This window comes from Bosea sp. 685 (assembly GCF_031884435.1).
Lineage (GTDB): Bacteria > Pseudomonadota > Alphaproteobacteria > Rhizobiales > Beijerinckiaceae > Allobosea.
Window position 1 is genome coordinate 2,629,376 of record NZ_CP134779.1, and the last position, 57,514, is coordinate 2,686,889.

The 57,514-nt window shown below is 65.8% G+C and carries 51 protein-coding genes (2 of these 51 cut by a window edge); 18 read left to right on the forward strand and 33 right to left on the reverse strand.

Annotated elements, in window-relative coordinates:
- The 6 genes from moaC to RMR04_RS13910 all read right to left on the reverse strand — a co-directional run.
- Positions 1-481 carry the 5' portion of a cyclic pyranopterin monophosphate synthase MoaC gene (moaC, locus tag RMR04_RS13885; protein WP_311915175.1) on the reverse strand. Its footprint begins 5 nt before the window's first position, so 481 of the gene's 486 nt are visible here — the first part of the coding sequence; its start codon is at positions 479-481; its stop codon lies beyond the left edge, outside the window.
- Entirely contained in the window at positions 478-1,290 is an 813-nt protein-coding gene (gene trpC / locus RMR04_RS13890) for an indole-3-glycerol phosphate synthase TrpC (protein WP_311915176.1), read from the reverse strand. Before trpC ends, moaC begins: the two co-directional genes overlap by 4 nt.
- Before the next feature lie 7 nt (positions 1,291-1,297).
- Positions 1,298-2,311 (reverse strand): anthranilate phosphoribosyltransferase, encoded by a 1,014-nt coding sequence (gene trpD, locus RMR04_RS13895; protein WP_311915177.1) that lies wholly within the window; start codon positions 2,309-2,311, stop codon positions 1,298-1,300.
- A gap of 15 nt (positions 2,312-2,326) precedes the next feature.
- Positions 2,327-2,944, reverse strand: a complete 618-nt coding sequence (locus tag RMR04_RS13900; RefSeq protein WP_311915178.1) for an anthranilate synthase component II — start codon at positions 2,942-2,944, stop codon at positions 2,327-2,329.
- A 99-nt stretch (positions 2,945-3,043) separates the two neighbouring features.
- Positions 3,044-4,567, reverse strand: a complete 1,524-nt coding sequence (gene trpE / locus RMR04_RS13905) for an anthranilate synthase component I (protein ID WP_311915179.1) — start codon at positions 4,565-4,567, stop codon at positions 3,044-3,046.
- Positions 4,568-4,569: 2 nt separating this feature from the next.
- A complete protein-coding gene (locus RMR04_RS13910; RefSeq protein WP_311915180.1) occupies positions 4,570-6,483 on the reverse strand; it encodes a SurA N-terminal domain-containing protein in 1,914 nt (637 codons plus the stop codon).
- A gap of 198 nt (positions 6,484-6,681) precedes the next feature.
- On the opposite strand from RMR04_RS13910, the gene tpiA reads away from it, so the two are divergent.
- From tpiA to RMR04_RS13950, 8 genes are all read left to right on the forward strand, one after another.
- Positions 6,682-7,443 carry a triose-phosphate isomerase gene (gene tpiA / locus RMR04_RS13915; RefSeq protein ID WP_311915181.1) on the forward strand — a complete coding sequence of 254 codons (762 nt, stop codon included), beginning with the start codon at positions 6,682-6,684 and terminating at the stop codon, positions 7,441-7,443.
- Between the two features lie 145 nt (positions 7,444-7,588).
- Positions 7,589-7,987, forward strand: coding sequence for a preprotein translocase subunit SecG (gene secG, locus RMR04_RS13920; RefSeq protein ID WP_311915182.1), 399 nt, complete (start codon positions 7,589-7,591; stop codon positions 7,985-7,987).
- A 280-nt stretch (positions 7,988-8,267) separates the two neighbouring features.
- Positions 8,268-9,896 carry a CTP synthase gene (locus RMR04_RS13925; protein WP_311915183.1) on the forward strand — a complete coding sequence of 543 codons (1,629 nt, stop codon included), beginning with the start codon at positions 8,268-8,270 and terminating at the stop codon, positions 9,894-9,896.
- A gap of 201 nt (positions 9,897-10,097) precedes the next feature.
- Positions 10,098-10,499, forward strand: coding sequence for a DUF350 domain-containing protein (locus RMR04_RS13930; protein WP_311915184.1), 402 nt, complete (start codon positions 10,098-10,100; stop codon positions 10,497-10,499).
- 12 nt (positions 10,500-10,511) lie between these two features.
- On the forward strand, positions 10,512-11,126 hold the full coding sequence (locus tag RMR04_RS13935; protein WP_311915185.1) for a DUF1190 domain-containing protein: 615 nt from the start codon (positions 10,512-10,514) through the stop codon (positions 11,124-11,126).
- Between the two features lies 1 nt (position 11,127).
- Positions 11,128-12,297 carry a glutathionylspermidine synthase family protein gene (locus RMR04_RS13940; RefSeq protein ID WP_311915186.1) on the forward strand — a complete coding sequence of 390 codons (1,170 nt, stop codon included), beginning with the start codon at positions 11,128-11,130 and terminating at the stop codon, positions 12,295-12,297.
- Between the two features lie 79 nt (positions 12,298-12,376).
- Entirely contained in the window at positions 12,377-13,252 is an 876-nt protein-coding gene (locus tag RMR04_RS13945; protein ID WP_311915188.1) for a VOC family protein, read from the forward strand.
- A 36-nt stretch (positions 13,253-13,288) separates the two neighbouring features.
- Positions 13,289-13,693: a DUF350 domain-containing protein gene (locus RMR04_RS13950; RefSeq protein WP_311915189.1), complete on the forward strand. Its 405-nt coding sequence runs from the start codon at positions 13,289-13,291 to the stop codon at positions 13,691-13,693.
- 35 nt (positions 13,694-13,728) lie between these two features.
- Here the strand turns inward: RMR04_RS13950 and mdoH are convergent, their stop codons facing one another.
- Both mdoH and RMR04_RS13960 read right to left on the reverse strand, forming a co-directional pair.
- Positions 13,729-15,915: a glucans biosynthesis glucosyltransferase MdoH gene (gene mdoH / locus RMR04_RS13955; RefSeq protein ID WP_311915191.1), complete on the reverse strand. Its 2,187-nt coding sequence runs from the start codon at positions 15,913-15,915 to the stop codon at positions 13,729-13,731.
- Positions 15,903-17,462 carry an OpgD/OpgG family glucan biosynthesis protein gene (locus RMR04_RS13960; protein WP_311915192.1) on the reverse strand — a complete coding sequence of 520 codons (1,560 nt, stop codon included), beginning with the start codon at positions 17,460-17,462 and terminating at the stop codon, positions 15,903-15,905. Before RMR04_RS13960 ends, mdoH begins: the two co-directional genes overlap by 13 nt.
- 324 nt (positions 17,463-17,786) lie before the next feature.
- Here RMR04_RS13960 and glmU point away from each other — a divergent pair, with 324 nt between their 5' ends.
- The 3 genes from glmU to RMR04_RS13975 all read left to right on the forward strand — a co-directional run bounded on the left by glmU (position 17,787) and on the right by RMR04_RS13975 (position 22,015).
- Positions 17,787-19,157: a bifunctional UDP-N-acetylglucosamine diphosphorylase/glucosamine-1-phosphate N-acetyltransferase GlmU gene (gene glmU / locus RMR04_RS13965; RefSeq protein ID WP_311915833.1), complete on the forward strand. Its 1,371-nt coding sequence runs from the start codon at positions 17,787-17,789 to the stop codon at positions 19,155-19,157.
- Between the two features lie 120 nt (positions 19,158-19,277).
- Positions 19,278-21,104, forward strand: a complete 1,827-nt coding sequence (gene glmS / locus RMR04_RS13970) for a glutamine--fructose-6-phosphate transaminase (isomerizing) (protein WP_311915193.1) — start codon at positions 19,278-19,280, stop codon at positions 21,102-21,104.
- 200 nt (positions 21,105-21,304) lie between these two features.
- On the forward strand, positions 21,305-22,015 hold the full coding sequence (locus tag RMR04_RS13975) for a DUF502 domain-containing protein (protein WP_311915195.1): 711 nt from the start codon (positions 21,305-21,307) through the stop codon (positions 22,013-22,015).
- 86 nt (positions 22,016-22,101) lie between these two features.
- On the opposite strand, the gene recG is transcribed toward RMR04_RS13975, so the two are convergent.
- Entirely contained in the window at positions 22,102-24,204 is a 2,103-nt protein-coding gene (gene recG, locus RMR04_RS13980; RefSeq protein ID WP_311915196.1) for an ATP-dependent DNA helicase RecG, read from the reverse strand.
- Between the two features lie 170 nt (positions 24,205-24,374).
- On the opposite strand from recG, the gene RMR04_RS13985 reads away from it, so the two are divergent.
- Together RMR04_RS13985 and mfd are read left to right on the forward strand one after the other, a co-directional pair.
- A complete protein-coding gene (locus RMR04_RS13985; RefSeq protein ID WP_311915197.1) occupies positions 24,375-24,671 on the forward strand; it encodes an FAD assembly factor SdhE in 297 nt (98 codons plus the stop codon).
- A 117-nt stretch (positions 24,672-24,788) separates the two neighbouring features.
- Positions 24,789-28,337 (forward strand): transcription-repair coupling factor, encoded by a 3,549-nt coding sequence (gene mfd, locus RMR04_RS13990; RefSeq protein WP_311915198.1) that lies wholly within the window; start codon positions 24,789-24,791, stop codon positions 28,335-28,337.
- Between the two features lie 15 nt (positions 28,338-28,352).
- On the opposite strand, the gene RMR04_RS13995 is transcribed toward mfd, so the two are convergent.
- Entirely contained in the window at positions 28,353-29,372 is a 1,020-nt protein-coding gene (locus tag RMR04_RS13995) for an AMP-binding protein (protein WP_311915199.1), read from the reverse strand.
- A 10-nt stretch (positions 29,373-29,382) separates the two neighbouring features.
- A complete protein-coding gene (locus RMR04_RS14000) occupies positions 29,383-31,155 on the reverse strand; it encodes an extracellular solute-binding protein (protein ID WP_410492263.1) in 1,773 nt (590 codons plus the stop codon).
- A gap of 321 nt (positions 31,156-31,476) precedes the next feature.
- Here RMR04_RS14000 and RMR04_RS14005 point away from each other — a divergent pair, with 321 nt between their 5' ends.
- The gene (locus tag RMR04_RS14005; RefSeq protein WP_311915201.1) at positions 31,477-32,286 is read left to right on the forward strand and encodes an invasion associated locus B family protein; all 810 of its coding nucleotides are present in this window, start codon (positions 31,477-31,479) and stop codon (positions 32,284-32,286) included.
- A gap of 116 nt (positions 32,287-32,402) precedes the next feature.
- On the opposite strand, the gene hspQ is transcribed toward RMR04_RS14005, so the two are convergent.
- Together hspQ and RMR04_RS14015 are read right to left on the reverse strand one after the other, a co-directional pair.
- Entirely contained in the window at positions 32,403-32,732 is a 330-nt protein-coding gene (hspQ, locus tag RMR04_RS14010) for a heat shock protein HspQ (RefSeq protein WP_069691631.1), read from the reverse strand.
- 127 nt (positions 32,733-32,859) lie between these two features.
- A complete protein-coding gene (locus tag RMR04_RS14015; RefSeq protein WP_311915202.1) occupies positions 32,860-33,909 on the reverse strand; it encodes an HpcH/HpaI aldolase/citrate lyase family protein in 1,050 nt (349 codons plus the stop codon).
- Between the two features lie 286 nt (positions 33,910-34,195).
- Here RMR04_RS14015 and RMR04_RS14020 point away from each other — a divergent pair, with 286 nt between their 5' ends.
- Together RMR04_RS14020 and RMR04_RS14025 are read left to right on the forward strand one after the other, a co-directional pair.
- The gene (locus RMR04_RS14020; protein WP_311915203.1) at positions 34,196-35,167 is read left to right on the forward strand and encodes an AEC family transporter; all 972 of its coding nucleotides are present in this window, start codon (positions 34,196-34,198) and stop codon (positions 35,165-35,167) included.
- A gap of 35 nt (positions 35,168-35,202) precedes the next feature.
- Complete coding sequence (locus RMR04_RS14025) at positions 35,203-36,327, forward strand: CaiB/BaiF CoA transferase family protein (protein WP_311915204.1); 1,125 nt, start codon at positions 35,203-35,205, stop codon at positions 36,325-36,327.
- A 6-nt stretch (positions 36,328-36,333) separates the two neighbouring features.
- On the opposite strand, the gene RMR04_RS14030 is transcribed toward RMR04_RS14025, so the two are convergent.
- A complete protein-coding gene (locus RMR04_RS14030; protein WP_311915205.1) occupies positions 36,334-37,509 on the reverse strand; it encodes a UbiH/UbiF family hydroxylase in 1,176 nt (391 codons plus the stop codon).
- 54 nt (positions 37,510-37,563) lie between these two features.
- A complete protein-coding gene (locus tag RMR04_RS14035; protein WP_311915206.1) occupies positions 37,564-37,707 on the reverse strand; it encodes a hypothetical protein in 144 nt (47 codons plus the stop codon).
- Between the two features lie 137 nt (positions 37,708-37,844).
- On the opposite strand from RMR04_RS14035, the gene RMR04_RS14040 reads away from it, so the two are divergent.
- Both RMR04_RS14040 and RMR04_RS14045 read left to right on the forward strand, forming a co-directional pair.
- Positions 37,845-38,819, forward strand: coding sequence for a quinone oxidoreductase family protein (locus tag RMR04_RS14040; RefSeq protein WP_311915207.1), 975 nt, complete (start codon positions 37,845-37,847; stop codon positions 38,817-38,819).
- 110 nt (positions 38,820-38,929) lie between these two features.
- On the forward strand, positions 38,930-39,307 hold the full coding sequence (locus RMR04_RS14045; protein ID WP_311915208.1) for a hypothetical protein: 378 nt from the start codon (positions 38,930-38,932) through the stop codon (positions 39,305-39,307).
- A 106-nt stretch (positions 39,308-39,413) separates the two neighbouring features.
- Here the strand turns inward: RMR04_RS14045 and rimO are convergent, their stop codons facing one another.
- From rimO to kdpA, 18 genes are all read right to left on the reverse strand, one after another.
- Positions 39,414-40,733, reverse strand: a complete 1,320-nt coding sequence (gene rimO / locus RMR04_RS14050; protein WP_311915209.1) for a 30S ribosomal protein S12 methylthiotransferase RimO — start codon at positions 40,731-40,733, stop codon at positions 39,414-39,416.
- A gap of 99 nt (positions 40,734-40,832) precedes the next feature.
- A complete protein-coding gene (locus RMR04_RS14055) occupies positions 40,833-41,702 on the reverse strand; it encodes a sulfurtransferase (RefSeq protein ID WP_311915210.1) in 870 nt (289 codons plus the stop codon).
- A complete protein-coding gene (locus tag RMR04_RS14060; protein WP_311915212.1) occupies positions 41,699-42,136 on the reverse strand; it encodes an OsmC family protein in 438 nt (145 codons plus the stop codon). Before RMR04_RS14060 ends, RMR04_RS14055 begins: the two co-directional genes overlap by 4 nt.
- 63 nt (positions 42,137-42,199) lie before the next feature.
- The gene (locus RMR04_RS14065; protein ID WP_092165684.1) at positions 42,200-43,246 is read right to left on the reverse strand and encodes a sulfate/molybdate ABC transporter ATP-binding protein; all 1,047 of its coding nucleotides are present in this window, start codon (positions 43,244-43,246) and stop codon (positions 42,200-42,202) included.
- A 14-nt stretch (positions 43,247-43,260) separates the two neighbouring features.
- Positions 43,261-44,154 (reverse strand): sulfate ABC transporter permease subunit CysW, encoded by an 894-nt coding sequence (gene cysW / locus RMR04_RS14070; protein WP_311915213.1) that lies wholly within the window; start codon positions 44,152-44,154, stop codon positions 43,261-43,263.
- Positions 44,147-44,995, reverse strand: a complete 849-nt coding sequence (cysT, locus tag RMR04_RS14075; protein ID WP_311915834.1) for a sulfate ABC transporter permease subunit CysT — start codon at positions 44,993-44,995, stop codon at positions 44,147-44,149. The genes cysW and cysT overlap by 8 nt, the downstream gene beginning before the upstream one ends.
- On the reverse strand, positions 44,996-46,033 hold the full coding sequence (locus RMR04_RS14080; protein WP_311915215.1) for a sulfate ABC transporter substrate-binding protein: 1,038 nt from the start codon (positions 46,031-46,033) through the stop codon (positions 44,996-44,998).
- Between the two features lie 264 nt (positions 46,034-46,297).
- Positions 46,298-47,755 carry a siroheme synthase CysG gene (gene cysG, locus RMR04_RS14085; protein ID WP_311915216.1) on the reverse strand — a complete coding sequence of 486 codons (1,458 nt, stop codon included), beginning with the start codon at positions 47,753-47,755 and terminating at the stop codon, positions 46,298-46,300.
- The gene (locus RMR04_RS14090; RefSeq protein WP_311915217.1) at positions 47,752-47,919 is read right to left on the reverse strand and encodes a hypothetical protein; all 168 of its coding nucleotides are present in this window, start codon (positions 47,917-47,919) and stop codon (positions 47,752-47,754) included. Before RMR04_RS14090 ends, cysG begins: the two co-directional genes overlap by 4 nt.
- A gap of 77 nt (positions 47,920-47,996) precedes the next feature.
- Positions 47,997-48,518, reverse strand: coding sequence for a DUF934 domain-containing protein (locus tag RMR04_RS14095; protein WP_311915218.1), 522 nt, complete (start codon positions 48,516-48,518; stop codon positions 47,997-47,999).
- On the reverse strand, positions 48,505-50,175 hold the full coding sequence (locus RMR04_RS14100; protein WP_311915219.1) for a nitrite/sulfite reductase: 1,671 nt from the start codon (positions 50,173-50,175) through the stop codon (positions 48,505-48,507). The genes RMR04_RS14095 and RMR04_RS14100 overlap by 14 nt, the downstream gene beginning before the upstream one ends.
- Positions 50,176-50,178: 3 nt before the next feature.
- Entirely contained in the window at positions 50,179-50,535 is a 357-nt protein-coding gene (locus RMR04_RS14105) for a DUF2849 domain-containing protein (RefSeq protein WP_311915220.1), read from the reverse strand.
- Positions 50,535-50,849, reverse strand: coding sequence for a 2Fe-2S iron-sulfur cluster-binding protein (locus tag RMR04_RS14110; RefSeq protein WP_311915221.1), 315 nt, complete (start codon positions 50,847-50,849; stop codon positions 50,535-50,537). The genes RMR04_RS14105 and RMR04_RS14110 overlap by 1 nt, the downstream gene beginning before the upstream one ends.
- Positions 50,850-51,040: 191 nt before the next feature.
- Complete coding sequence (locus RMR04_RS14115; RefSeq protein WP_311915222.1) at positions 51,041-51,736, reverse strand: response regulator; 696 nt, start codon at positions 51,734-51,736, stop codon at positions 51,041-51,043.
- Positions 51,733-54,453 carry a DUF4118 domain-containing protein gene (locus RMR04_RS14120; RefSeq protein WP_311915223.1) on the reverse strand — a complete coding sequence of 907 codons (2,721 nt, stop codon included), beginning with the start codon at positions 54,451-54,453 and terminating at the stop codon, positions 51,733-51,735. Before RMR04_RS14120 ends, RMR04_RS14115 begins: the two co-directional genes overlap by 4 nt.
- Positions 54,453-55,043: a potassium-transporting ATPase subunit KdpC gene (gene kdpC / locus RMR04_RS14125; protein ID WP_311915224.1), complete on the reverse strand. Its 591-nt coding sequence runs from the start codon at positions 55,041-55,043 to the stop codon at positions 54,453-54,455. The genes RMR04_RS14120 and kdpC overlap by 1 nt, the downstream gene beginning before the upstream one ends.
- Positions 55,044-55,066: 23 nt before the next feature.
- Positions 55,067-57,103: a potassium-transporting ATPase subunit KdpB gene (gene kdpB / locus RMR04_RS14130; protein WP_410492246.1), complete on the reverse strand. Its 2,037-nt coding sequence runs from the start codon at positions 57,101-57,103 to the stop codon at positions 55,067-55,069.
- Between the two features lie 21 nt (positions 57,104-57,124).
- On the reverse strand, positions 57,125-57,514 hold the end of the coding sequence (gene kdpA / locus RMR04_RS14135; protein ID WP_311915225.1) for a potassium-transporting ATPase subunit KdpA. It continues 1,326 nt past the right edge of the window; only the last 390 of its 1,716 coding nucleotides appear in the window; the start codon falls outside the window, past its right edge; its stop codon occupies positions 57,125-57,127.

Here is a 57,514-nt window from a genome sequence, read left to right on the forward strand (position 1 = left end):
CCGGCTGCTCCACCTCGTAGACGCCGGATGTCCCGCCGGATTTGTGCATGAGCCGGATGCCCTCGATATGCATCGCGCGATCGACCGCCTTGACCATGTCGTAGACCGTGAGACAGGCGACGCTGACGGCGGTGAGCGCCTCCATCTCGACGCCGGTCTGGCCCTTCATCTTCACCTCGGCGCGTACGCGAACGCCGGGCAATGCCTCGTCGATCGCGAGATCGACGGCGATCTTGCTGATCAGCAGCGGGTGGCAAAGCGGAATCAGTTCATGCGTGCGCTTGGCCGCCATGATGCCGGCAAGCCTTGCGGTGCCGAGCACATCGCCCTTCTTCGCGTCGCCGCGCCGCACGATGTCGAGCGTGGCTGCCTGCATCACCACATTGCCCTCGGCTATGGCGATACGCGTCGTCTCGGCCTTGTCACCGACATCCACCATATGCGCCTGGCCTTGCGCATCAAGGTGGCTGAGGCCGGTCACGCCGCGGCCTCGTTGCCGGGCCGGGCGAGCAGAGTGCGCGTCGCCTGCGTCACATCTGCCTGGCGCATCAGGCTTTCGCCGACCAGGAAGGTGTCGACCCCGGCGCGCTGCAGCCTTGCGATATCGGCAGGGCTGAAGACGCCGCTCTCGCCGACGATGATCCGGTCATCGGGAATGCGCGGTGCCAGGCGTTCGGTGACGGCGAGGTCGACATGGAAGCTGCGCAGGTCGCGGTTGTTGATGCCGAGCAGGCGGCTGTCGATTGCCAGCGCGCGTTCGAGCTCGGCTTCGTCATGGACCTCGACGAGGACGTCCATGCCAAGGCCCTGCGCCGTGGCGTTGAGCTCGCGTGCCGTGGCGTCGTCGACACCAGCCATGATGATCAGGATGCAATCGGCGCCCCAGGCGCGCGCTTCGAACACCTGATAGGCGTCGTAGAGGAAGTCCTTGCGCAGCACCGGTAGGCCGGAGGCCTCGCGCGCTTGCGTCAGGAATTCCGGCTTACCCTGGAACGACGGAGCGTCGGTGAGCACGGAGAGGCAGGCCGCGCCGCCTTGCGCATAGGCTCGCCCCAGAGACGGCGGATCGAAATCCTCCCGGATCAGCCCTTTGGACGGGCTCGCCTTTTTGATTTCGGCGATCAAGGCCGGCTCGCCCGCGGCGTGCTTGGCTGTAAGCGCTGCGGCAAAGCCGCGTACCGGCGAGGCGGCCAGCGCCAGCCGCTCGATCTCGGCATGCGGGATCGCGGCCTTGGCGGCGGCGATCTCCTGGCGCTTATAGGCCTCGATCTTCGCGAGAATATCGGTCATCGCCGCCTCACGCGTTCGAACTGACGATCAGCGCATCGAGCCGGGCCTTGGCGCGACCGCTGTCTAGCGCGGCGAAAGCCTGCGCCAGCCCGTCGCGCAGATCACCCGCCTTGCCGGCGACGACGAGGGCCGCCGCCGCATTGAAGGCCGCGATATCGCGAAAGGCGGTTTTCTGCCCGTCGAGCACTGCGCGCAGCGCGGCCGCGTTCTGCTCCGGCTCGCCGCCGCGCAGATCCGCGGGCTTCGCCAGCGCAAGCCCGACATCGCCGGGGCTGATCGTGAAGCTCTCGATCTTGCCGCCATCGAGCGAGACGACCCGTGTCGGTCCGGTCGTGGTGATCTCGTCCAGACCGTCAGAGCCGTGCACGGCCCAGATCCGCTGCGAGCCGAGCGAGGCCAGAACCTTCACCATCGGCTCCAGCCAGGTCTCGGAAAAGGCGCCGACGAGCTGCCTGGTCACACCGGCGGGGTTAGAAAGCGGCCCGAGCAGGTTGAAGATCGTGCGGGTGCCGAGTTCGGTGCGCACCGGCGCGACATGGCGCATCGAGGCGTGGTGCGTCGGCGCGAACATGAAGCCGACGCCGGCCTCCTTGATGCAGCGCTCGGTTGCCGCCGCGTCGAGCCCGACCTTGACGCCGAGCGCCATCAGCACATCGGCCGCGCCCGAGCGGGAGGAAGCGGCGCGGTTGCCATGCTTGGCGACGGGAACGCCGCAGGCGGCCGTGATGATCGCAGCCAGCGTCGAGACATTGTAGGAGCCCGACGAATCGCCACCGGTGCCGACGATGTCGATGGCATCAGCCGGAGCCTGGACCCTTATCATTTTGCCGCGCATGGCGCTGACGGCGCCGGCAATCTCCTCGGTGGTCTCGCCGCGCACGCGCAGCGCCATCAGGAAGGCGGCGGCCTGGGCGTTGGTGACCTCGCCCGAGAGTATCGTGTCGAAGGCGTCTCGGGCCTCGTCGCGCGAGAGCGTGGCTCCGGTCGCGACCTTGGCGATGAAGGGTTTGAAGTCGTCCATGTGAACTCTGCGAAATCAGGCGGTCTGGGGCAGGGCGGCGGGCTGGTGCTGCTGCGACCATCGCTCGGAAATTTCGAGGAAATTGCGCAGGATCGTCGCGCCATGCTCGGAGGCGATGCTCTCAGGGTGGAACTGCACGCCCTGCACCGGAAATTCGCGATGCGACAGCGCCATGATCAATCCGTCATCGCTTTCCGCCTCGATATCGAGTGATGCAGGGCAGGTTTGACGGGAGACGACGAGCGAATGGTAGCGCGTCGCCTGGATCGGCCCGTTGATGCCACGGAACATGCCGCGCGATTGATGCCGGATCGCCGAGATCTTGCCGTGCATCGGCAGGGGGGCTCGCACGACATCGCCGCCGAAGACCTGGCCGATCGCCTGCAAGCCCAGGCAGACTCCGAAGATCGGCTTGATTCCGGCGCCCTCGCGCACGAGGTCGAGGCAGATGCCGGCCTCGTTGGGCGTGCAGGGGCCGGGCGACAGCACGATCGCGTCGTGATCGTCGGACAACGCCTCGGCGACCGTGACCGCATCGTTGCGGCGCACCACGACGTCAGCCCCCAGCCCACCGATCAGGTGGACGAGGTTCCAAGTGAAGCTGTCGTAGTTGTCGATCAGCAGGATGCGCATGGTTTCGAGCCGTGTTTTCGGGCGAAGGTCATGCACGGTCTAGGGCAGGGCGGTCAAGCGCATCGGTCATGGGCGCAGGCCGCGAGCCCCATATCGGTCCTATTGCCCGCGCCCGACCCGCGAGGCGAAGCGGATCGCCTCTTCCGCTGCCTTGAACAGGGCTTTCGCCTTGTTCACGCATTCGGCCTGCTCGGATGCCGGGTTGGAATCGTAGACGATGCCGGCGCCGGCCTGGACATGCATGCGCTCGTCCTTGACCACCGCCGTGCGCAGCACGATGCAGGTGTCCATCTCGCCATTGGCGCCGAAATAGCCGATGCAGCCGCCATAGGCGCCGCGCGCATCGCGCTCCAATTCGTCGATGATCTCCATCGCCCGGACCTTCGGCGCGCCCGAGACCGTGCCGGCGGGAAAGCCGGCGGACAGAGCGGCCAGCGCGTCATGCTGCGGGTCGATCGTACCCTCGACATTCGAGACGATGTGCATGACCTGGCTATAGCGCTCGATGAAGAAGGAATCGGTCACCTTCACCGAGCCGATCCGCGCGACCCGGCCGACATCGTTGCGGCCGAGATCGAGCAGCATCAGATGCTCGGCACGTTCCTTCGGATCGGCCAGCAATTCCTCGGCGAGTGCGTCGTCCTCAGCCACCGTCGCGCCGCGACGCCGCGTACCGGCGATCGGCCGGATGGTGACGGTATCGTCGCGCAGGCGGACCAGGATTTCGGGGCTGGAGCAGACGATCTGAAACTCGGCGAAGTCGAGATAGCACAGGAACGGCGCCGGATTGACCCGCCTTAGTGCCCGGTAGAGCGCGAACGGAGGCAGTTGGAAGGGCGCCTCGAAGCGCTGCGACAGCACGACCTGGAAGATGTCACCGGCGCGGATATAGTCCTGCGCGGTGGCGACCATGGCGTGGAAATCCGCCTCGCTGGTGTTCGAGACGATCGCCGGCTCCGGCAAATTGGCGATGTCGATGGCGGCATCGGCTGGCAACGGCCCTTCGAGCGCCATCACCACGGCCTCCAGCCGCTCCTGCGCCTGCTCATAGGCCACGCGGGCCGCGATACCGGGCTGAGCCCGTACCGGGGTCACGACGTGGATCTCGTCGCGCACCGAATCGAACACGACCATTAGCGTCGGGCGGAGCAGGATGGCGTCGGGAACGCCGGTGCCGGTCTCCTTGGCCTCAGGCAGGCGCTCCATCAGGCGCACCATGTCGTAACCGAGATAGCCGAACACGCCGGCGGCCATGGGCGGCAGTTTCTCGCCTTCCGCCCCTTCGCTGTCGGGGATCGCGCTCTCCTCCAGCAATGAGCGCAGGCTCTCGAAAGCCGGGCGCGGATCGGTGAGGAAGCTGTCGCCGAGCGCCGGCCGGCACAAAGCGGCCTCGCCGTGATGGCAGCGCCAGATCAGGTCCGGTTCGAGCCCGATCATCGAGTAGCGCCCGCGCACGGCTCCGCCTTCGACCGATTCGAGCAGGAAGGCCGGGCCCGTCGTCGCGTGCCGCAGCTTCAGGAAGGCGGCGACCGGCGTCTCGCAATCGCCGACCAGTACCTGTCTCAGCAATTGCGCCGTGCCGGCCTCGTAGCTTTGCGCAAAGCGTTCGAAAGGGGCTTGCATGGTCAATTCTGCGCGCCGCCGGTGGCATTGCGGAATGCGGCCTCGTTGACGCTGACGCCGAGCTCGGACTGCCGCTTGCCGACATATTGCGACAGGATGTCCTCGCTGATGCTCGAAGCGAGCAGGCGGGCGAAATTCTCCGCCTCCTGCGTCGTGCGGGCATAGGGCTGCACGGTCGCGCTATCGACCTTGAACAGCACGCGCGCGCCATCGGCAAGCGCCGCCGCACCGCTCTTGCCGACCGCGGTGCCGAAGATCAGGCTGACCACATTGGCCGGCAATTCGGGGCGTTGCTCTTGCCGGCCGAGATCGGCGGCCTTCTCGATCGTGAGCCCGGCGGTCGAAGCGGCCGCGTCGAAAGCCTCGCCCTTGTCGAGCTGTGCGACGAGTTCGCGCGTCTTGGTCGAGAGCTTGCTCGCAAGCTCGTCGGCGCGCCATTGCGCCTCGACCTGCGTCTTGACCTCGTCGAAGCCCTGCGCGCGGCCGGGATCGATCTTGGTCAGATCGAACCAGACATAGCCCGCATCGCGCGGCAACCGGATCGCCTCATTGTCGACGCCGATATCCGAGCGGAAGATCGCCTGCACGGTCGCGTCGCCTCCAGGCACGGCCGTCTCGGTCGTGCCATCGGGCTTGCGCAAGCTCGCATCGACGGGGCCGAGCGTGCGCAAGGGCAGTTTCAATTCGCTCGCGATCTCGGCCAGCGGCTTGGCGGCAGCGCGCTGATCCTCGATCTTGTCGTGCAAGTCGGTGATCAGGCTCGCGGCGCGACTGGTCGCGATCTCGCTGCGCAGCTCGGCCGCGACCTCCTCATAGGGACGCACGCGCTCAGGCGTGATCGCGGTCACGCGCAGCAGGACAGGGCCGAAGCCGCTCGTCACCGGAGCGCTGACCGCACCTTGCGCCAGCGCGAAGGCAGCGTCGCGTACGGCTGGATCGAAGACCTGGCTCTTGGTGAAGGTGCCGAGCGAGAGATCCTTCTCGGCGATGTTGCGCTGGGTCGCCACGGCCTCATAGGTCTCGCCACCCTCGATGCGGGCCTTGGCGGCCTGCGCCTCTTCCGGCGTCGGGAAGGCAATCTGCTGGATCGCGCGTGTCTCGGGCGAGCTGAAGCGCTGACCCTTGATCTGCTCGTAGCGCGCCTTGACGTCGCCCTCGCTGACCGAGGCCGGATCGGCAACCGTCTCGGCCGAGATCGAAAGCATGCTGGCGGTGCGGTATTCGGGCGCGCGGAAAGCGGCCTTGCGCTCGTCGAAGAAGGTCTTGAGCTGTGCCTCGGTGGGTGCGGCGATCTCACCTGCAGCGCTCACCGGCACGCGGGCGAAGGTGACGCTGCGCTTCTCGTTGCGCAGGCGGTGGCCGATCTCCTGCAGGGCCACGGGCGCGGCGACGGAGCCCACGACCATCTCGGCGAGCTGCTGGCGCAGGATCGTGGCGCGCTGCTCGCGGACATAGACCTGCTCGGTATAGCCGTTATTGCGCAGCAATTCGTTGAAGCGCGCCGGCGAGAAAGCGCCCGATGCGTCACGGAAGCTCGGATCGTCAAAGATCAGGTTGCGAATCGTCTCGTCGGATACGGCGAGCCGCATGCCCTGCGCCGTCTGGTCGAGCACCGCTTCCGTCACCAGCCGCGACAGCACCTGCCGGTCGAGTCCGATCGCGCGCGCCATATCGGGCGTGATCTGGCGGCGCTGCTGGCGGGTCAGCGTCTGGATCTCGTTCTGATAGGCCGTGCGCATCTGTTCGAGGCCGATCTCGACCTTGCCGACGCGAGCGACTTCATTGCGGCCATAGCCGCGGAAGATGTCGCCGATGCCCCAGATCGCAAAGGACAGGATCAGGAAGCCGAACGTTATGCTGATGATGAGCTTCCCGAGGAAACTCTGACCCGCCTTGCGGATGCCCTGCATCATCATTGAATTTAAGTCTTTCCTGTCCGGATGCGGCGCAAGCGGGCGCGCCGCCGGTTTTTGTCGGTGCCGCTTATAGGAACCGCTTGCGCAACTCGCAATCATTCCTGAGTCGATCGGCCGTTCCTGAGTCAGTCGACTCGGCGGTGTTGCCGGGCGATTGCGGCAGGGTTACAGCCGGCGCAGCATATTGGGAGGCGAGACGTGACACGCAACATCAGGCCGCTGGTGGCTGGCAATTGGAAGATGAACGGGCTGAAGGCCGATCTCGCCATCGCGGTCGAGGTCGCCAAGGGCTATGACGCCGCGCTGAAGGCGGCCGTCGATCTTGCGATCTGCCCGCCTGCGACCCTGCTCTATACCACGACTGCCTCATTGATCGGATCGCGCATCGCAACCGGCGGGCAGGATTGCAGCTCCAATGCCGGCGGCGCCTTCACCGGCGAGGTTTCGGCTGCGATGCTCGCCGATTCCGGCGCGAGCTTTGCCATTGTCGGCCATTCCGAGCGGCGCACGCTCCATGGCGAGACCAACGCCATCGTCAAGGCGAAGGCGCAAGCCGCGCGGGACGCCCTGCTGGTGCCGATCATCTGCGTCGGAGAGACCAAGGATGAGCGCGAGGCCGGCAAGGCGCTGGCGATCGTCAAGAAGCAGCTGCGCGGCTCGGTCCCGGAGGATTCGACGGCGGCTACTCTCGTCATCGCCTATGAGCCGGTCTGGGCGATCGGCACGGGCCTGACCCCGACGGCTGCCGACGTCGCTGAAATGCATCAGGCGATCCGCACGGAGCTCGGCCGGCTTCTCGGCAAGGGGGCAGCTGCCGGCGTTCGCCTGCTTTACGGCGGCTCGGTGAAGCCCTCGAACGCGGCGGAATTGATGAATGTCGCCCATGTCGATGGCGCGCTGGTCGGTGGCGCGAGCCTCAAGGCCGAAGACTTCCTGGCGATCGCGCGGGCCTGCTCCTGAGGCCGGGTGTCGCCAAGCGTGATTTGCCGGGTGGTGCGCTTCGTAGACGCGTGCTATGTGCGCCGCGACCTCTACAAGCCCGATACGGGCAGACGGGGCGGGGCGCTCTTGCGGCGGCCCGCTCCATACCCATTTTCGTGAGACCATGCAGAACGTTCTCATCGTCATCCATTTGATCATCGTGGTCGCACTCGTCGGCGTCGTCCTCCTGCAGCGCTCCGAAGGCGGCGGGCTAGGCATGGGCTCCGGCGGCGGCGGTGCCGGCGGCTTCATGACCGGCCGCGGCCAGGCCAACGCGCTGACCCGCGCTACCGCTATTCTGGCCGGCGCCTTCTTCCTGACCTCGATCGTGCTCGCGGTGATCGCGAATCGCAGCCGCGTGCAGCGTTCCATCATCGATGGCGCGCCCACGACGAGCGCGCCCGTCAACCCGGCCGGCCCGAGCGCCCCCAATGCCGGCGGCGTGCTCGACCAACTGCGGCAACTGCAAGGGCCGAGCGGCGGCTCGCAGCCGCCGACGCCTCCCGCGGCGCCGCAGCAATGACGACAGGGCAGGGGCCGGGAAACCGGCCCTTCTCTTTTGACAGGAAGTCGCCGGGAAACCGGCCCTTCTCTTTTGATGGGAAGTCGCCGGGAAACCGGCCACTCCCAACGAGCCTGATCCGGCTGCGCTGCTATAGTGGCCCTGATGGATCAGTCCCTATGGACAAAGGCAGCCTGGAGGGTCGCAGGACTCGTCAGGCTGTGGACAAGCGTGTGAAGCACAACGACCCTGCGCGGGCCCGCTTCGCGAATCGAAACCTTGGCGTTAAAGGTGACCTCCCATGACGCGGTATGTTTTCATCACCGGCGGCGTGGTGTCCTCGCTTGGCAAAGGCCTGGCGTCGGCGGCTCTCGCAGCTCTCCTTCAAGCGCGCGGCCACACGGTCCGCCTGCGCAAGCTCGATCCCTACCTCAATGTCGATCCGGGCACGATGAGCCCGTATCAGCATGGCGAGGTCTTCGTCACCGATGACGGGGCCGAGACGGATCTCGATCTCGGCCATTACGAGCGCTTCACCGGCCGGCCCTGCAATCGGGGTGACAACATCACCACCGGTCGCATCTACATGGACATCCTGACCAAGGAGCGCCGTGGCGATTATCTCGGCGCGACCATCCAGGTCGTTCCGCACGTCACCAATGCGATCAAGGAATTCATCCTCACCGGCAATGAGGGCTATGATTTCGTCCTGATGGAAGTCGGCGGCACGGTCGGCGACATCGAGAGCCTGCCCTTCCTGGAAGCGATCCGCCAGACCAGCCAGCAATTGCCGCGCGGCCAGTGCATCTTCATCCATCTGACGCTGCTGCCCTATATTCCAACCGCGGGCGAGCTGAAGACCAAGCCGACCCAGCATTCTGTCGCCGAATTGCGCTCGATCGGCATCCAGCCCGACATCCTGCTATGCCGCACCGACCGCGAGATTCCGCGTGAGGAGCGCCGCAAGCTCGCTCTGTTCTGCAATGTCCGCGAGACCGCCGTGATCGAGGCGAGGGACGTCGCTTCGATCTACGACGTGCCGTTGTCCTACCATGCGGAGGGGCTCGACAACGAGGTTCTGGCCGCCTTCGGCATGGATGCCAGCGTCGAACCCGACATCTCGAACTGGCAGCGTATCTCCGAGCGGGTGAAGAACCCCGAGGGCGAGGTCACCATCGCCATCGTCGGCAAATATACCGGCATGAAGGACGCCTATAAGTCCCTCATCGAGGCGCTGATGCATGGTGGCATCGCCAACCGGGTGAAGGTCAATCTCGACTGGATCGAATCGGAGGTCTTCGAGAAGGAAGATCCGACCCCATTCCTCGAACATGTCCACGGCATCCTTGTGCCCGGCGGCTTCGGCCATCGCGGTGCGGAGGGCAAGATCAAGGCTGCGACCTTCGCGAGGCAGCGCAAGGTGCCGTATTTCGGCATCTGCTTCGGCATGCAGATGGCCGTCATCGAAGCGGCCCGCTCGCTCGCCCATATCGAGAAGGCGAATTCCAGCGAGTTCGGACCGACGGAGGAGCCCGTCGTGGGCCTGATGACGGAATGGATGCGCGGCAATGAGCTCGAGCAGCGCGCGGCGGACGGCAATCTCGGCGGCACCATGCGGCTCGGCGCCTATGCCTCGATCCTCGATCCCGACACCAAGATCGCCAAGATCTATGGCGGGACCGAGATTTCCGAGCGTCATCGCCATCGCTACGAGGTCAATATGAGCTATCGCGAGCGGCTCGAGGCGCAAGGGCTGAAGTTCAGCGGCGTCTCGCCCGATGGGCTCCTGCCGGAAACGGTCGAATATCCCGACCATCCCTGGTTCATCGGCGTGCAGTATCACCCCGAACTGAAGTCGCGGCCCTTCGAGCCGCACCCGCTCTTCGCAAGCTTCGTCGAGGCCGCCGTGGTGCAAAGCCGCCTGGTCTGAGCCGGCGGCGACGCCTTAGAGCAGGACGCGAAAAAGTGGGCACCGGTTTTTCGCATCCTGCTCTCACTTTTTGATGAGAGACGGATTCAGATTTCAGACGGGATCACGAAGTGACCCCGTCTGAAATCATCCGGCTCTGGCGTCGCCGCGCAACTCACGTATAGTCACGGGACAGCTTATGGCGGCCCGGGGGCGAGCGGCATGGCGATCTCGATGGCGGGGCTCCCCGCCTTTCTGCTCTATTTCGCGCTTGGTTCCGCATTGATCGCGAGCTTTGCCGCGATCTATTTGCGGATCACGGCCCATGACGAGATCGCGCTGATTCGCGCCGGAAATCTTTCGGCCGCGGTCGCGCTGGGCGGCAATCTGACGGGGTTTGCGATTCCGCTGGAAAAGGCGATCGCGCAGGCGAGCAGCATCGCCGACTGCGTGCTCTGGGCCATTGCCGCGATGCTGATCCAGTTTGCGGTCTATGGGCTCACCCGCCTCATCATTCCCGAGCTTTCGCACAAGATCGAGGAGGATCGTCTCCCCTCGGCGGCGATGCTGGCCGTCATCGCCGTGATTTCCGGCACGCTGGCGGCCGCCAGCATGACCGTCTGAGAGGGCGGCGCGGTGAAACGCTCGACCCAGATCGGACTGGCGGCGGCGGGCGTGGTGCTGGTCGCGACCGTCTGGTCGTTCTCGGGCGACGACGATGACGACAGCCTCGTCTACAACACCCTGGCTGAATGCCGCGCGGGCGGGCAATTGAGCGCGAGCCAATGCGAGCAGCGCTTCAACGAGGCCTCCGTCAATCATTTGCGCGACGCCAGGAAATTCAGCAACACCAGCGCCTGCGAGACTGAATATGGCGTCGGCTCCTGCCAGAGCGCGAGCTGGAACGGGGCGCAGGTCGTCGTTCCAGCGCTTGCCGGGATCATGCTGGCGCGCAGCCTGGCCCAGGGCGGTGGCGCGGCGCAGCCCCTGCTACCGCCGACGCGCGACGCCTGCCCGCCGGGCTCCCAGGCACAGGAATGCCAGCAGGCGCGCGGCTATGGGAACAGCTCTAACAGTAGCGGCAGAAGTTATTACGGCGGCAGCTCATCACGCGCCTATTCAACGAGTTCAGGACAAGCACTCGTTGCGCGAAGCGGCGGCTCCAGCAGCGGCGTCAGCACGACCAGCGTCGCTTCGCGCGGCGGCTTTGGCTCGACCTCGCATTCCTTCAGCTCCTCCTCCTCCTCCTGAGATGCGTCGCGTCGTCCTCGAAGCGCGCGCGGATTGGCAGACCCAGGTCGAGCGCCTCGGCTTTGCCTTCCACACCATCGACGGCGCGACCTATTGGGATGAACGCGCGGCCTATGCCTTCACGCTGGAAGAGATCGAGCGCGATATCGAGGCGCCGACCGAGGCGATCGAGCAGCTCTGCTTCGCCTTCATCGAGAAGGCGATCGGCGATGACGCGGTCCTGACCCGGCTCGCCATTCCCGAAGCGCAATGGGCCTTCATCCGCGAGAGCTGGCAGAACGGCGAGCGCAATCTCTATGGCCGGCTCGACCTGGCCTATGACGGGCGAGGGCCGGCCAAGCTGCTCGAATACAATGCCGACACGCCGACCGCCCTGTTCGAATCGAGTGTCGTGCAATGGGATTGGCTCGAACAGGCGATGGCGAATGGCAGGCTGCCCGCCGGCTGCGACCAGTTCAATTCATTGCATGAGCGATTGATCGCCGCCTTTGCCGGGCTGCGTGCACCGTCACCCTATCGCTTGCATCTCGCTTGCGTGCAGGAGAGCGTCGAAGACAAGGGCACGGTCGATTACCTGCTCGATTGCGCCAAGCAGGCCGGGCTCGACGCCCGGTTCAGCTTCATCGAAGAGATCGGCCTGCTTACCGACGGCCGTTTCTGCGACGGTTCGAATGTGCCGATCGAGACCTTGTTCAAGCTCTACCCCTGGGAATGGCTCTTCCGCGAACGCTATGCCAGCGCGCTCGCTGGCTCGCGCTGCCAGTTCATCGAGCCGCCCTGGAAGGCGCTGCTCTCGAACAAGGGTTTGCTCGCTTGCCTCTGGGAGATGGAACCCGGCCATCCCAACCTGCTACCGGCCTTCTTCGAGGGCGATCCTCGCTGCGAAAGCCTGTCGCCGCGCCGGGTTCGCAAGCCGCTCTATTCGCGCGAGGGCGCCAATATCACCTTGCTGGAACGCGGCAAGGTGCTGGACAGCGATGACGGTCCCTATGGCGCCGAGGGCTTCATCCTGCAGGACGCCGCGACCAATTTGTTCCAGTCCGATGGAAACTACGCGGTGATCGGCTCCTGGCTCGTCGCCTCGCAGGCCTGCGGCCTCTGCATCCGCGAGGATGTAACGCCGATCACCAAGAACACCTCGCGCTTCCTGCCGCACTATATCGAGCCATAGCTGCATCGCGCCATGACCTGCGCCCGATGACCTGCTAGACAAGGGGCTGTCCGAGCCTCCTGCCTTGCGAGACATCGTCATGCCTGCTGCCACCACCCCTCGCGGCCTCGACCATCTCGTCATCGGCGTGCGCGATCTCGACGCTGCCGGCGCCGTCTATGAGAAGCTCGGCTTCCGGGTTGGAGCACGCAACAGCCATCCCTGGGGCACGCAGAATCGGATCGTCCAGTTTCCGGGCTCCTTCCTGGAGCTGATCACCATCGGCGATGCCGAATCGATTCCGGAACCGGTGCCGGGTCGCTTCTCCTTCGGGGCTTTCGTGCGCGATGCCCTGGAGCGCGGCGAGGGCATGTCGATGCTGGTTCTGGAAAGCCAGGACGCCAAGGCCGATAATCTCGCCTTCAAGGCCGCCGGCATCGGCGCCTTTGAGCCCTTCTTCTTCGAGCGGCAGGCGCGCCGCCCGAGCGGGGAGGAGGTACGCGTCGCCTTCTCGCTCGCCTTTGCCGATGATGCCGCCGCGCCTGAATGCGGCTTCTTCGTCTGCGAGCAGCACGAGCCGCAGAATTTCTGGAATCCGGCCTTCCAGCAGCATGAGAATGGCGCGACCGGGCTGTCCGCGGCGATCCTGGTGACGGACGAGCCCGAGCAGCACCGCGCCTTTCTCACCGCCTTCACCGGCGGGGCCGAGATCCTCGAGGGCAATGAGGATTACGTCCTGGACCTGCCGCGCGGTCGCATCGACGTGCTCGACGGCGAGGCCGCAAGCGCGATCTACCATGTCGAGCCGGACCCGACGCCGGCGCGCTTTCTCGGATTTTGTGTGTCGGTGTCGGATCTCGAAGCCGTCGCCGCGCGGCTGAGCGCAGCGGGCGTTCCTTTCGCACAGGGCGAAGAGCGCATTGTTGTGCCGGCGGCCGCGGCGCTGGGCTGTGTCATTGCCTTCGAGCAGGGTTGAAGCCATCCTGGCCCGGCGCAGGAGACGGGGCCATCCATGATAGCTGAAGCTTTGGCGAAACTTCCGGATTTCGCCCTGTTCTTCACCGGCTCGCTGGCGCTCGTGGGCCTCTATCTGCTGATCTATACGCTCGCGACCTCGCATAACGAGTTCGGCCTGATCCGTCAGAACAACCTTGCTGCCGCACTCTCGTTGGGTTTGAGCCTCATCGGCTTTGCGTTGCCCTTGTCGAGCGCCATCGTCCATTCCACGACGATCGTGGATCTGGCGGTCTGGGGCATCGTCGCCATCATCGTGCAACTGGTCGTCTATGCGCTGGTGCGGCTGGTGCTGCCCAACCTGTCGTCGCGGATCGCTTCGGGGGAGCTCGCCGCGGCGCTCTTCCTCGGAGCCGCCTCATTGGCGGCCGGCGTCATCAACGCCGCCGCGATGAGCTACTGATCGCGCAAAGCTACTGGATCGCGCAAGACGCCGCTTCAGGCCGGTGCGCGCTCTTTGGGCAGGGTCGCGAGCAGGCCGACGAGCGCCCGGTCGTGCAGCACCACCATACGTTCCTTGGGCTTCAGCCAGATCGCGGCATCCTCGATCGTCTCGGCATCGACGAGCTTGGCCTGCGCCACGGCGCGGTCGGGCTCGATCTCGCCGCGCCGGCGCGGCTGGCCTTCCGGCAGCATCATGTCATGGGCGTGGCGCAAAGCCGCGTCGGCATGAAGCGCCACGAGCCCGTCTGCCTCGTCGAAGCCAGCTTCAGCGAATTCAGCCTGCAGCGCGTTCGCCCGCAGCGCGATGGCTGGCGGGTCGCCTTCCTCCGGCGTCACCAGTAATTTGTGCCGCTTCAGCCAGAGGCCCAGCCCCAATTGTCCCGACGCCCAGGACAGGGGAATCGCCAGCACGAGGCCGACGATCGTCGGCGACATCCAGGCAAACAGCGATGTCGCGATCATGAAGGCTGAGATGCCGGCGACGACCCCGAGCACCGTGTGGGTCCGATGCCGGCGGATGATGTCCTTCAGCGGGATCGAACCGTCGTCGCGCCGCTGCGGATTCCAGCCGGTGTCGCGCCCGAGCAGGATCTGGAAGACCGAGCCGGACTGGATCAGCATCATGATCGGCGCGAAGAAGGCGGAGAACAGGATCTCGAGCAAGGCCGAGAAGATCAGCCTGATCGCGCCGCCGCCGGCGCGCCGGAGCTTGCCGTTGACCAGGGTCAGGATCAGCCCGAAGCCCTTCGGCGCGAGCAGGATCGCCATGGTCAGCGCGAACAGGTTCAAGGCGCGCTCGGGGTCGAAGCGCGGCCAGACCGGGAAGAGCGTGAACTCCTGCGTGAAATATTCCGGCCGCGCGTAATTGACCTGCAGCACGATCAAAATACCCACGACCAGCTGCATCAACCAGAAGGGCGAGGCGAGATAGCCCATGATGCCGGTGGCGAAATGCTGGCGCGTCGACCAGACGAAACCCTTCGCCCCGATGATGCGCGAATGCTGCAGATTGCCCTGGCACCAGCGTCGGTCGCGCACCGAGATGTCGATCAGCGAGGGCGGGCTTTCCTCATAGGATCCCGTCAGGTCGGGCAGCATATAGACCGACCAGCCGGCACGGCGCATCAGCGCCGCCTCGACGAAGTCGTGGCTCAGCACATGGCCGCCGAAGGGCGGCTTGCCCTTCAGGTCAGGCAGGCCGCAATGATCGGCAAAGGCTTTCGTGCGGATGATCGCGTTATGGCCCCAGTAGTTGCCGTCGCGGCCCGACCACATGGCGAGCCCGGTCGCGATGACGGGGCCATAGACGCGGGCCGCGAATTGCTGGAGCCGCGCGAAGAAGGTGTTGCGGTTGATGATCAGCGGCAGCGACTGGATGATACCGGAATCGGGATCTGCCTCCATCGCCGCTGCAAGCCGGACGATGCAGGTGCCGGTCATCAGGCTGTCGGCGTCGAGCACGACCATATGCTCGTAATACCCGCCCCAGCGCGTGACGAAATCGGCGATGTTGCCGGCCTTGCGGTGGTGGTTCTTCGGACGATGCCGGTAATAGACGCGGGCTTCGGGACCGAGCTTTTCGCGCAGTGCCAGGAAGGCGCGTTCCTCGGCGATCCAGACATCGGCATTGGTCGTGTCGGAGACGATGAAATAATCGAAATGCGCGCCAAGGCCCGTCGCCTCGACGGATTCCTTGATTGCGGCGAGCGCAGCGAAGGTCCGCGCCGTCGATTCATTGTAGATCGGCATCACCACGACGGTGCGGTGCTGCAGCGTCTCGACCCGGCCTGTGCGTCCGCTTCCGACCAGAAGTCCGAAGAAACCCAGCAATGCGCTGGTGAAGGCGAGCGCGATCCATGAGAAATTGACCGTGAACAGCACGAGCAAGACGTACTGCAGCGAGGTCGTGCGGCTCACCGACACGACATTGTACATTTCCCAGGCGCCATAGGCGGTCAGCACCATGCCACCGCCGAAGACGAATAATCGTTTCAGCCAGGGCGTCGTCCAGAGCTTCGGCAAGGCGGGCTTGCGCCGGTCGGACGCCTTCCAGCTTCGAAAGGATTGCACCGGCATGAGCAGCCGGTTCTCGGGCGGTGTCGCTGGCTCGGCGCTGACCGCATAGCGTCGCGCTTCAGTCCCAGCGGCCGTATCCGGCCGCGCTGCGGTCACCACGTCCATCGATTCAACCAGGTTTCCGAGACCGGCTGACCGCCGGACTGCAAGACGAGCCTGAGCTCGCTCAAATTCTCCGTGCCGGGATCGACCTCGAAGCCGACGCGCATCAGCTTGCGCTCTGGATAGGGCCAGATCCGGACATTCTGGATCGTGCCCGGCGTCGCAGTGATGTTGGCGCGGGTGGAAGCGACCACCGCGGCATCGGCCAGGCGGTCGCCGGTGAAGTCGACGATGAAGCGGCGGCGGCGGGCTTGCGAGCCGCGTCCTTGCCGCACGCGCCCCGAGACCGCCAGCGCCGGCCGCTCCGGCGGCTGCCAGCACCAGGCCTGCCGATAGGCCAGTGTCGTCTCGCTGCCCGGTGCCAGCACCTGGCGCGGTCGCCAATAGAGGATGACGTTCTTGTTCACATCGGAATCGCTGGGGATCTCGATGAGCTGCACCGAACCCGCGCCCCATTCGCCGAGCGGCTCGACCCAGACGCTCGGCCTCAATTCGAAACGCTGGTCGTCATCCTGGAACGCAGCAGGATCGCGCTCGCGCTCAACCAGGCCGAAACCGCGCGGGTTGGAGTCCATGAAGGACGAAACCTGCAAGGTCGCCGGATTGTTCACGGGGCGGTAGATCCATTCGCCATTGCCCGTCAGCATCTGCACCCCGGACACCTCATGCACGGAGGGGCGCAGATCGTCGAAGCTGCGCCGGCTCTGCGGGCCCGAGAGGAAGGTGCCCATCGTGCAGCCCAGGCCGACATGGTCCAGCGCCTGCCGTGCGAACAGCGTCATCTCGACATCGATCAGGGTGACGTCGCCAGGCCGCAACGTCATCCGCACCGCGCCGGTGAGGCTTTCCGAATCGAGCAATGCGTGGATGACGAGCGAGCCGGAAGCGGGGCTCGGCCGCTCGATCCAGAAGGCGCGGAAGAACGGAATCTCCTCACCGCGCGTCTCGCCCGGCCGCAGGATCAGCGCCCGCGCCGTCGAGCCATAATTCTGTCCGCGCGCCAGCGAACGAAAGAAGGTCGCGCCCTGGAAGATCGCAACCTCATAGGGCCGTTCCAGCCCGGTCGCGATCCGCATTCCGGAGAATTGCAGGTCGACATTCGCCGGCGGCGGGGTGACGCGGCCATAGTCGAACTTGCCGCGGTCGAAGGCGACGCGGCGCACGATCTCGTCCTCGACCGTGAACAGGCTGACCGGGCTGGAGAAGACGTAGCCGCGATGCAGCGGCTCGATGGTGAAGCCGCGATTCTCTCCGGCCCAGATCAGGCCGCCGGGTTGCGCCCTGATTCCCGAATACTGATCGAAGGGCAGGGTGGTATAACCGTCCGGCAGATCGGTCGCGACGATCGGCACCAACGGGCGGCGCGCCAGTTGCCGCGCGGTCTCGACGACCAGGGCTGGGTCGAATTTCTGGCCCTCGGCGATCACGGACTGAACGAGCGCCGCCCAGCTGCTTTGCGCAGCCGCCGGCGTCGCGCTGATCAGTGGCGCGGAGGCCAGGCCGATCGCCGCGCCTTCCAGAAACTGCCGACGATTCAAGGATTTCGACATGATATCCAACATAGACGGGCGACGCCCTCGCCCTCTCGCGCTTCTAGAGCATTTCCCGGCGATCTGAAAAGCGTTTGCGTCCGGAAAATGCAGATGGTCGCGTTCCTAGAGACTGTTTCTTACGTCGCCGTATACAATGCCGCCGTCTACCGACCGGGTGCGCCGCAACGGCAGCTTTCGGAAGCGACTTTGGCAAATGCCGGCAGGATCGGCTATCCACGGCGTTCGCAACACCACCATGCGCCAGATCGCCAGCGACGACCCGGGAAGTGGCCGGCAGGGTTTGCCGTTGGGGCGCCAAGGGAAACGATAATCATGACCAAAATGCAGTCCGGCCGGTCCTGTCTCGCCATCATTCTCGCGGCTGGCGAGGGCACGCGCATGAAATCGCGGCGGCCGAAGGTGCTGCACGAGATCGGTGGCCGCTCGCTATTGGCTCATGCGCTCGCTGCTGTGGCGGAGGCCGGAGCCGATACGGTCGTGGTCGTGATCGGCCCCGACCGGCCCGATGTCGCAAGCGAGGTCCGCGCGCTGCTGCCCTCGGCTGCGATCGCGATCCAGGCCGAGCGGCGCGGCACGGCACATGCCGTGCTCGCGGCGCGCGAGGCGCTGTCGGGCAAGCATGACGACATCCTGGTCGCCTTCGCGGATACGCCTCTCATCCGGCCGCAGACTTTGCTCGGCCTCCGCAAGGCGCTGGCTGAGGGCGCGAGCGTCGCTGCGCTTGGCTTCGAGGCGCAAGATCCGGCTGGCTACGGGCGGTTCGTGTCCAGGGACGGCGAACTCGTGGCCATCGTCGAGCATAAGGACGCAACCGAGGCGCAACGCGCGATCCGCTTGTGCAATGCCGGGCTGATGGCACTCGACGGCCGGCAGGCGCTATCAATCCTGGAGGCGATCGGGAGCGCTAATGCGCAAGGCGAGTTCTACCTGACCGATGCCGTTAGCGTTGCGCGCGAACGAGGGCTGAAGGCGGTCGCGCTGCAGGCCGCCGAGAGCGAGGTGCAAGGCGTCAACGATCGCGCGCAGCTTGCTGCCGCGGAAGCTGAATTCCAAAAACGCAAGCGACTGGAGGCGATGAAGCAGGGTGCTACCCTGATCGCGCCTGAGACGGTGTTCTTCAGCTTCGACACGGAGTTGGGGCAAGATGTTCTGGTCGAGCCCAATGTCGTCTTCGGCCCGGGCGTCACCGTCGCTGACGGCGCAGTCATCCACGCCTTTTCGCATCTGGAGGGGGCGGAAGTCGGCCCTGGCGCGACGGTCGGCCCCTATGGCCGCCTGCGTCCGGGAGCAAAGCTCGGGGCCAATGCCAAGGTCGGCAATTTCGTGGAGATCAAGGCTGCCGATATCGGCGAAGGCGCCAAGGTCAGCCATCTCACCTATATCGGCGATGCCAGTGTCGGCGCCGATGCCAATATCGGCGCCGGCACCATCACCTGCAACTATGACGGCTTCTTCAAGTACAGGACGTTGATCGGAGCCGGCGCCTTCGTCGGCTCCAATTCCGCACTGGTCGCGCCGGTGACGATCGGCGACCGGGCGATCATCGGCTCGGGCTCGGTGATCACGAAGGATGTTCCAGCCGATGCGCTGGCTATCGGCCGCGGCCGTCAGATCGAGCGTGAAGGTTGGGCGAAGACATTCCGCGACAAGGCCGTGGCGAAGAAGTCCGCAGCCAAGAAAACGCCGGAATAAACCTTAAAAACGGCTTTCCCTGCAAGCCGCCGTTCATAGTTCTACATTTAGAGTGATTGGGCATGTTCGCCGTTGCCCGCTATGCGGTGTGCCAACGGTAACGTCTGAAGAGGTTTTGGCATGTGCGGCATCGTGGGCATTCTGGGCAAGGAAGCGGTCGCGCCGCAGGTCGTCGAGGCGCTGCGGCGGCTCGAATATCGCGGCTATGACTCGGCTGGCGTCGCGACGCTGGAAAACGGCCTGCTCGCCCGCCGCCGTGCCGAAGGCAAGCTCAAGAACCTCGAGATCAGGCTCTCGAACGAGCCGCTCGAAGGTCTGATCGGCATCGGCCACACCCGCTGGGCCACCCATGGCAAGCCCAACGAGACCAACGCCCATCCCCACGCGACCGAAAAACTCGCGGTCGTCCATAACGGCATCATCGAGAATTTCCGCGAGCTCAAGGTCGAGCTCGAGGCCGACGGCTACGTCTTCAAGACGCAAACCGACACCGAGATCGTTGCCCAATTGGTCACGCGCGAGCTCGATCGCGGCAAGAAGCCCGTCGCGGCAATCGCGCATTGCCTGCCGCGTTTGCGCGGGGCCTTCGCGCTGGCCTTCCTGTTCCAGGGTGAGGAAGACCTGCTGATCGGCGCGCGCAACGGGCCGCCATTGGCTGTCGGCGTCGGTGACGGCGAGATGTACCTGGGCTCGGATGCCGTCGCACTGGCGCCCTTCACCAATCTCATCGCTTATCTGGAGGAGGGCGATTGGGTCGTCCTCAACCGCAAGGGCGCGACCTTCTACGACAAGGCGAATGTCCAGGTCGAACGGCGCGCACGTCGCGTCGCCGCCGGCAGCATGCTGGTCGACAAGGGCAATCATCGCCACTTCATGGCGAAGGAAATTCACGAGCAGCCCGAGGTCGTCGCTCACACGCTGACGCAATATCTCGACATGGCGGCCGGCACGCTGAGGCAGCCTTTCGAGCCCAGCGTGGAATGGAAAGACCTGTCCCGACTCTCCATTTCCGCCTGCGGCACGGCCTATTACGCCGGACTCACGGCGAAATACTGGTTCGAGCGGCTGGCGCGCCTGCCGGTCGAGATCGATGTCGCCTCCGAGTTCCGCTACCGCGAGGCACCGATGCCCGAGAACGGGCTCGCGCTCTTCATCTCGCAATCGGGCGAGACCGCCGACACGCTGGCCTGCCTGAAATATGCCAAGCAGGAGCGCCAGACGATCCTGTCGGTCGTGAACATGCCGACTTCGACCATTGCCCGCGAGAGCGATGCGGTTGCTCCCACGCTCGCCGGCCCCGAGATCGGCGTTGCCTCGACCAAGGCCTTCACCTGCCAATTGACCGCGCTTGCATGCCTGGCGCTTGCAGCCGCGCGCGCGCGGGGCACGCTCTCGGCGGAGGACGAGATCCGCCATGTCCAGCATCTGATCGCACTGCCCGGCCTGCTGGCGAAGGCGCTCGAGCTCGAACCCGAGATCGAAAGGCTCGCCCGCGAGCTCTCCAAGGCGAGCGACGTGCTCTATCTCGGCCGCGGCACGAGTTTCCCGCTGGCGCTCGAGGGCGCGCTGAAGCTGAAGGAAATCAGCTATATCCACGCCGAAGGTTACGCGGCGGGCGAGCTCAAGCACGGTCCGATCGCATTGATCGACGAAGACATGCCGGTCATCGTCGTCGCGCCCCATGACGCGCTCTTCGAGAAGACCGCGTCGAACATGCAGGAGGTCGCGGCGCGTGGCGGGCGGATCATCCTGATCACCGACGCCAGGGGCGCGGCCGAATGCGGAATCACCCCCGAGACGACGATCATCATGCCGGAGATGGACCCGCTCTTCGCGCCGATTGTCTACGCGCTGCCGATCCAGATGATCGCCTACCAGACCGCCGTCTTCATGGGTAAGGACGTCGATCAGCCGCGCAATCTGGCGAAGTCCGTCACGGTGGAGTGACGGCTGTTCGCGAGCCGGCTTCGGCCGGCTCGCGGCGAACTGACATCAAACGGCAATATGCCGGGGCGAGCTTGTTCGCCGGGCTGCGCCACGGTCGTTGAATTCTGCCGGGTCCTTGAATTCTGCTGGGAGCGTTGGCACGTCTGTCGCATGGTGGCCGGCCAATGGCGGCTGAACGCCCGACTGACCGGAACCTTCGCATGACCGCCGGCCCGCCCGATCCCCGCCTCATCATCCAGACCGACCTGTTGCGCCCAAAGGCCGGCACGCGGCTGCGGCGCTATTTCCTGACCGGGCTCGTCATCGCGGCTCCTCTGGCGATCACGGCCTCCGTGACCTGGTGGTTCATCACCCTGATCGACGGGCTGGTGAAGCCGCTGATCCCGAACTCCTATCTGCCTGATTCCTATCTGCCGTTTCCGATTCCCGGCCTTGGCATCATCATCGGCTTGATCGGACTGACGCTGCTCGGCTTCCTCACCGCCAACCTGGTCGGCCGCACCTTGATCGAGGCGGGCGAGGCGCTGCTCAATCGCATGCCGGTGGTGCGTAGCCTCTACAAGGGCGTGAAGCAGGTCTTCGAGACCATCTTCTCGCAATCGGGCACCTCGTTCCGAAAAGTCGGGATGGTGCAGTTCCCGCAGCCGGGCATGTGGTCGATCGTCTTCATCGCGCAGGAAGCCGCGCCCGAGATCGCCGAAAAACTGCCCGATGGAAATGAGCAGATCGGCGTTTTCCTGCCCTGCACGCCGAACCCGACGACGGGCTTCTTCTTCTACCTGCCGCGCAAGGAGGTCGTCGAACTGACGATCTCCGTCGAGGATGGCGCCAAGCTGATCATGTCGGCGGGGCTGATCCAGCCGGGGGAGGCCGCGCCGAAGCTGATGCCGGGCACGGATAGCGGCAAATAGCTCACCGCTTCAGCACCAGCCATGACAGGCCCCACAAAGCGGCGGCACACTGGCCCGAACAGCCGGGGTGCACTTGATCGGGATTGCTACCCCGCGCGCAACAGCCTGATCGCGACGTCGCGCTCGAACAGGTAGAGCAATGTCCTCACAGCCTCGCCACGCGGGCCCTCGAGATGCGGATCGCGCTCGATCAGCAGGCGGGCATCGTCGCGCGCGGCGGCGAGCAGATCGCCATCCGTTTCCGGTCGCGCGACCTGCCAGTCCGGCGAGCCCGACTGTTTTGTGCCCAGCATCTCGCCTTCGCCGCGCAGCCTCAGATCCTCCTCGGCGATACGAAAGCCGTCCTCGGTTTCGCGCATGATGGTCAGCCGTGCTTCGGCCACCGGCCCCAGAGGCCCCTTGTAGAGCAAGAGGCAGGTCGAGGCGGCCGAGCCGCGCCCGATGCGCCCACGCAATTGGTGAAGCTGCGCCAGACCGAAGCGTTCGGCATGTTCGATCACCATCACGCTGGCATTGGGCACATCGACACCGACCTCGATCACCGTGGTCGAGATCAGGATGCGCGTTTGGCCCGCCACGAAAGCCGACATCGCCGCATCCTTGTCGCGCCCCGGCATCTGGCCGTGCAGCAGCCCGACCTGGTCGCCGAAGAACTCACGCAGAGCATCGAAACGCTCCTGCGCGGCGGCGACATCGAGCGTGTCGGATTCCTGCACCAAGGGGCAGACCCAATAAACCTGGGCGCCGGCCTCGACCGCGCGCCCGACCGCGCCGACGACCTCGTCATAGCGGTCGAGCGAGATCGCCTTGGTCGCGATCGGCTTTCGCCCCGCCGGCTTCTCGGCCAGCACGGAAATATCCATGTCTCCGAACCAGGTCAGCGACAGGGTGCGCGGGATCGGCGTCGCCGTCATCACCAGGATATCGACCGCTTCGCCCTTGGAACCGAGCAGCAGGCGCTGATGCACGCCGAAGCGATGCTGCTCATCGACGATGGCAAGCGCGAGATCGCGAAAGGCGACCCCCTCCTGGAACAGTGCATGGGTGCCGACCGCGATCGCGATCTCGCCATTCGCCAGCCCCTCAAGCACGCGGGCCCGGCCCGGGCCCTTTTCGCGCCCGGTCAGCAATGCGAGCTTGAGGCCTGCGGCTTGCGCGAGCGGCGCCAATCGCTCGGCATGCTGGCGCGCCAGGATTTCGGTCGGGGCCATCAGCACGGATTGCCGCCCGGCCTCGGCGGCGGCGGCCATCGCCATCAAGGCGACGACCGTCTTGCCCGAGCCGACATCGCCCTGCAGCAATCGCAGCATGCGTTCGGGCTTTTCCATGTCGTCATGGATGTCTGTGAGGGCCTGCCGCTGGCCCTGCGTCAGCGTGAAGGGCAGGGCGCCCTCGATCCGCCGCCGCAACACACCATCCCCAGTGGTCGCCCGCCCGGCCAGCTTCTTCTGCTGCCGTCGCACCAGAGCAAGCGCGATCTGGCTCGCCAGCAATTCGTCATAGGCGACGCGACGACGCGCGATCGTGTCGCCCTCGATCGCCTTGAGATCGGGCGGATGATGCAAGGCCTGCATCGCCTCGAAGAAGGGCGGAAACCCGCTCTTCGCCAGGAAGCCCGGGTCCTGCCATTCCGCCAGATCCGGGCATTTTTCTGCAGCCGCGCCTGCTATCCGCGTCATCACCCGCGCACTGAGGCCTTCGGTCAGTCCGTAGACCGGTTCGATCGCCGGCAATGTCGAAGCAACTTTGGGGTCGAGGATGCGGTCGGGATGCACCATCTGGCGCATGCCGTCCCAGAGCTCCAGCTTGCCGGAGATGAGCCGATAGGCACCGATCGGCAGGGTCTGCAGGAGATGGCGCACATCGGCATGGAAGAACACCAGCGTCACGTCGCCGGTCTCGTCCTCGACGATGATGCGATAGGGCGCCTTCGCCTTGGTGGGCGGTGCGGGGCGATGCTCGGTCACCTGCGCGTTGAAGGTCGCGACATCGCCGATCGGCGCATCGGCGATCGAAGGGCTCGGCCGGCGGTCGATCGCACCGGTCGGCAAGCGAAACAGCAGGTCGATGACGCGTGCGGGGCGCGTCTCGTCGCCGAGGAGCTTGTCCAGCAGCTTGCCGAGCTTGGGGCCGACGCCCGGCAGCGTCGTCACCGGGGCGAATAGCGGGTCGAGAAGGGATGGGCGCAAGCGGCTACTCGGGACATGTCAGGAGTGCGAAGATCTTCGGCGTTCTGCCGCTGACTTCGCCGGGTCGCAACGCTATATAGCGCGCGACGGCAGGCTCCGCGACGGGGCCGGCCCGATCGTCATTGCACCGTTCCAGATTTCTTGCCCGATTTCTTGCCCGAGGTTTTCACATGAGTGGCTCGACGAGGACCAGCGCCGATCTCGACCCGCGCCGGCGAAAGATCCTGTTTCGCGCCTGGCATCGCGGCATGCGCGAGACCGATCTGATCATGGGCCGCTTCGCCGACGCCGAGATCGACAAGCTGAGCGACGCCGAACTCGATCTGTTCGAGCAATTGATCGAAGTGCTCGACCGCGACCTGCTGTCATGGATCACGGGCGAAGCCGAGGTTCCCGCGAATTACGACACCGAGGTGTTCCGGCGGCTGAAGGCGTTCCATCACCACGGCAAGCCGATTCATGTGTGAGACGATGAGGCGCGCGCCCGCGCCCTCGTCCTGGTCGGGCTTGACCCGACCATCTCTGAAACCAGTGGTCCGTTGCCCCGAGATTCTCGGGACAAGCCCGAGAATGACGCTTTCCATATGAGCATCCCGCCTCCCGCCCAACTCGCCAAACTCCAGAGCGATCGCATTCTCGATGCGCTGAATCGTGGCGACAAGCCGACGCTCGCCAGCGTTCCCGATGGATTCGACGCCGTCATCCTGGCCGATCTCGTACGCGCCCGGGCGAAGAAGGCCGAAGGCGCAGCCCTGCTCGTCTTCATCGCCCGTGACGGCCAGCGCCTGCAGGTGCTTGAGAACGCCTTGCAATTCGTTGCGCCCGATCTCGAGGTGATGTCCTTCCCGGCCTGGGATTGTCAGCCCTATGATCGCGTCTCGCCGGCCCCCTCGATCGTCGCGCATCGCATGACGACGCTGTCGCGGCTCGCCAAGACGAAGTCCGGCGACAAGCCGCGCCTGCTGCTGACCACCGTCAATGCGGCGCTCCAGCGTGTGCCGGCCTTCAGCAAGGTGGCCTCCGAGAGCTTTTCGGCCGCGCCGGGCAACATGGTCGATACCGAGCAGCTCGCGCGCTGGCTCGACATGAACGGCTACTTGCGCACCTCGACCGTGCGCGAGACCGGCGAGTTCGCCGTGCGCGGCGGCATCGTCGATCTCTTCCCGCCGGGCATGCCCGCGCCGATCCGGCTCGATTTCTTTGGCGATACGCTGGAATCGATCCGCACCTTCGATCCCGAGACACAGCGCACCACCGGGCAATTGCGCGGGCTCGACCTCGTGCCGATGTCCGAGGCGCAGATGACCAGCGAAAGCATCAAGCGCTTTCGCCAGAGCTACATCACGACCTTCGGCACGCCTGGCCGCGACGACACGCTCTATGAGGCGGTCAGCGAGGGCCGTCGCCCGGCCGGGCTCGAGCATTGGCTGCCGCTGCTGGCGGACAAGCTCGACACGCTCTTCGCCTATCTGCCCGATGTGCCGCTGGTGCTCGACGCCCAGGCCGAGGACGCCGTCGGCGAGCGCATCAGCCTGATCAAGGACTATTACGACGCCCGCAAGGCGGCGATGGACCAGCCGAGCGCCGGCGGCGCGCCCTATAAGCCGCTGCTGCCGAACGCGCTCTATCTCTCGCCGTCGGAATGGCGCGGTATCGCCGACCAGGCGGGTGTCGCCGCGTTGACGCCGTTCCAGTTGCCCGACAGCGACGGCAAGCTGATCGTCGATCTCGGCGCGCGTCAGGGCCGCAGCTTCGCCGCCGAACGCGCCGACAATGCCGGCAGCGTGTTCGATGCAGCCGTCGCCCATGTGAAGGCGCTGCAGGCCGATGGCCGCCGCGTCATCCTAGCCGCCTGGTCGGAAGGCTCGCGCGAGCGCCTGGCGCATGTGCTGGCTGATCACGGCCTGAAGACCGTGCAGATGACGGGTTCGCTGCGCGCCGCCTTCGATCTCAAGCCCGGCACGACGGCGCTGGCTGTCTGGGGCTTCGAGACCGGTTTCGAGGCCGGCAAGCTCGCGGTCATCGGCGAGCAGGACATCCTGGGCGACCGCCTCGTGCGCCCGCGCAAGAAGACGCGCCGGCCGCAGGATTTCATCGCCGAACTGTCATCGCTCAGCCCCGGCGATCTCGTCGTCCATGTCGATCACGGCATCGGCCGCTTCATTGGCCTGCGCACGATCACGGCGGTGGGCGCGCCGCATGACTGCCTCGAAATCCACTATGCGGCAGATTCGAAGCTCTTCCTGCCGGTCGAAAACATCGAATTGCTCTCGCGCTACGGCTCGGAGGACACCGATGTTCCGCTCGACCGTCTCGGCGGTGGCGGCTGGCAGGCGCGCAAGGCCAAGCTGAAGCAGCGCATCCGCGAGATGGCGGGCAAGCTGATCGCGATCGCAGCCGCCCGCGCACTCAAGGAAGCCCCGCGCCTGGTCCCACAGGAAGGGCTCTATGACGAGTTCTGCGCCCGCTTCCCGTTCGAGGAGACCGAGGACCAGCAGGCCACGATCGATGCCGTGCTCGACGATATGGCAGCGGGGAGGCCGATGGACCGGCTGGTCTGCGGCGATGTCGGCTTCGGCAAGACAGAGGTCGCGCTGCGGGCCGCTTTTGCCTGCGCGCTGAATGGCAAGCAGGTCGCGGTCGTGGTCCCCACCACGCTGCTGGCGCGCCAGCACTACCGCAATTTCGCCGAGCGCTTCAAAGGGCTGCCGGTCCATGTCGGCCAGGCCTCGCGCTTCGTGGCCGCGGCCGATCTCAAGGCGGTGAAGGCCGGCATCAAGGACGGCACGATGGATATCGTCGTCGGCACCCATGCGCTGCTGGGAAAGGCGATCGAGTTCAAGGATCTCGGCCTTGTCATCGTCGATGAGGAGCAGCATTTCGGCGTCAACCATAAGGAGCGGCTGAAGGAGTTCCGCGCCGAGGTCCATATGCTGACCCTGACGGCGACGCCGATCCCGCGTACGCTTCAGCTCGCGATGACCGGCGTGCGCGAGCTCTCGATCATCGCGACGCCGCCGGTCGACCGGCTTGCGGTGCGCACGTTCGTGACACCTTTCGACCCGCTGATCGTGCGCGAGGCGCTGTTGCGCGAGCGCTATCGCGGCGGGCGCAGCTTCTATGTCGTGCCGCGCATCGAGGACATTTCCGACGTCAAGGATTTCCTGGACAAGCAGGTGCCCGAGGCCAAGGTCGGCATCGCCCATGGTCAGATGGCGGCAGGCCAGCTCGAGGACGTCATGACGGCCTTCTATGAGGGCCAGTACGACGTGCTGCTCTCGACTACGATCGTCGAATCGGGCCTCGATATTCCCAATGCCAACACGCTCATCGTCCACCGCGCCGACATGTTTGGCCTCGCCCAGCTTTATCAGCTCAGGGGGCGTGTCGGCCGCTCGAAGATCCGTGCCTATGCGCTCTTCACCATGCCGGCCAACCGCAAGCTGACCGAGCAGGCCGAGCGCCGCCTCAAGGTCCTGCAGTCGTTGGACACGCTGGGCGCAGGCTTCCAGCTCGCCAGCCATGATCTCGATATTCGCGGCGCCGGCAATTTGCTCGGCGACGAGCAGTCGGGCCATATCAAGGAAGTCGGCTACGAACTCTACCAGCAGATGCTGGAGGAGGCGGTCGCGGCACTGAAGTCCGGTGTCGATTTCGAGAGCGACGCACAATGGTCGCCGACGATCCAGATCGGCGCGCCGGTGATGATCCCCGAGCATTACGTCACCGACCTGACGCTCAGGCTCACGCTCTACAAGCGGCTCTCGACGCTGGACGACGATGGCGACATCCAGTCCTTCGGCGCGGAATTGGTCGATCGCTTCGGCCCGCTGCCGGACGAGGTGCAGCAGCTTCTGGAAATCGTCGCGATCAAGGCCCTGTGCAAACGCGCCAATGTCGAGAAGGTCGAAGCCGGCCCCAAGGGCATCATCGTCGCCTTCCGCGACAATGAGTTCGCCAATCCCGAGGGCCTCGTGGGCTATGTCGCCAAGATTGGCACATTGGCGAAGGTCCGCCCCGACATGCGCGTGGTCTTCATCGACGATTTCGAGACGGCGGAAGCGCGCCTCAAGGGTACGCGCCGCCTGCTGACGGACCTGGCCCGGATTGCCGAGCGCAAGAAGGCGGCTTGAAAGGCGGCTTGACGATCAGCGCCTGCTGACGTCGATCTCCGCCGCCGAGCGGACATCGATGTCGACGATGGCGAGGTCGGGCCGGTCGAGCGCCGGCAAGGCGCGCCCGTCTCCTGGACGGTGTACCAGGACGACACTCGCCAGCGAGGGATCGGCGGCCAGCCGTGAGCGTGCCAGCGCGGGCTCCATCGCGCCCGGCAGGACGAGATGCACATTGCGTCCACCCGCGACGCAGGCCTGCAGGTCGCCGAGGCTGAACAGGCCGAGCGGCAGCAATTCGACGCCGGTCAGCAGCGCCATGCCTGGCCCGCTCGCCAAAGCGACGAGGTCGCCGCCAACGAGCGTGGTCACGATCCGCGACGAGGCCAACGGCTTCAGCAGGCGCGATATCTCCAACGACTTGCCGAGCACGTCGCGCTCGGAAACCATCAAGGGCCCCGCCAGGCTCAGGGCATCGACGACCTGAAGAGCCGGACGCCCGCTTTGTTCGGGCAGCGGATGCAGGCCGGCGCTCGCCATCAGCGCATCGAGAGGCGCAACGCCGTCCGGGACATCCTGCCCGAAACCGCCCACGAAGCGCGTGCCGAAGGCCCGGACAGCGAGATTGCGCAGCACGATCAGCGGCCGCAGCGGCCCGACACGGCCGACGCCGAGCGCCATCACTGCGTTGGACGCCTCGATCAGCCCCAGCAATTCAAGCTCGTTGCCGTGCAATGGCAGCATCAGCGGCGACAGGCCCGCGCGCAGGCTGGCGAGAATGGCGACGATCGCCTCGGGACCGAGCGGCGCCAGGATCGCGACGGTCGCGCCCGGCTGCGCATGATTGACGGCGAGCAATCGTGCGAGTTGGTCGACGCGCTCCTCGAGCTGCAAGAAGCTCAGCGAGGTCGGGATCGTGTCGCTCCAGCCCCGGCGTCCCGGCGGGTCGCGCAGCGCCGCCTCATATCCCCGGCTGCGGGTCAGGGCTTTCAGCAGCGTGTCGAGGTCGAGCCCGTCGAGCAGGGCGGAAGCGGCATCGTCCTGTTCTGCCCGCATCGGTTGGCCTTCAGTTGGCTGGCGCCGACGACGCCGGGCGGCGCGCCAGAGCTTCGGTGGCGAGGAAATAGGCCGGCTTGCGTGTTGGCAGGGTGACATCGCGTGAATGCGCCAGCCATGTCTCGGGCAGGTAATACAGCGGCACGACGTAGAAGCCCGAGAGCAGCGCCCGATCGAGCACGCGCACGGCGGCGACGAAATCCTCGCGTTCGCGCGCCGCCAGAATCGCCTGCAGGGCGACATCGACGGCCGGCGATTTCACGCCGGCATAATTCAGCGCGCCCTTGCGGTCGGCATTGACTGAGCCCCAGCGGCCAACCTGTTCGTTGCCGGGCGAGGCGGAGGCCGGCCATGTCCACTGGATCATGTCGAAATCGAAGGCCGACAGCCTGCGCCAGTACTGCACATCGTCGATCAGCCTGACGCTGACCCCGACGCCTAGACGCCCGAGCGAAGCGGCATAGTTCAGCGCGAGCCGCTCCTGCGGCCGGTTGGTGACGGTGATCTCGAAGGCGAGGGGCTCCGCCGTCCTGGTATTGCGCAGAACCCCATCATGAAGCTCGTATCCCGCGGTCTGCAGCAGATCGAGCGCCTTGCGGGCCTGTTCGCGGTCGCGACCTGAGCCGTCGGTTGCAGCCGGCACCCAGCTCCCGGCGAGAATATCGTCGCGCACGCTGCCCGGAAATGCGGCCAGCAAGGCTTTCTCCCGCGCATCGGCGGGGACACCGAGCGCCGACAACTCCGAATCGGAGAAGAAGCTGCCGGCACGGCGATAGACGCCGTGGAACAGGTTGCGGTTGACCCATTCGAAATCGAACATGATGCCGAGCGCTTCGCGGACGCGGACATCGGCGAAGGCTGGCCGGCGTGTGTTGAAGACGAGTCCGGTCATGCCCTTGGGGGCCTGGAAGCGCAGCGCCTCTCGCACGATGCGGCCATCGCGCACGGCAGGCACGTCATAGCCAGTCATCCAGCGTGTCGGATCGGGTTCGAGCCGGATGTCGTAGAGGCCTGCCTTGAAGGCCTCGAACAAGGCGTTGGCGTCACGATAGAAATCGTAACGGATCTCGTCGGCATTGAAGAAGCCGCGCGTCAGCGGGTGGTCCTCGGCCCAGAAATCCTTGCGGCGCTTCAGCGTCAGCGCCTCGCCGGGCCTGACCTCGCTGACGAGATAGGGACCTGAGCCGAGCGCCGGTTTGAAGCTGGTTTCGCCGAAAGTGTCCGCGTTGGTGGCGTGCCTGGCGAAGATCGGCATCGCGCCGATCACCAATGGCAATTCGCGGTTCGAGCCGTCGCCGAGCTCGAACACGACATAGCGCGGCGAGGGCGCTTCCGCCTTCGTCACGCGGCCGAGGCTGGAGCGGTGGAACGGCTTGCCCTTGATCTTCAGCATCTCGAAGGTGAACAGCACATCGTCGGCAGTGACCGGCGTCCCGTCGGAGAAGCGCGCTCTTTCGTCGATCTGGAAGGCGAGCCGGGTCCGCGCCTCGTTGAGCTCGACGCGGGATGCGAGCAGGCCATAAGCGGTGAAGGGCTCGTCGGCTGAGCGGTAGAGCAGGCTCTGCTGGACGTAGCGCGGCACGGCGTCGGGCGCGACGCCGAGCACGACCAGCGGATTCAGGCTGTCGAACGTGCCCTGCAAACCAAAGACGATGCGTCCGCCCTTGGGGGCGTCAGGGTCGGCATAGGGCAGATGACTGAAGTCCGGCGGCAGGGCCGGCTCGCCATGCATCGCGATGGCGTGGGCGGAGGAGGGTGATTCGGCACGCGAATCCACGCCCATTGCCAGAATGAGCGTCAATGCAGAGAAGATTGCTTTGGCCGCAGTGCGCAATGCTGAGTGGCCCATGCGAGGCGAAGACATCGTCAAACCTGATTCCCGTGCATGAGGATAACACGGCAACTTCGCAGTCACGCAGCTATTCGGGCTGGAATCCTGTAACGGAACTCGCTAAAGGCGACGCTAGGTGTCATGCAAACGCCTCAATCACCCCTGATGTGCTCGGCTTGCGGTGGCTGGCGCTGATATGCGATTGGGCTGTCGATGGTGGCGCGCGCGGCTTGCGAAGTCGTGGTCCCGAATTCGCAGATTAAGGAATGACAGATGTCAGCTTCGTTTAGCTTGTCCTCGCGCGTTCTGGGCGTCGCCCTCAGCGCAGCGCTGGGCCTTAGCCCCGTAGCCGCCTTTGCCCAGGCACCGCGCCCCGCGCAGCGCCCGGCGCAGCCAGCCCAGCCGGCTCAGCAGCCCGCCGCTCCCCAGGGCGGACAGGCCGCGGCCGGCCCGACCGTCGTTCAGGTCAAGCCCGAGCCCTCGCAGACCAATTGGACCAAGGTCTGCGGCAAGGACCAGGCTGCCAACAAGGAAATCTGCTACACCACGCGCGATTTCGTCTCCGACCAGGGCCAGCCGGTGCTCGCGGTCGCCGTCTATGACGTCAAGGGCGATCCCAACAAGATCGTGCGCTTCCTGATGCCGCTCGGCCTGCTGCTGCAGCCCGGCATCCGCTTCGGCGTCGATACCGCGCAGCCCACCCCGGGCCGCTATGCGATCTGCTTCCCGAACGGCTGCTTCGCCGAGGCGCAGGTCAAGGACGACTTCATCAACGCGATGAAGAAGGGCACCAATCTCAGCATCAGCGTCCAGAACCAGGGTGCGCGCGAGGTCTCCTTCTCCATTCCGCTCTCCGATTTCGCCAAGGGTTTCGACGGTGCGCCGATCGATCCCAAGGTGCTCGAGGACCAGCAGAAGGCCCTGCAGGACGAGTTGGCCAAGCGTCAGGAAGAATTGCGCCAGCGTCTTGGCGGCAGCGGCGCCAACGCCACTCCGGGCGTCCCGGGAGCTGCGCCTGCCGTGCCGGGTGGGCTTTCGGCCCCGGGCGCCGCGCCGGCTCCGGGAGCTGCTCCCAAGCCCTGATAGTCCCGAGCCCTGTTGGGCGGAAGACGACGTCACAAGGAAAAGGCCGGTCCCAGGAGGGACCGGCCTTTTTCATGACCACATCGATGCGGGCTTCTATGCGTCGCGGGTTGGGTTCAGTTCAATCCGGCGCGATCGATCTGGTATTGCCCCTTGCGATCGCGGCGGAAAAATTCCTTGGCTTGCGGGTGGCGGATCGGACGCCCCGACTCGTCGATCACGAGGTTCTGCTCCGAGACATAGGCGACGTATTCCGTCTCCTCGTTCTCGGCGAAGAGGTGGTAGAAGGGCTGGTCCTTCGACGGGCGCAGATTCTCCGGGATCGCCAGCCACCATTCGTCGGAGTTGGCGAAAACGGGGTCGACGTCGAAGATCACGCCACGGAACGGATAGACGCGGTGCTTGACCACTTGTCCGATCCTGAATTTCGCCGAACGTGCTTGCATCGTAGGCTTTGGTCCATGCTGGGGCGGGTAGGCGGAAGAGGCGCCCGGCCAAAATATTGTCAGGCGCTTGCTTGAGGATTGCGTCGCAAATACGTCAAAATCAACAAGTTCCCACTGAATTCAGTAATTATAAGCCATAACGTTCCGCAAGTGCCGGGTCGCGTCCAGCGACTTGTTTCGCCAGATCGACGATGACCTTGGCCTGTTTCCAGGTCGCGTCGTCCTGCATCTTGCCGTCGATCATCACAGCGCCGGAGCCATTCGGCATCGCCTCCAGGATGCGCTTGGCAAAGGCGACCTCGGCGGGATCGGGGCTGAAGACGCGTTTGGCGATTTCGATCTGCGAGGGATGCAATGTCCAGGCGCCCGAGCAGCCGAGCAGGAAAGCGTTGCGAAACTGAGCCTCGCAGGCGGCCGTATCGGCGAAGTCGCCGAAGGGACCGTAGAATGGCTTGATGCCGGCCGCCGCGCAGGCATCGACCATCTTGGCGAGCGTGTAATGCCAGAGATCCTGCTGGGCGACGGCGCGCGCGGCGCCATCCGTCGTGGGATCCGCGATGACCTTGTATTCCGGATGGCCTCCGCCGACGCGCGTCGTCTTCATCGCGCGCGAAGCCGCGAGATCGGCCGGCCCCAGGCTCATCCCATGCATGCGCGGGGAGGCGGTTGCGATCGTATCGACATTCTTCACACCCTCGGCGGTCTCGAGGATGGCGTGGATCATGATCGGCTTGGGCAGGTTGTGCCGGGCCTCGAATTGGGCCAGCAGCTGGTCGACATAATGGATGTCCCATGGCCCCTCGACCTTGGGCACCATCACGACATCGAGCTTGCCGCCGATCTCCGCCATGATCGCGGTGATATCGTCGAGGAACCAGGGCGAGTTCAGCGCGTTCACCCGCGTCCACAGCCCGGTCTTGCCGAAATCGACGGCTTTGCCCATCGCGATGAAGCCGTTGCGCGCCGCCTGCTTCGCCTCGACGGGAATGGCGTCCTCCAGGTTGCCGAGCACGATATCGACCTGGCCCGCGAGCTCACCGACCTTGGCACGCACCTTCTCGAGATGCGGCGGCACGAAATGGATCATCCGTTCCAATTTCAGCGGGAGCTCGCGGAACGGCTCCGGCGCGCCGATGGCGAGCGGACGGAAGAACTGGCGCGGCGTCTTGACGGTCATGGCGAGGCTCCATGGTGCAATGCAGCGACTGTGCCGAAGGTCGCCAATCCCGTCCATCGTCCATTATGTGTGCAGGGTAAGGTGGAGATTTATTTCCTGGGAATTATTACCTAATACGTTTAGTGGGTCTAAATTCCCAGGAATAATACCCTTGCCCGGCGGTGGCTGACTGGCGGCACGGCGCAAACGCGCTTGCTCCCATGCATGAAGCGACTAAACGGCAGGCAACGCCGTCATTTCGGCCAAGCGCGGGCCGCTGTGCCCGTCTCAGGTAGCTCTCATCCGCATGGCCGACCTCGCCGGTATCTTCAATCTCGTCGCGCCCTTTTTCGGGTTGATCCTGCTTGGCTTCGTCATCGGGCGTTACAAGCGATTGCCGGAGGCGGGGCTCGCTTGGCTGCAGTTCTTCCTGATCTATGTCGCGCTGCCGCCTTTGTTCTACCGGCTGATCGCCGACAAGCCGCTGAGCGAGCTCAGCAATTGGCGCTTCGTCATCGCCACGACGCTGTCGACCTTCTGCGCCTTCGCGCTGTCTTTCGCGATCGGGATGAAATTCACCCGCCGCGACATACCCCAGTCGGTGATGCAGGGCGTCGCCGGCTCCTACTCCAATATCGGCTATATGGGCCCGCCATTGATCCTGGCCGCGCTCGGCCCGGCATCGAGCGCGCCGCTGGTGCTGGTCTTTGTCTTCGACAGCATTCTTTTGTTCTCGCTGGTCCCTTTCCTGATGGCGATCGCCGGTGTCGAGAAGAAGAGCCTGCTCGCCACCACGGGCGAGATCGTCTGGAAGGTGCTGACCCACCCCTTCAACCTTGCCACGGCGGCGGGGGTGATCGCGGCCTTCACCCATCTCGAATTGCCGACGGCGATCGACAAGATGACGCTCTGGCTCTCCCAGGCGGCCGCGCCCTGCGCGCTCTTCCTGCTCGGCGTTACGGTGGCGTTGCGGCCGATGAAGGCGATGCCCGGCGAGGTGCCGCTGCTGGTGCTGATCAAGCTCGTGCTGCATCCGCTGCTGGTCTGGGTGCTGCTCTCGGCCATTGCCGATGTGCCCGACCAGTGGATCTTCACCGCCATCATCATGGCCGCGCTGCCGCCGGCGCTGAACATCTTCGTGATCTCGACGCAGTACAAGGTCGGCGTCGAACGCGCCTCGGCCTGCATCCTGGTCGGTACCATCGTCTCGATGGGCACGTTGACGGGCTTCCTGTGGCTGGTGAAGACGGGCAGGATGGTCGCCGACCTGTTCCCCTGAGCGCGTGGCCAAGCCAGCGCCGAAGCGAGGCGCCGATGCTGCCGCTGGACGACCTGCTGGTTCTGGATTTCTCGACGCTGCTACCGGGGCCGCTGGCGAGCCTGTTCCTGTCCGAGGCAGGCGCGCAGGTGATCAAGATCGAGCGCCCGGGCGGCGAGGACATGCGCCGCTTTCCGCCGCGCTTCGGCGAGACCTCCGCCCCCTTCGCCGTGCTCAACCGCGGCAAGGCGAGCCTCGAAATCGACCTCAAGGCGGCGGATGCGCTGGCGCAACTGACGCCGCTGATCACGCGCGCCGATATCCTGATCGAGCAGTTCCGGCCCGGCGTGATGGAGCGGCTCGGTTTCGGCTTCGAGGCGTTGAAGGGGCTCAATCCACGCCTGATCTATTGCTCGATCAGTGGCTTCGGCCAGACCGGCCCGCGCGCGCAGGAAGCCGGCCACGACATCAATTACCAGGCTATCGGCGGGCTGCTCAGCCAGTCGCTGAAGCGCGGCGCGCCCGCGCCATTGCCGCCCGCGCTCGTCGCCGATATCGGCGGCGGCACGATGCCGGCCGTGCTCAATATCCTGCTCGCCTTGCGCCAGCGCGAGCGCAGCGGCGAGGGCTGCCATCTCGACATCGCCATGTCGGACGCGATGCCGGCCTTCGCCTGGTACGGCATGGCGCAAGGCCAGGCGGCCGGACGCTATCCCGCCGGCGGGGAGGGTCTCCTGACCGGGGCAAGCCCGCGCTATGGGCTCTATGCCACTCAGGACGGCTGGTTTCTCGCGGTCGGCGCTCTGGAGCCGAAATTCTGGGACGGCTTCTGCGAGGCGGTCGCTCTTGAAGAGCGCTTGCGCGACGACAGAGCCGATCCGGCCGCCACGAAAGCCGCCATCGAAGCGATTATCGCATCCGCCCCCGCAGCGCATTGGCGCGATCTGCTGGAGCCGCTCGATTGTTGCTGCACGGTCGTGCGCACGCTGGAGGAGGCCGTCACGGACCCGCATCTGACCGCGCGCGGCCTGCTTGATGCACAGGCCGAGGAACCGGGCGGACGGCGCCTCGTGTCGACGCCGCTGCCGCTCGCGCCGGTCTTTCGCAATCGGGCCCAGGCTTTGCGCAAGGTTGCCGCTAGCGGCGCGGAAACGGATGAACTGTTGAAGCCCACGGGGTAGCGCGCTTCAGCGGGCAGTCCCGCCCGCCAGCCCCTGCCGCATGACGAATCGGCGCAACGGGCCGATCCGCGACAGCGCCAGAAGCCCGGCACCGCGCAACAGATCGGCCGGCAGCAGATCGGTCAGCAGCGTGCGATTCAGCGCATCGACCGCGCCGGTGCGCAAGCGCACATCGCTCTGGCGCGCCCGGTCATAGGCCGCCATCACGACATCGTCGCCCGGATCGTCCGAGCCGAGCAGCGCCTCGCGCAAGGCCATCACATCGCGCAGGCCGAGATTGAGGCCCTGTGCACCGATCGGCGGAAACACATGCGCGGCCTCGCCGACCAGCGCCATGCGGCTGGCTGCGAACCGCTCGACCGAAAGCCCGCCCATCGGAACGCGCCCGCGCGGGCCGGCAAGGCTCATCGCGCCGAGCAGCGAATGCGTCTGCGTCTCGACCCGGCGGGCGAAGCCGGCATCATCCAGCGCGGTGACCGCCTCTGCCTCGGCAGGGTCGAGCATCCAGACCAGCGATGAGCGTCGGCCGGGCAGGGGCACCAGCGTGCAGGGTCCCTTGCGGGTGTGGAACTCGGTCGAAGTCTCGTTGTGGTCGCGGCGGTGATTGAGGATCGCCGTCAGCGCGGCCTGCGGATAGCGCCAGTCGCGCGCGGCAATGCCCGCGGCGGCGCGCACCCGCGATTGGCGACCATCGGCCCCGACGACGAGGCGGGCGCGCAACGGCGAAAAGCCCTCGCCGGTGAGCGTCACGCCATCCCGATCCGGGACGATCGCCGAGACCAGGCTTTCGACCAGCCGGATGCCGCCATGCCGGCGCGCCGCGCTCCCCAATGCCGCCACAAGCTCGGCGTTCTCGACGTTCCAGCCGAAAGCTTCGAGCCCAGCCTCGGAGGCCCGGAATTCGACCGGCGGCTGGCGGAACAGGCTGCCGGTGTCGTCGACGAGCCGCATCACTTCCAGCGGAGCGGCCTTGCCGGTGAGCGCATCGGTCAGCCCAAGCTCGGCGAGGAGCCGCCAGGAGCCGTCGAGCAGGGCCACGGTGCGCCCGTCGCGCGCCGCGGTGAGGGGGCCGAGCACCGCGACGCGCCGCCCGTCCTTGGCCAGCGCGAGCGCGGCAGTGAGACCGACGGCCCCGGCGCCGACGATCGCGACATCGACATCGTGATCTTCAGAAGAACTCATGCTGTGTCGCTAGCTGAAGCGGGCGGACTTGGCCATCGGCCGCCGCGTCGCAGCTCAGGCGTTTGCGACCGTGAGGCCGGCCGGAGCATCGGCCTTCAACCTGTCGGAGCCATAGCCTTCATGTAGTGCCGAAACGAGCTTGGGAGCGAACTGCGTGAGGATATCGGCATCGCCGCTACGGACCATCGGCTCGGTCATGTCACGCGCCCGCCCCGTATGTGTAAGTTTCGCGAGGCCGACTCGGCGTCCCACGCCGGTCCCCCGCGCAGTCCAGCCGTTGCACGGGACGGATGCAAGTCCCTATGGTCTCCTGACCAAGTCAGGGAGTTGAATTCATGGTCAAGGCCATCCGCGTTCACAAGGTCGGCGGCCCCGAAGTGCTGCAATGGGACGATATCACGCTGCCCCAGCCGGGGCCGGGCGAGGTGCTGGTCAGGAACCGCGCCATCGGCCTGAACTTCATCGACACTTATTTCCGCACGGGCCTCTACGCCGTCCCGCAACTGCCCTTCGTGCCCGGCAATGAGGGAGCAGGCGAGGTTCTGGCGGTCGGTCCCAATGTCACCGAGTTCAAGCTTGGCGACCGCGTCGCCTATGTCGCGACGCTCGGTTCCTATGCCGAGGAGCGCATCGTCGCGGTTAATTCGGTCGTGGCGCTGCCGGATGCCGTCTCCTATGAAGCCGCCGCCAGCATGATGCTGAAGGGCATGACGGCGGAATACCTGCTCCACCGCACCTATAAGGTGAAGTCGGGTGATACCGTGCTCGTCCATGCCGCGGCCGGCGGCACCGGGCTGATCCTGTGCCAATGGGCCAAGGCGCTGGGCGCAACCGTGATCGGTACGGTCGGCTCGACGGAGAAGGCCGCGCTCGCCAAGGCGCATGGCGCCGACCACACCATCCTCTACCGCGAGGAGAACTTCCCGGCCCGCGTCAAGGAGATAACCGGCGGCAAGCTCTGCGCGGTGGTCTATGACGGCGTCGGCAAGGACACCTTCCTGCCCTCGCTCGATTGCCTGAGCCCCTTCGGCGTGCTGGCGAGCTTCGGCAACGCGTCTGGTGCTGTCGAGCCCTTTAATCTCGGCCTGCTCGGGCCGAAGGGCTCGCTCTACGTCACCCGGCCGACGCTCTTCACCCATATCGCCAAGCGCGAGACCATGATCGAGATGGCGGCCAATCTGTTTGGAGCCGTCGCGTCTGGCGCCGTCACCGTGCCGGTCAACGCGACCTTCGCGCTGCAGGACGCTGCCAATGCCCATCGCGCGCTTGAAAGCCGCGGCACCACCGGCTCGACCGTCCTGATCCCCTGACGCGAGCTTTGAAGCCGGTTCGAAAAAATCGAACCGGCTTTGAACCCGCCTGGCCCGGCCTGCGACCAATGAGGGTCAGCACATGCTGATCCTCATTCGGGAGACAGGTCATGAACCGGACCATTCGTTTCGCGGGGCTCGTCTTGGCTTCGCTCACCATCTCGACCGTCGCCATGGCCCAGCAGGGTGGCGGCGGAGGCCGTGGCGGCGACGGCGGCGGCAGCAATGGTGGCAACGGAGGAGGTGGCGATCCCTCGATCCTGCAGCTGCTGCGCGAGGATCACGCCAAGGCCCGCCTGACCCGTGCGGTCGAGTTGCGTCGCACTGGCACGGGCTGCCTCACCCATGTCTGTAACGAACCGCCGCCGCAGCGTCAGCGGCCCGTGCAGCAGGTCGCGGACACCAGCAATGCCTGCGCCGGCGGTGAGGTCTTCGCGGTGCGCGGCCGGGGCGGACAGATCATCCGCCATTTCTGCGAATATCCGTGAAAGTCTCAGAGCGTTTTCGAGCGAAGTGGACACCGGTTCGCGTGAAGAAAACGCGTCAAAACAAAGGTCTAGAGCAATTTTCGATCCAATTGGATCGAAAATTGCTCTAGACCGCGACGCCGTGCAAGTCATAGGCGTCGGCCCGCTCGATCTTCACCGTGACGATGTCGCCGGCCCGAAGCGGCCGGCGGCTCGCGACATAGACATTGCCGTCGATCTCGGGCGCGTCCCATTTCGAGCGGCCCTTGGCGACGGTCGGGCCGACCTCGTCGATGATGACGGAAATGCGCTTGCCGACGCGGTTCTTGACGATGCGCTTGCTGATCTCGGCCTGCGCCTTCATGAAGCGGTGCCAGCGCGCCTCTTTTTCCTCTTCCGGGACCAGAGCGAGGCCCAGATCATTGGCCGGCGCGCCCTTCACAGGCTCATATTTAAAGCAGCCGACGCGCTCGAGCTTGGCTTCCTTCAGCCAATCGAGCAGGAACTGCACATCCTCCTCCGTCTCGCCGGGGAAGCCGACGATGAAGGTCGAGCGGATGGCGAGATCCGGGCAGATCTCGCGCCATTTGCGCAGGCGGTCGAGCGTCCGGTCCTGGTGAGCGGGCCGCTTCATCGCCTTGAGAACATTGGGGGAAGCGTGCTGGAAGGGGATGTCGAGATAAGGCAGGATCAACCCTTCCTGCATCAGGGGAATGACCTCGTCGACATGCGGATACGGATAGACGTAATGCATCCGCACCCAGATGCCCATCTGGCCTAATTCGCGGGCGAGCTCGAAGAAGCGCGTGCGCACCTCGCGATCCTGCCACATCGATGGGGCGTATTTGATGTCGAGGCCATAGGCGCTGGTGTCCTGCGAGATCACCAGCAGTTCCTTGACGCCGGCCTTGACCAGCTTCTCGGCCTCGCGCAACACCTCGCCGATCGGCCGCGAGACCAGATCGCCGCGCAGCTTGGGGATGATGCAGAAGCTGCAGCGGTTGTTGCAGCCCTCCGAAATCTTCAGATAGGCGTAATGGCGCGGCGTCAACTTGATGCCCTGGTCCGGGACAAGGTCGACGAAGGGGTCGTGCCGTGGCGGTACCGCCTGGTGCACGGCCGAGACGACGCTCTCATAGGCCTGAGGGCCGGTGATCGCGAGTACGTTCGGGAAGGCATCGCGGATCTGCTCGGGCTCGGCGCCCATGCAGCCGGTGACGATGACCTTGCCGTTTTCCGACATCGCCGCCCCGATTGCCTCCAGCGATTCCGCCTTGGCACTGTCGAGGAAGCCGCAGGTGTTGACGATGACGAGATCGGCGCCTGCGTGCGACTTGCTGAGCTCATAGCCCTCCGAGCGCAGCGAGGTGATGATCCGCTCGGAATCGACCAGGGCCTTGGGGCAGCCCAGCGAAACGAAAGAGATTTTCGGCGCGACGGCGTTCATCGGCAGGCGACTCGACAATTCTGAAAGGAAGCGGCGCGGCATGGCTCGCACACGGCGCTTCCTTTGAACCGTTTCAGTCTGTTTGGCAAATCCGGCAGGTTATGCCGCTGCTTCCGTCGAAACCGGCCGCTCCGAATCCTGCGTCCAGTCGGTCATCGAGCCATCATAGAGCGCGACCTCCTCCCGGCCGAGCACCTCGGACATCACGAACCAGTTCAGCGCCGCCGTGTGGCCGGTGTTGCAATAGGAGATCGCCGGCCCGTTCGGGACGCCGGCAAACAGCGCGGACAGATCGCCGACCGGCTTCAGCGCGCCTGTGTTGGGATCGAAGGCCTCGGCATAGTCGCGCGAGACCGCCCCGGGGATATGCCCGGCGCGGGACGCCTCGGCGGCTTTCTCGCGGCCCTCGAAATAGCTCGTTGAACGCGCATCGACCAGGGTCGCGAGCTTGCCGCGCGAAGCCACGAGGGTTGCGTCAGTATTGCTGCGCAGCTGCTGTTGCATCACGACCAGATAGGAATCGGTCGATTTCGGAGCGGATGGCCCGGTTTCGACCGGGCGCTGCGGATCAGCGCTCCAGGCCTTGAAGCCGCCGTCGAGAATGGCCTGTTGGCCGTGGCCGATCAGCTTCAGCGTCCAGTAGATTCGCGCGGCGGCGGCAAAGTCGGTCGCGCTGACGCCCGCCGGCACGATGACGACGTCATCATGCGGCTTGATGCCGAGCCTTCCTGCGAGCGCGGCCAGATGCTCAAGCGACGGCAGCATGCCTGGCGCATTACCGACCTTGGCGCGCCAGCCATCGGTGGCATAATCGCTGTGCACGGCGCCGGGAACATGTCCCGCTTCATAGGCAGCCTTGCCGCCGCCGTCGACCGAGGAGCGGATGTCGACGACGACCAGATTGCTGTCGCCCAGGCGCTGACTGAGAGCTTCGGGCGTGATCAGTCCGGAGAATTGGGTTTTGCTCATTCGGCCGCCACCTTCTGCAATTCGTCGACAACATCGAGCGTGTAGCTCATCTCGGCGGTCGCCCCGAGCATGATCGAAGCCGAACAGTATTTTTCCTTCGACAATGTGACGGCCCGCTCCGCCTTCGCCTGCGACAGCCCACGCCCGGTGATCTTGTAGGCGAGGTGGATCTTGGTGAAGACCTTGGGATCCTCCGTGGCGCGTTCCGCCTCGACCTCGACGTCACAACCAGTGACGCTCTCGCGGCCCTTTTTCAGGATCTGCACGACATCGAAGCCGGTGCAGCCGGCCAGCCCGATCAGCAGCATCTCCATCGGCCGGATGCCGATGTTGCGGCCGCCATATTCAGGAGCGCCGTCCATCATCACGGCGTGGCCGCTGCCGGCCTCGCCCATGAAGGCCATGCCCTCGACCCATTTCGCCCGCGCTTTCATCGTTCGCTCCTATGCAAATCACTCGCGTAGGCTAGCGGCTGGAGAAGGCCGAAGCGAGACCGCTCAGGCTGCCGCGAACAGACTGCCATGTGTGATGCGCAAGCGGATGCGCTCGCCAATCGCCGGTGCGACCTGGCTCGCCAGATCCACGTCGAGGCGTTTCGCCAGCCCCTGGACCGCGACCTCGGCGCGTCGCAGTGGGCCGTTCCGGCGCAGATGCTCGACCACGCCGGGCAGCGCCAGCGGCAGATCGTCGACGATGCGCAGATGCTGCGGCCGGACATAGAGCGCGGCCTGTCCGCCCTGGTTCTGCGACAACCCGCCCAAAACCGGTCGATCGCCGAAAAAGGCCTGGCTGCCGACGACTTTGACCGGCAGCTTGTTCACCTCGCCGAGAAATTCGCAGACAAAGGGCGTCGCCGGATGGTCGTAGACATCATCTGCCGAACCGACCTGCTCGATACGGCCGTCATTCAGGATCGCGACGCGATCGGCGAGTTCCAGCGCCTCCTCCTGATCATGCGTGACGAAGACGGTGGTGTGTCCGGTGCGGCGGTGCAGGTCGCGCAGCCAGGCGCGCAGATCCTTGCGGACCTTGGCGTCGAGCGCCCCGAAAGGCTCGTCGAGCAAGAGCACCCGCGGCTCGATCGCCAGCGCCCGAGCCAGCGCCACACGCTGACGCTGGCCGCCCGAGAGCTGGCTCGGATAGCGCTTGTCGAGGCCGGGCAATTGCACGAGTTCGAGCAGGTCGCCGACGCGTTTTCTGATCTCCGCCGGTTCCGGTCGTTGCGCGCGCGGGCGCGACTTCAGGCCGAAGGCGACGTTCTCTCCGACCGTCATGGTCCTGAACAGGGCGTAGTGCTGGAAGACGAAACCGATCCGCCGGTCGCGCAGCGAGAGATCGCGCATATCGGTCTCGCCGAACAGCACGCGGCCCTGATCGGCCTGTTCGAGGCCGGCGATCAAGCGCAGCAGTGTCGTCTTGCCGGAGCCCGACGGGCCGAGCAGGGCGACGAGCTCGGCAGGCTGGATGTCGAGCGAGACGCCGCGCAAGGCAGCGAAAGCGTCGAAGCGTTTCTCGATCGATTCGATGGTGACTGCGACCGACATGCTTGCGTCCTTCATCAATGGCGGCGGCTGGCGGCGATGGAATCCGAGTAGCGCCATTCCAGCAGCGTCTTGAGCGCGAGCGTGACGAGCGCCAGCCCTGCCAGAAGCGAGGCGACGGCAAAGGCCGCTGCGCTCATGTACTCGTTGTAGAGAATCTCGACATGCAGCGGCATGGTGTTGGTCAGCCCCCGAATCTTGCCGGAGACGACCGCAACCGCACCGAACTCGCCCATGGCGCGCGCATTGCAAAGCAGCACGCCATAGAACAGGCTCCACTTCACATTGGGAAGCGTGATCGTCAGGAAGGTTCGCCAACCCGAAGCGCCGAGCGTCAGCGCCGCTTCCTCGTCGGCCGAACCGAGCGATTGCATATGCGGAATCAGCTCGCGCGCGACGAAGGGGAAGGTCACGAACACTGTCGCCAGGATGAGACCGGGCAGGGCGAAGACGATCTGCACGTCATTGGCCTTGAGCCAGGCACCGAAATAGCCTTGCGCGCCGAAGAGCAGCACGAAGACGAGGCCCGAGATCACCGGAGACACTGAGAAGGGCAGGTCGATCAGGCTGATCAGCAGGTTCTTGCCGCGAAACTCGAACTTGGCGATCGCCCAGGCGGCTGCGATGCCGACGACGACGTTGAAGGGCACGGCGATACCGGCGACCAGCAGGGTGAGATGGATCGCCGCGACCGCATCGGGCTCGGTCACGGCCGCCTTGTAAGCCGTCCAGCCGCGCGCACCCGCCTCGACGAAGACCGAGGCCAGCGGCAACAGCAGGAACAGCGCCAGAAAGGCGAGCGAGACCCCGATCAGCACGGCCTGGACGACAATGCCTTCGCCGCGGATGCGGCGCGTATCACGCTTGCGGGCCGTTTCGGTCCGGAATTGGGGCAGAGCAGCATCAGACATCGCCGAACCTCCGGCGAGCCCGGGCCTGAATCAGGTTGACGAAGAGAATGAGGCCGAAGGAAATCAACAGCATCAGCATCGCGACGACAGCGGCACCGGCGTAGTCGAATTGCTCCAGCCGGATCACGATCAGCAGGGGCGCGATCTCCGAGACCATCGGCACATTGCCGGCGATGAAGATCACCGAGCCGTATTCGCCGACCGCGCGCGCGAAGGCGAGGACGAATCCGGTCAGCAACGCCGGATAGATCGGAGGCAGGATCACCGTGAAGATCGTGCGCCAGCGGCCGGCCCCGAGCAGCGCTGCGGCCTCCTCGACGTCGGCCTGCATCTCCTCCAGCACCGGCTGCACGGTGCGCACGACGAAGGGCAGGCCGACGAAGATCAGCGCCACCATCACGCCGAGCGGCGTATAGGCGACCTTGATGCCATAGGGCGCCAGCAAGCTGCCGACCCAGCCATTGGGCGCATATATCGCCGCGAGCGCGATACCGGCCACCGCCGTCGGCAAGGCGAAGGGCAGGTCAACCGCCGCATCGACGAAACGACGACCCGGAAACTCGTAACGCACCAGCACCCAGGCGAGGATCATGCCGAAGACGGCGTTGACGCAGGCGGCGAAAAGCGCTCCCAGAAAGGACAGGCGCAGCGCCGCCAGCGTCCGCGGCGAGGTTGCGACCGCCCAGATATCGGCCGGGCCGGCGCTTGCCGCCTTCAGCGCCAATGCCGCCAGCGGCACGAGCACGATCAGGGACAAGGCGCTCAGCGTGATGCCGAGCGCAATGCCAAAACCAGGCAGGATGCTCGGCTGCCGCCAAACTGAGGTCGCCGCCGCCATCAGCTAGCGCGCCGGCTTGTAGAGCTGGTCGAAAGTGCCGCCGTCGCCGAAATGGGTCGGCTGCGCCTTGGCCCAGCCGCCGAAATCCTTGTCGATCGTGACCAGCTCAAGCTTCGGGAAATTCGCGATGTCCTTGGGGTCGGCGGCCTCGACATTGCGCGGGCGATAATAGTTCTTCGCGATGATCGCCTGGGCCTTTGGCGTGTAGAGGAATTCGAGATAGGCCTGTGCCTCGGCCCGGGTGCCTTTGGCGTCGACATTGGCGTCGACCAGCGCGACCGGCGGTTCGGCCAGGATCGAGAGGCTCGGCACGACGATGTCGAACTTGTCGGCGCCGAATTCATGCAAGGCGAGGAAGGCCTCGTTCTCCCAGGCGAGGAGCACGTCGCCGATGCCGCGCTGGGTGAAGGTCGTGGTTGCGCCACGCGCGCCGGTGTCGAGCACGGGCACGTTTGCCAAAAGCTTGCCGATATAGTCGCGAACCTTCGCCTCGTCCTTGTTGAAGGCCTTGTCGGCATAGGCCCAGGCGGCGAGATAGTTCCAGCGCGCCCCGCCCGAGGTCTTCGGGTTCGGCGTGATGATCTGCACGCCCGGCTTGACCAGGTCGCCCCAGTCCTTGAGCGCCTTGGGGTTGCCCTTGCGGACGAGGAAGACGATCGTCGAGGTGTAGGGCGAGGAGTTGTTGGGCAGGCGCGTCTGCCAGTTCTCCGGCAGCTTCTTCGAGCGCTGCGCGATGGCGTCGATGTCGCCGGCCAGCGCCAGCGTCACGACGTCGGCATTGAGACCGTCGATGACGGTGCGGGCCTGCGCACCCGACCCGCCATGGGACTGGCGGATGGTCGTGATCTTCTTGGCGTTCTTCGCGTTCCATTCGGCGATGAAAGCCGCATTGAGGTCGCGGTAGAGTTCCCGCGTCGGGTCGTAGGAGACGTTCAGCAACTCGGTCTGGGCGCGTGCGCCGGCCACGACGCCAAAGCACAGGGTGAAGGCCCCGAGCACGAGCCCGGCTCTAAGCACACGGCGAAAGATAGGTTGCGTCATGTCAGGGCTCCGTTGCGATCAATGCCGGAGGCTCCCTAGGAACCACCGACATTCGTTCTGAATAACAAACGAAACGTACTGAATTTTCGCACCAGCCTCAACGGCATGCTGCAGCAGGCCCGTTCCAAACTTGAACCCTATGGGAGAAAACGCGTCTCCCTTGAAGGCGTTCCACCGTATTTTTGGTCAGGCAATTTTCCGCGCAACGAGGTTTGCGGACAAATCAGGCATAAATTCAAATAGGCCGTTGTCGCGGCGCCGAACTCAGGCCCGGCGCAAATCCTGCGTTGCGCTGGTGGCAGCCACCGCCCCCAGCGCATGCCCCACCAGGACGAGCACAGGCCCCTTGGCCGGCAACTGGGCGAGCATATCAGGCAATGTCGCGATCGTCGCGGCCAGCCGGACTTCGTCCGGCCGTGTCGCCGCCAGCACGGCGACGGCTGGCGTCTGCGGATCGAGCCCGGCCGCCACGGCACGGTCGCGGAACCCTGCGAGCGTGGCGCGCGCCATGTAGATCACTGTCGTCGCATAGGGGTCGGCCATGGCCTGCCAGTCGAGATCGTCAGGCAGGTCGCCGCTGCGGGCATGACCGGTGACGAATTGCAGGCGGCGCGCATGGTCGCGATGGGTCAGTGAGAGGCCAAGCGAGGCTGCGGCCCCTTGTGCCGCCGAGATGCCGGGCACGATGGCGACCGGGATATTGGCGGCCGCGCAGGCCTCGATCTCCTCGCCGGCGCGGCCAAAGATGCCGGGGTCGCCGCCCTTGAGGCGCACGACATGCTTGCCCTGGCTCGCCAGCGCGACGATCAGGGCGTTGATGTCGCTCTGTTTGACGGACGGGCCATAGCCGGTCTTGCCGACCAGCATGCGCTTGGCTTCGCGGCGGGCGAATTCCAGCACGCCAGGCGAGACGAGGTCGTCATACAAGATGATGTCGGCGCTCTGCAGCGCGCGGATGGCCTTCAGCGTCAGCAGTTCCGGGTCGCCCGGGCCGGCGCCGACCAGGGTCACCCGACCGGTGCCGTCATGGGCGCTTTCGAGTCGGTCGAGCGCGCTGAAGAGGTCGCTCCTGTCGATCTCGCCGGGGTCACGTTCGGGAGCTGCGATGGCGCGCGCCGTGAAGCGCTCCCAGAAGGCGCGGCGAAGCGCGAAAGGAAGCTCGCGCAGCTGCACGGCGGGCCGCCAGTCCTTGGCCGCCTGCGCCCAGCTCTTCAGCCCGGCCGGCAGCAATCCCTCGATCTTGGCGCGAATCGCCTGCCCGAAGACGGGCGCGGCACCGTCGGTGGAGATCGCGACGATCAGGGGCGAACGGTTGACCAGTGAACCGAAGGCGAAATCGCAGAATTCAGGCTTGTCGACGACATTGACCGGCACGCCGAGCTGCCGCGCAGCCGCCGCGAAGGCGCGCGCCTCAGTGAGATCCTCGATATCGCCGATGGCAAGCGCTGCGTCGGCCAGATCGTCAGGCTGCCAATGCCGGGCAACCACGGTCACGCGGCCGGCTGGCGGCTCGTTGGCGAGGGCCGTAAAGCGGTCAGCGGCATCGCCGGCGAAAACACGGAGGTCGGCCCCGGCCGCCGCGATCAATTCGGCCTTCCAGAGCGCGCTCTCGCTGCCGCCGGCGAGCACGACCTTGCGTCCTTCCAGTTTGTGGAAGAGCGGCAGCGTCGCCAGCCTGTCGATGCGGCGCGCGGTGGTCGGCTCTGGTTGTCTTTCGCTCATCGCGTCGCTGTGGTGGCTCTGACATCCGTGGGGCGCGTCTCGCCCCCCGCTGGCGGCATCAGCAACCAGAAGACAGCCAAGAGCACAATGATAAAGCGAAAGCAAAGATCGAACCAGCGCTCATGGGGCTGCTTCGGAAGCAGATTTGCGATCTCGCTGTCCATGCTGTCCTCCTTCAAACCGCGCAATGTCGCCGGTCCGGCGGCGCTGTCTCTGTCGGCCGCGCCGGGCGCCATCGCGTTTAAGACGCGGCGAGGCGGCCGGCGGCGCGGGCCGTGCGGCGCTGGTCGAGAATGTTGTGGCTGTCGCCATAGCCGCGCTGATAGCCATGGCTGATCTGGCCCACGGCCTTGAGCCATTGCTCGACCGGCTGACGCGCCGCGCTGGCCTCGGGCAGTTCGATTTCGTCGAAGCCGCAAGCCAGCGCATAGGCGAACTGGTCGGCGATCAGCGGGCCGCTCGCACGCAAGGTTCCGGTGAAGCCATGATTGCGGATCAGCTTGGCGAGGCTGAAGCCGCGCCCGTCCGAATAGGCGGGGAAGCTGACCGCGATCAGCGAGAGCTGGCGCAGCACCAGCTTGAGCTCGGCGATGCGGATGTTGTTGGGGATCACGACGCCGATGCGCTGGTCGCGCGTCTTGTGTTGCAGAGCCTCGGTCAGCGCCTCCCAGGGCACCAGCGCCTGCGAGAGATTGTCGATCCCTGAGCCTTCGCTGCGCGTCCAGGCGTCGACCTTGGTGCCGTTCCGATCAAGCAACGGCATGGGCAACCTCCTGGAAGGCGGCCTTGAACGGGGCAAGGCCGATGCGGCGGACGTTCTCGATGAAGCTCTCGCCCTCGGCCCGCTCGGAGAGATAGACGTTCACGATCCGCTCGATCGCGTCGGGAACATCCTCCGCCGCGAGGCCGGGCCCCAGGATCTCGCCGATCGCGGCATTCTCGGTGGCATCGCCGCCAAGCGTGATCTGATAGGATTCGATCCCGCGCTTCTCCAGGCCGAGAATGCCGATATGGCCGACATGGTGATGGCCGCAGGCGTTGATGCAGCCCGAAATCTTGATGTTGAGCTCGCCGATCGCCTTCTGGCGATTGTCATCAGCGAAACGATGCTGGATCGCCTGCGCGATCGGGATCGAGCGTGCCGTCGCCAGCGCGCAGTAATCGAGCCCGGGGCAGGAGATGATGTCGGTGATCAGGCCGATATTGGCGCTTGCGAGCCCGGCTTCGCCGAGTCTCTGCCAGATCGCGAAGAGGTCGCGCTGGCGGACATAGGGCAGGACGAGATTTTGCGCATGGGTCACGCGGATTTCGGCTTGCGAATACTGCTCGGCGAGATCGGCGACGAGCCGCATCTGGTCGGAGGTCGCATCGCCCGGCGCCTCGCCAACGGGCTTCAGCGAGATCGTCAGCGCCGCATAGCCTGGCGCCTTGTGCGGGATCGTATTGACTTCGACCCAGCGCGCGAAAGCGGGGTTGGCGGCTTTCGTCGCTTCCAGCACCCGGCTTATCGCCGGCAGAGCCTCATAGTCCGGCGCCTTGAAATAGGCGGCGATGCGCGCGACCTCAGCCGGATCAGCGTTCACCGACGGCCCGTCGAGCCGCGCGAACTCCTCCTCGACACGGCGGCGGAACTCCTCGACACCGATCTCGTGGACGAGGATCTTGACCCGCGCCTTGTATTTGTTGTCGCGCCGGCCCTCGAGATTATAGACCCGCATGATCGCCTCGAGGAAGGCGAGCAGATCATCCTTGGGCAGGTAGTCGCGCACGACCTTGCCGATCATCGGGGTGCGGCCGAGGCCGCCGCCGACGCTGACCTCGTAGCTGACTTCGTGGGTATCCGGGTGGCGGCGCAGGCGCAGGCCGATGTCGTGCGCCTTGATCACGGCGCGGTCATGCTCGGCGCCGGTCACTGCGATCTTGAACTTGCGCGGCAGGTAGTCGAATTCGGGATGGAGCGACGACCATTGCCGGATGAGTTCGGCGGTCGGGCGCGGATCCTCGATCTCGTCCTGTGCCACGCCGGCAAAATGGTCGGCCGTGACGTTGCGAATGCAATTGCCGGAGGTCTGGATGCAATGCATCTCGACATCGGCGAGCAGGTCCAGGATTTCGGGCACGTCGCGCAGCTTCGGCCAGTTGAACTGCAGGTTCTGGCGCGTGGTGAAATGGCCGTAGCCGCGGTCGTAGCGTTCACCGATCAGCGCAAGCTGGCGCAATTGCTTCGACGACAGCGTGCCATAGGGAATGGCGATGCGCAGCATATAGGCGTGGAGCTGCAGATAGACACCGTTCTTGAGCCTGAGCGGCTTGAACTCATCCTCGGTGATCGAGCCGTCGAGCCGCCGCGCGACCTGGTCGCGGAACTGCGCGACCCGCTCGCGGACAAAACGCTCGTCGAATTCATCATAGCGATACATCGGTCAGGCCCTCTGCCCGGCATCGATCCCGTCCCCGGCCTGCTTGCCGAGATCGGGACGGTTGCTGGGCCCCAGCGTCTTGAATCTCTCGCGGAAATGTCGCGGAACCGGCTGGCCGGTCTCCATGGTGACATCGACGAGATAGGCATCGACCACACGGTTGCCCGCGATCTCGGCCGCCGCGAAAGCCTCGAGGCTCTCTGCGGCAGGATCGTTCGAGGCGACCAGCGCCAGCGCCGGATCGCGCGTCCAGGCGAGTTGCCCGTTGGCGCCGGCAACGGCGAAGACGACATCACCGTCGAGCAGGTCGTTGGCGAGCAGGATCGCCGGCAAGGGGACGCGCTTGGGGGCGGCAGCCATCACGCGGCCTCCGCCAAGGTGAGCGTCAGCCCGTCGAGTTCGTCGGACCAGATGATCTGGCAGGAGAGGCGCGAGGTCGCCTCGATTAATGGCAAGGTGTCGAGCGCGTCGATTTCGTCCTCGCGCGGTTCGGGCAGGCGCTTGGCCCAGTCGGGCGCGACGACGACGTGGCAGGTGGCGCAATCGCAGGAGCCGCCGCAGACGCCTTCGATGCCGACCTTGTAGTCGCGCAGAATCTCCATCACCCGCCAGCCTTCGACGGCTTCGAGTTCATGGGCGCGACCGTCGCGGTCGATCACATTCAGAATGGCCACTGCGCCGCTTGTCCCGTTCGTTCTTCCGAACGTTTCAAATAAGCCAGAGCGGCGATCGGTTCAATTCACGCAAGGTAGCGTGTTTTTTCTTATTCCCGATCAAAAAGAGGAGATTTCTCTTTCCGACTCCTCGAGCATGGCGCCCATCGAGTGGATTTTCCTCCACGGGAGGAGAGGCGACGATGGCTGCGTCAGACCAATCCGCCCAGCCGATATCCTACGCCTGGCTCGGTCTCGATCAGCTTCGGCGTTGCGGGGTCATCCTCGAGCTTCTGGCGCAACTGCCCGACGAAGACGCGCAGATATTGCACGTCATGCTCATGCGCCGGCCCCCAGACCGCGGTCAGGATCTGGCGATGCGTCAGCACGCGGCCATTTCCGCCGGCCAGGCTGGCGAGCAGGTCGTATTCCTTCGGCGAGAGTTTGACATGCACCCCGGCGCGGCTGATCCGGCGGTTGACGAGGTCGATCTCGACATCGCCCGAGCGGATCGTTGCCTCCGCGCCTTGCCGCTCGATGCGGTGGCGCAGCGCGACGCGCAGGCGCGCCAGCAATTCCCCGACGCCGAAGGGCTTTTCGACATAATCATCGGCGCCGGCATCGAGCGCATCGATCTTCTCGGTCTCGCGGTCTCGCGCCGAGAGGATGATCACCGGCCCGTCATAGAAGGCGCGCGCCTTGGCCAGGGCCTCCTTGCCGTCCATGTCGGGCAAGCCGAGATCGAGCACCACGGCGTCGGGCGGTTTGCGCGCGATCTCGCGCAGGCCGGCGGTGGCGTCGTCGGCGCGGACATGTTCGTAGCCTGCCGCATCGAGCGCCGGGCCGAGGAAGCGGTGGATCTGCGGCTCGTCGTCGATGACGAGGATGCGGGGGCGGAAAGCGGTCATGACAGAACCTCCTGCGCTGCGCCGTTCTTGCGCAGGCTGATCAATATGCGGGTGCCGCCCTTGGAACCGTCCGGCCGGTCCTGGATCGGGCTTGCGGCCGCGATGCGCCCGCCCATGGCCTCGACGAAGCCCTTGGAGATGGCAAGGCCGAGGCCCGCCCCCTTGCCACGCTCGCCGCCGCGATCGGTCGCCTCTTCCATGCGCCGGAACTTCTCGAAGACGCGTTCGAGTTCGGCAGTCGGGATGCCGCGACCTTCGTCCTCGATCGAGATCACGACATTGCCCCGGTCTTCATAGGCCGCGGTTTCGATCAGCGAACCGTTCTCGCTATAGGCGATCGCGTTCTCCAGGATGTTGACCAGGGCCTGTTCGAGCAAAGACGGATCAGCGGGCACCGCTGAGAGCTCGGCTGGAAAATCGCGCTGGATGCGGCGGTTCTCCAGGCGCCGCGACACCCGCGCGATCGCGGCCGAGATCACGTCGCGGACATCGGTCCAATCGCGGCGCGTCACCAGCGCGCCGCCTTCCAGCCGCGTCATATCGAGCAGGTCGCCGACATAGCGGTTGAGACGCTCGGCCTCCTCGCGAATGGATAAAAGCAGATCATCGGCCACGGCCGGCTCGACGCTCTTGCCGAAATCGATCAGCGTCGTCACGGAGCCGAGCACGGTGGCGAGCGGCGTGCGCAGATCATGGCTGACCGAGTTCAGCAATGCCGAGCGCAATCGGTCGGTCCGGCGCAGCGCCTCGGCGTCGACAGCGGCTGCGGCAAGCTCCACCCGCTCGAGCGCAATCGCGCCCTGGTCGAGCAGCGCCATGGCAAAACGCTCATTCTCCGCACCCAGCAGCGCCTTGGGCTCGAACCCGACCACGCCCGAACGAGCCCGCACGCCCTGCAGCGGCCGGAAGGTCCAGGCGACATTGGGCAGCGTGCCGGTGCCGGCGCCGGCGGGTTCGCCCCGGTTCCAGCTCCAGCGTGCCGCTGTCATGTCGGCGGTGGTCAGCGGCTCCAGTGCGGGCGCACCGGCGCTGGGCGCGATCTCGTCTCCTTGCGGCAGCAGGACGATGACCTTTCCGGCTGTTGCCGCCGAAAGCTGCTCGGCCAGCACGGCTGCAGCATCTTCCTTGCGTGCTGCGCCTGAGAGCCTGCGGCTTGCCGCCAGCAACGCCGCGATCGCCGAGGCGCGCCGCGCCGTCGCCTTGGCCTGGTCGCGGATGCGCCCGGTCAGGCCGCCGGTGGCGACGGCCGCGACGAAGAACACCGCGAAGGTCAGCACATCCGCCGGATTGCCGATCCACATCGACAGACGCGGCTCGAGGAAGAAGAAGTTGTAGGCGAGGGCGGCGAGCCCTGCCGCCGTCAGCGACGGCCAAAGGCCGAAGGCGACGCCGGCTGCAAGCACGCTGACGAGAAACAGCATGGCGAGGTTGGCGTTCTCCGCCTGACGATCGACCAATGTCGCGACGACGACTGCCGCAGCCACCATGATCGCCGCGCCGATATGGCCGCGCCAGGAGAAGTCGCGCTTGGGTGCGGCCGTGGACGGACCCGCCGGTACGGAGGCGATATCGGTGATGATGTGAAGCGCCGCACCATTCTGCGCCTCCAGCAGGGCAGGGGCGAGTGAGCGATGGAACCAGGCGCGCCAGCCCTTGCGATGCGATTTTCCGACGACGATCTGGGTGACGTTGTTGCGGCGCGCATATTCCAGCACGCTGGCGACGAGATCGTCACTCGTCAGCACGACATTGGCGGCTCCGAGCTGTTCGGCGAGCTTGAGCGCCTCGGCCAGCCGCTGGCCGCGTGCCGGATCGACCTCTGCGCGATTGGGGCGCTCAACATGAGCAACCGTCCAGGGCGCGTCCATCATCATGTCGGAGAGGCGCCGGCCGGCGCGCACGAGCGAGGACGCCATCGCATCAGGCCCGATCAGCACCAGGATGCGTTCGCCGGCAGCCCAGGGGCCTTCGACGCCGGCCCGCTTCATCGCCTGGTTCAGGTGATCGTCGACCGTCTGGGCGGCGCGGCGCAAGGCGAGCTCACGCAACGCGGTCAGGTTCTCCGGCTTGAAGAAATGATCGGCGGCGAGCCGCGCCGTCTCGGGGAGGTAAACCTTGCCCTCGGCCATGCGCTGGCGCAGTTCGCTCGGCGTGATGTCGATCAATTCGATCTCGTCGGCGCTGCTCAGGACACTGTCAGGCACTGTTTCGCGCTGGCGCACGCCGGTGATCTTCCAGATCACGTCGACGAGGCTCTCGAGATGCTGGACGTTCAGCGTGGTCCAGATGTCGATCCCGGCCGCCAGCAACTCCTCGACATCCTGCCAGCGCTTGGGATGCCGGCTGCCCGGCGCATTGGAATGCGCGTATTCGTCGACCAGCAGCAGGCGCGGTTTGCAGGCCAGCGCCGCATCGAGGTCGAATTCCATCAGCATGCGGCCATTATGCTCGATCGGCCGGCGCGCCATCACCTCCAGCCCGTCGAGCAGCGCTTCGGTTTCACGGCGGCCATGCGTCTCGACGAGGCCGACCAGCACCTCGCCATGCTCCGCTTGGGCGCGCTTGCCCTGGGTGAGCATCTCGTAGGTCTTGCCGACGCCCGGCGCCATGCCGAGAAAAATCTTCAGCCGGCCGCGTTTACCGCGGCCGGCCTGCGCCAGAAGGGCGTCGGGATCAGGGCGACCCTGTTCCCGGAATCGGATCTCGTCCGTGGTCATTACGGCTTAGCTTGAGCCTTCGGATAGCGCGCGTCGAGGGCGAGATTGGCCGTCAGCACATTCACGCGCGGCCGGCCGATGAACCCGAGCAGATAGCCTTGCGTGTTCTGGGCGATGATTTCGGCGACCTGTGCCGGCTGGGCGCCGCGCGCCTTGGCGATACGCTCGATCTGGCGAGCGGCATTCTCCGGCGAGATATGCGGGTCGAGTCCAGAACCAGACGCCGTCACGGCGTCCGCCGGCAGCGAGCCTGCGCCGTCGGCGGTGCGGATCGCCTCGGCATCGGTCTTGATGCGCGTGGCGAGATCCTCGTTCAGCGGCCCGAAATTGGAGCCCGAGGAATTGGCGGCGTCATAGCCGTCCTTGCCGGCCGCCGAGGGACGGGGGCGCAGATAGGCCTCGCCGGCGAAGTTCTGGCCGATCCATTCCGAGCCGACGACATCGCCGGTCGCGGTGCGGATCAGCGAGCCGCCGGCCTGCGCCGGAAACATCGCCTGGGAGAGCCCGGTGACGCCGAGCGGATAGGCGACGCCGAGCAGGAGGGTGAAGAAGACCATCGAGACGATGGCGGGGCGAAGATGGGACCACATGGTCGTTGTCCTTTGATGAGCGGTCAGGCGAGCTTCAGCGCCGCGACGATCATGTCGATCAGCTTGATGCCGACGAAGGGCGCGATCAGCCCGCCGATGCCGTAGATGGTGAGGTTGCGCGAGAGCAGCTTGGCGGCCCCGATCGCCCGGTAGCGCACGCCGCGCAGCGCCAGCGGGATCAGCGCGACGATGACCAGCGCGTTGAAGATCACAGCCGAGAGGATGGCGCTTTGCGGGCTCGACAGGCCCATGATGTTCATCGCGCCGAGCGAGGGCAGGGCGACGACGAACATCGCCGGGATGATGGCGAAGTACTTCGCCACGTCGTTGGCGATGGAGAAGGTCGTCAACGCCCCGCGCGTGATCAGCAACTGCTTGCCGACCTCGACGATCTCCAGGACCTTGGTCGGGTCCGAGTCGAGATCGACCATGTTGCCGGCCTCGCGGGCGGCCTGCGCGCCGGTCTGCATGGCGACGCCGACATCGGCCTGCGCCAGGGCAGGGGCGTCATTGGCGCCGTCACCGCACATCGCGACCAGCCGGCCCTTGGCCTGCTCGGTGCGGATGATACGCAGCTTGTCCTCGGGCGTCGCCTCGGCGAGGAAGTCGTCGACGCCGGCTTCCGAGGCGATGGCGGCCGCTGTCACCGGGTTGTCGCCGGTGATCATGACGGTGCGAACGCCCATGCGGCGCAGATCGGCGAAGCGGTCCTTCACGCCGGGCTTCACCACATCCTTGAGATGGATGACGCCGACCAGCGCACCGTTCTCGCTGACGGCGAGCGGCGTGCCGCCGGACCGCGCGATGCGGTCGACCGCCTGGCGCAATTCGGCAGGAACCTGGCTCTCGGAGAGGTCGAGCGAGCGGATGACCGCATCGACCGCGCCCTTGCGCCAGGACTTGCCGTCGGCGTCGAGGCCGGACTGGCGCGTCGTCGCGCTGAACGGGATCGAGGTCGCCCCCGCCGGAGCTTGCGCGGTCACGCCCTGATTGCGGGCGAGCTCGACGATCGAGCGGCCTTCGGGCGTCTCGTCGGCAAGCGAGGCGATCAGCGCCGCGCGCAGCGCCGCATCGGGCCGCACGCCGGGAGCCGGCACGACCTCGACCGCCATGCGGTTGCCGAAGGTGATCGTGCCAGTCTTGTCGAGCAGCAGCGTGTCGACGTCGCCGGCCGCCTCGACCGCGCGGCCGGAGGTTGCAAGCACATTGACCTTCAGCAACCGGTCCATGCCGGCGATGCCGACCGCGCTGAGCAGCCCACCGATCGTGGTCGGGATCAGTGTCACGAAGAGCGCGCCGAGCACCATGGGGTCAAGCGTGACGCCCGAGAACGCCCCAAGCCCGGTCAGCGTCACGACGGCGATCAGGAAGACCAGTGTCAGTCCCGCCAGCAGCACGGCGAGTGCCAATTCGTTGGGCGTCTTGCGACGGTCGGCGCCTTCCACCATCGCGATCATGCGATCGAGAAAGGACGAGCCCTGCTGCGAGGTGACCTTCACCTTGAGCCAGTCGGAGACGACCGTGGTGCCGCCGGTGACGGCCGAGCGGTCGCCGCCGCTCTCGCGGATGACGGGAGCGGATTCGCCGGTGATCGCGGCCTCGTTGACCGAGGCGACACCCTCGATGATCTCGCCATCGGCAGGCATCACGTCGCCGGCCTCGACCAGCACGATGTCGCCCGGCACGAGTTCATGAGCCGGCGTCGGGACTATCGCATTGCGGGCGGCGTCGACGATCAGCTTGGCCTTGGTGGTGACGCGGGTGGCGCGCAGGCTGTCGGCTGCCGCCTTGCCGCGCCCTTCGGCGATGGCCTCGGCGAAATTGGCGAAGAGCACGGTCAGCCAGAGCCAGACCGCGATCTGGATCGGGAAGCTGGCCGGCAGGCCGCCGGCGATGGCGACGCCGGCCGAGACGGTCGCGAGCGCCGCGACCACCTCGGTCGCGAGGATGACCGGGTTGCCGGTCAGCGCGCGAGGATTGAGCTTGACGAAGGCGCTCTTCAGCGCGGTCGTCACGACGCTCTGGTCGATCGCGCCGGATTTGACGAAAGACATGGACATGATTGGATTTCCTTTGTCGGCTTAGCGTGAAGCCGCAGCTGCAAGCAGCTGGAAATGCTCGACGATCGGGCCCAGAGCGAGCGCGGGGAAGAATTGCAGGCCGCCCAGGATCAAGACGATGCCGATCAGCAGACCGACAAAGAGCGGGCTGTCGCTCGGCAAGGTGCCGGCGGTAGGCTGGAGCTTCGGCTTGGCCGCGAGCGCGCCGGCGATGGCGAGCACCGGCACGATATAGGCGAAGCGACCGAGCAGCATGCCGATGGCCAGCGTCGTGTTCCACCAGGGGGTGTTGGCGGAGAGCCCGGCAAAGGCCGAGCCGTTGTTACCCGCCGCCGACGAATAGGCGTAGAGTATCTCCGAGAGGCCATGCGGTCCCTTGTTCAGCAAGCCTTCGAGCGCGACCGGCAACAC

Coding starts and splice junctions, on each gene's coding strand:
- RMR04_RS13930 (WP_311915184.1), top strand. CDS start 10,098: ATGGCGATCTCGATGGCGGGGCTCCCCGCCTTTCTGCTCTATTTCGCG.
- RMR04_RS14045 (WP_311915208.1), top strand. CDS start 38,930: ATGAACCGGACCATTCGTTTCGCGGGGCTCGTCTTGGCTTCGCTCACC.
- trpC (WP_311915176.1), bottom strand. CDS start 1,290: ATGACCGATATTCTCGCGAAGATCGAGGCCTATAAGCGCCAGGAGATC.
- secG (WP_311915182.1), top strand. CDS start 7,589: ATGCAGAACGTTCTCATCGTCATCCATTTGATCATCGTGGTCGCACTC.
- glmS (WP_311915193.1), top strand. CDS start 19,278: ATGTGCGGCATCGTGGGCATTCTGGGCAAGGAAGCGGTCGCGCCGCAG.
- RMR04_RS14115 (WP_311915222.1), bottom strand. CDS start 51,736: ATGACCGCTTTCCGCCCCCGCATCCTCGTCATCGACGACGAGCCGCAG.
- RMR04_RS13950 (WP_311915189.1), top strand. CDS start 13,289: ATGATAGCTGAAGCTTTGGCGAAACTTCCGGATTTCGCCCTGTTCTTC.
- RMR04_RS13940 (WP_311915186.1), top strand. CDS start 11,128: ATGCGTCGCGTCGTCCTCGAAGCGCGCGCGGATTGGCAGACCCAGGTC.
- mdoH (WP_311915191.1), bottom strand. CDS start 15,915: ATGGACGTGGTGACCGCAGCGCGGCCGGATACGGCCGCTGGGACTGAA.
- RMR04_RS14060 (WP_311915212.1), bottom strand. CDS start 42,136: ATGAAAGCGCGGGCGAAATGGGTCGAGGGCATGGCCTTCATGGGCGAG.
- RMR04_RS14005 (WP_311915201.1), top strand. CDS start 31,477: ATGTCAGCTTCGTTTAGCTTGTCCTCGCGCGTTCTGGGCGTCGCCCTC.
- RMR04_RS13910 (WP_311915180.1), bottom strand. CDS start 6,483: ATGATGATGCAGGGCATCCGCAAGGCGGGTCAGAGTTTCCTCGGGAAG.
- RMR04_RS14095 (WP_311915218.1), bottom strand. CDS start 48,518: ATGCCGTTGCTTGATCGGAACGGCACCAAGGTCGACGCCTGGACGCGC.
- RMR04_RS14080 (WP_311915215.1), bottom strand. CDS start 46,033: ATGACGCAACCTATCTTTCGCCGTGTGCTTAGAGCCGGGCTCGTGCTC.
- cysW (WP_311915213.1), bottom strand. CDS start 44,154: ATGTCTGATGCTGCTCTGCCCCAATTCCGGACCGAAACGGCCCGCAAG.
- kdpB (WP_410492246.1), bottom strand. CDS start 57,103: ATGTCCATGTCTTTCGTCAAATCCGGCGCGATCGACCAGAGCGTCGTG.
- hspQ (WP_069691631.1), bottom strand. CDS start 32,732: ATGCAAGCACGTTCGGCGAAATTCAGGATCGGACAAGTGGTCAAGCAC.
- rimO (WP_311915209.1), bottom strand. CDS start 40,733: ATGAACGCCGTCGCGCCGAAAATCTCTTTCGTTTCGCTGGGCTGCCCC.
- kdpC (WP_311915224.1), bottom strand. CDS start 55,043: ATGTGGTCCCATCTTCGCCCCGCCATCGTCTCGATGGTCTTCTTCACC.
- RMR04_RS14035 (WP_311915206.1), bottom strand. CDS start 37,707: ATGACCGAGCCGATGGTCCGTAGCGGCGATGCCGATATCCTCACGCAG.
- RMR04_RS14120 (WP_311915223.1), bottom strand. CDS start 54,453: ATGACCACGGACGAGATCCGATTCCGGGAACAGGGTCGCCCTGATCCC.
- mfd (WP_311915198.1), top strand. CDS start 24,789: ATGAGCATCCCGCCTCCCGCCCAACTCGCCAAACTCCAGAGCGATCGC.
- RMR04_RS14100 (WP_311915219.1), bottom strand. CDS start 50,175: ATGTATCGCTATGATGAATTCGACGAGCGTTTTGTCCGCGAGCGGGTC.
- trpD (WP_311915177.1), bottom strand. CDS start 2,311: ATGGACGACTTCAAACCCTTCATCGCCAAGGTCGCGACCGGAGCCACG.
- RMR04_RS14015 (WP_311915202.1), bottom strand. CDS start 33,909: ATGACCGTCAAGACGCCGCGCCAGTTCTTCCGTCCGCTCGCCATCGGC.
- RMR04_RS14090 (WP_311915217.1), bottom strand. CDS start 47,919: ATGGACAGCGAGATCGCAAATCTGCTTCCGAAGCAGCCCCATGAGCGC.
- RMR04_RS13960 (WP_311915192.1), bottom strand. CDS start 17,462: ATGTCGAAATCCTTGAATCGTCGGCAGTTTCTGGAAGGCGCGGCGATC.
- glmU (WP_311915833.1), top strand. CDS start 17,787: ATGCAGTCCGGCCGGTCCTGTCTCGCCATCATTCTCGCGGCTGGCGAG.
- RMR04_RS14020 (WP_311915203.1), top strand. CDS start 34,196: ATGGCCGACCTCGCCGGTATCTTCAATCTCGTCGCGCCCTTTTTCGGG.
- RMR04_RS14105 (WP_311915220.1), bottom strand. CDS start 50,535: ATGGCTGCCGCCCCCAAGCGCGTCCCCTTGCCGGCGATCCTGCTCGCC.
- RMR04_RS13975 (WP_311915195.1), top strand. CDS start 21,305: ATGACCGCCGGCCCGCCCGATCCCCGCCTCATCATCCAGACCGACCTG.
- RMR04_RS13945 (WP_311915188.1), top strand. CDS start 12,377: ATGCCTGCTGCCACCACCCCTCGCGGCCTCGACCATCTCGTCATCGGC.
- RMR04_RS14040 (WP_311915207.1), top strand. CDS start 37,845: ATGGTCAAGGCCATCCGCGTTCACAAGGTCGGCGGCCCCGAAGTGCTG.
- cysG (WP_311915216.1), bottom strand. CDS start 47,755: ATGAGCGAAAGACAACCAGAGCCGACCACCGCGCGCCGCATCGACAGG.
- RMR04_RS14000 (WP_410492263.1), bottom strand. CDS start 31,155: ATGGGCGTGGATTCGCGTGCCGAATCACCCTCCTCCGCCCACGCCATC.
- RMR04_RS13925 (WP_311915183.1), top strand. CDS start 8,268: ATGACGCGGTATGTTTTCATCACCGGCGGCGTGGTGTCCTCGCTTGGC.
- RMR04_RS13900 (WP_311915178.1), bottom strand. CDS start 2,944: ATGCGCATCCTGCTGATCGACAACTACGACAGCTTCACTTGGAACCTC.
- RMR04_RS14065 (WP_092165684.1), bottom strand. CDS start 43,246: ATGTCGGTCGCAGTCACCATCGAATCGATCGAGAAACGCTTCGACGCT.
- trpE (WP_311915179.1), bottom strand. CDS start 4,567: ATGCAAGCCCCTTTCGAACGCTTTGCGCAAAGCTACGAGGCCGGCACG.
- RMR04_RS13995 (WP_311915199.1), bottom strand. CDS start 29,372: ATGCGGGCAGAACAGGACGATGCCGCTTCCGCCCTGCTCGACGGGCTC.
- RMR04_RS14025 (WP_311915204.1), top strand. CDS start 35,203: ATGCTGCCGCTGGACGACCTGCTGGTTCTGGATTTCTCGACGCTGCTA.
- RMR04_RS13985 (WP_311915197.1), top strand. CDS start 24,375: ATGAGTGGCTCGACGAGGACCAGCGCCGATCTCGACCCGCGCCGGCGA.
- RMR04_RS14055 (WP_311915210.1), bottom strand. CDS start 41,702: ATGAGCAAAACCCAATTCTCCGGACTGATCACGCCCGAAGCTCTCAGT.
- RMR04_RS14030 (WP_311915205.1), bottom strand. CDS start 37,509: ATGAGTTCTTCTGAAGATCACGATGTCGATGTCGCGATCGTCGGCGCC.